General features: G+C 72.8%; 41 protein-coding genes and 1 pseudogene. 25 read left to right on the forward strand and 17 right to left on the reverse strand.

Features of this window, described 5'->3' with window-relative positions; translation table 11 throughout:
- Positions 1-363: 363 nt before the first annotated feature.
- The 4 genes from ACMA1D_RS18230 to ACMA1D_RS18245 all read right to left on the reverse strand — a co-directional run bounded on the left by ACMA1D_RS18230 (position 364) and on the right by ACMA1D_RS18245 (position 3,354).
- Complete coding sequence (locus ACMA1D_RS18230) at positions 364-804, reverse strand: thioredoxin family protein (protein WP_349995169.1); 441 nt, start codon at positions 802-804, stop codon at positions 364-366.
- Between the two features lie 138 nt (positions 805-942).
- Positions 943-1,296, reverse strand: a complete 354-nt coding sequence (locus ACMA1D_RS18235) for a rhodanese-like domain-containing protein (RefSeq protein WP_414725059.1) — start codon at positions 1,294-1,296, stop codon at positions 943-945.
- A gap of 1 nt (position 1,297) precedes the next feature.
- On the reverse strand, positions 1,298-2,647 hold the full coding sequence (locus ACMA1D_RS18240; protein WP_414725060.1) for a purine-cytosine permease family protein: 1,350 nt from the start codon (positions 2,645-2,647) through the stop codon (positions 1,298-1,300).
- Positions 2,644-3,354, reverse strand: coding sequence for a tRNA-dependent cyclodipeptide synthase (locus tag ACMA1D_RS18245; RefSeq protein ID WP_414725061.1), 711 nt, complete (start codon positions 3,352-3,354; stop codon positions 2,644-2,646). The genes ACMA1D_RS18240 and ACMA1D_RS18245 overlap by 4 nt, the downstream gene beginning before the upstream one ends.
- A gap of 352 nt (positions 3,355-3,706) precedes the next feature.
- On the opposite strand from ACMA1D_RS18245, the gene ACMA1D_RS18250 reads away from it, so the two are divergent.
- From ACMA1D_RS18250 to ACMA1D_RS18265, 4 genes are all read left to right on the forward strand, one after another.
- Positions 3,707-4,747 carry a LysR family transcriptional regulator gene (locus ACMA1D_RS18250; RefSeq protein WP_414725062.1) on the forward strand — a complete coding sequence of 347 codons (1,041 nt, stop codon included), beginning with the start codon at positions 3,707-3,709 and terminating at the stop codon, positions 4,745-4,747.
- Positions 4,737-5,681 (forward strand): LysR family transcriptional regulator, encoded by a 945-nt coding sequence (locus ACMA1D_RS18255; protein ID WP_414725063.1) that lies wholly within the window; start codon positions 4,737-4,739, stop codon positions 5,679-5,681. The genes ACMA1D_RS18250 and ACMA1D_RS18255 overlap by 11 nt, the downstream gene beginning before the upstream one ends.
- Positions 5,682-5,866: 185 nt before the next feature.
- Entirely contained in the window at positions 5,867-6,421 is a 555-nt protein-coding gene (locus tag ACMA1D_RS18260) for a glycoside hydrolase family 25 protein (RefSeq protein ID WP_414725064.1), read from the forward strand.
- A 156-nt stretch (positions 6,422-6,577) separates the two neighbouring features.
- Entirely contained in the window at positions 6,578-6,886 is a 309-nt protein-coding gene (locus tag ACMA1D_RS18265; RefSeq protein ID WP_414725065.1) for a hypothetical protein, read from the forward strand.
- A gap of 150 nt (positions 6,887-7,036) precedes the next feature.
- On the opposite strand, the gene ACMA1D_RS18270 is transcribed toward ACMA1D_RS18265, so the two are convergent.
- From ACMA1D_RS18270 to ACMA1D_RS18290, 5 genes are all read right to left on the reverse strand, one after another.
- Positions 7,037-7,249, reverse strand: a complete 213-nt coding sequence (locus ACMA1D_RS18270) for an EF-hand domain-containing protein (protein WP_414725066.1) — start codon at positions 7,247-7,249, stop codon at positions 7,037-7,039.
- Positions 7,250-7,329: 80 nt separating this feature from the next.
- The gene (locus ACMA1D_RS18275) at positions 7,330-7,956 is read right to left on the reverse strand and encodes an N-acetylmuramoyl-L-alanine amidase (protein WP_414725067.1); all 627 of its coding nucleotides are present in this window, start codon (positions 7,954-7,956) and stop codon (positions 7,330-7,332) included.
- Between the two features lie 626 nt (positions 7,957-8,582).
- The gene (locus ACMA1D_RS18280; RefSeq protein ID WP_414725068.1) at positions 8,583-9,086 is read right to left on the reverse strand and encodes an ATP-binding protein; all 504 of its coding nucleotides are present in this window, start codon (positions 9,084-9,086) and stop codon (positions 8,583-8,585) included.
- Between the two features lie 335 nt (positions 9,087-9,421).
- Entirely contained in the window at positions 9,422-10,195 is a 774-nt protein-coding gene (locus ACMA1D_RS18285; RefSeq protein ID WP_414725069.1) for an enoyl-CoA hydratase/isomerase family protein, read from the reverse strand.
- Positions 10,196-10,538: 343 nt separating this feature from the next.
- Positions 10,539-11,690, reverse strand: a complete 1,152-nt coding sequence (locus ACMA1D_RS18290) for a L,D-transpeptidase (RefSeq protein ID WP_414725130.1) — start codon at positions 11,688-11,690, stop codon at positions 10,539-10,541.
- 754 nt (positions 11,691-12,444) lie between these two features.
- Here ACMA1D_RS18290 and ACMA1D_RS18295 point away from each other — a divergent pair.
- The gene (locus ACMA1D_RS18295; RefSeq protein WP_414725070.1) at positions 12,445-14,520 is read left to right on the forward strand and encodes an ABC transporter ATP-binding protein; all 2,076 of its coding nucleotides are present in this window, start codon (positions 12,445-12,447) and stop codon (positions 14,518-14,520) included.
- Positions 14,517-16,532: an ABC transporter transmembrane domain-containing protein gene (locus ACMA1D_RS18300; protein WP_414725071.1), complete on the forward strand. Its 2,016-nt coding sequence runs from the start codon at positions 14,517-14,519 to the stop codon at positions 16,530-16,532. The genes ACMA1D_RS18295 and ACMA1D_RS18300 overlap by 4 nt, the downstream gene beginning before the upstream one ends.
- Before the next feature lie 203 nt (positions 16,533-16,735).
- On the opposite strand, the gene ACMA1D_RS18305 is transcribed toward ACMA1D_RS18300, so the two are convergent.
- The 4 genes from ACMA1D_RS18305 to ACMA1D_RS18320 form a co-directional block, all read right to left on the reverse strand.
- Complete coding sequence (locus ACMA1D_RS18305; RefSeq protein ID WP_414725072.1) at positions 16,736-17,626, reverse strand: S1 family peptidase; 891 nt, start codon at positions 17,624-17,626, stop codon at positions 16,736-16,738.
- A gap of 686 nt (positions 17,627-18,312) precedes the next feature.
- Entirely contained in the window at positions 18,313-18,807 is a 495-nt protein-coding gene (locus tag ACMA1D_RS18310; RefSeq protein ID WP_414725073.1) for a hypothetical protein, read from the reverse strand.
- Positions 18,808-18,821: 14 nt separating this feature from the next.
- A complete protein-coding gene (locus ACMA1D_RS18315) occupies positions 18,822-19,133 on the reverse strand; it encodes a hypothetical protein (RefSeq protein WP_414725074.1) in 312 nt (103 codons plus the stop codon).
- The gene (locus ACMA1D_RS18320; protein WP_414725075.1) at positions 19,133-19,330 is read right to left on the reverse strand and encodes a hypothetical protein; all 198 of its coding nucleotides are present in this window, start codon (positions 19,328-19,330) and stop codon (positions 19,133-19,135) included. Before ACMA1D_RS18320 ends, ACMA1D_RS18315 begins: the two co-directional genes overlap by 1 nt.
- Positions 19,331-19,472: 142 nt before the next feature.
- Here ACMA1D_RS18320 and ACMA1D_RS18325 point away from each other — a divergent pair, with 142 nt between their 5' ends.
- The 8 genes from ACMA1D_RS18325 (at position 19,473) to ACMA1D_RS18360 (ending at position 24,923) form a co-directional block, all read left to right on the forward strand.
- On the forward strand, positions 19,473-20,288 hold the full coding sequence (locus ACMA1D_RS18325) for a helix-turn-helix domain-containing protein (RefSeq protein ID WP_414725076.1): 816 nt from the start codon (positions 19,473-19,475) through the stop codon (positions 20,286-20,288).
- The gene (locus ACMA1D_RS18330) at positions 20,285-20,485 is read left to right on the forward strand and encodes a DUF397 domain-containing protein (protein WP_414725077.1); all 201 of its coding nucleotides are present in this window, start codon (positions 20,285-20,287) and stop codon (positions 20,483-20,485) included. Before ACMA1D_RS18325 ends, ACMA1D_RS18330 begins: the two co-directional genes overlap by 4 nt.
- Entirely contained in the window at positions 20,485-20,724 is a 240-nt protein-coding gene (locus ACMA1D_RS18335) for a DUF397 domain-containing protein (protein ID WP_414725078.1), read from the forward strand. The genes ACMA1D_RS18330 and ACMA1D_RS18335 overlap by 1 nt, the downstream gene beginning before the upstream one ends.
- 698 nt (positions 20,725-21,422) lie before the next feature.
- Positions 21,423-21,947, forward strand: coding sequence for a DUF6879 family protein (locus ACMA1D_RS18340; RefSeq protein WP_414725079.1), 525 nt, complete (start codon positions 21,423-21,425; stop codon positions 21,945-21,947).
- A gap of 28 nt (positions 21,948-21,975) precedes the next feature.
- The gene (locus ACMA1D_RS18345) at positions 21,976-22,824 is read left to right on the forward strand and encodes a helix-turn-helix domain-containing protein (RefSeq protein WP_414725080.1); all 849 of its coding nucleotides are present in this window, start codon (positions 21,976-21,978) and stop codon (positions 22,822-22,824) included.
- A gap of 53 nt (positions 22,825-22,877) precedes the next feature.
- The gene (locus ACMA1D_RS18350; protein ID WP_414725081.1) at positions 22,878-23,006 is read left to right on the forward strand and encodes a hypothetical protein; all 129 of its coding nucleotides are present in this window, start codon (positions 22,878-22,880) and stop codon (positions 23,004-23,006) included.
- Between the two features lie 245 nt (positions 23,007-23,251).
- Positions 23,252-24,373 carry an adenosylhomocysteinase gene (locus ACMA1D_RS18355; RefSeq protein WP_414725082.1) on the forward strand — a complete coding sequence of 374 codons (1,122 nt, stop codon included), beginning with the start codon at positions 23,252-23,254 and terminating at the stop codon, positions 24,371-24,373.
- Positions 24,374-24,377: 4 nt separating this feature from the next.
- Positions 24,378-24,923, forward strand: coding sequence for an NUDIX hydrolase (locus ACMA1D_RS18360; protein WP_414725083.1), 546 nt, complete (start codon positions 24,378-24,380; stop codon positions 24,921-24,923).
- 625 nt (positions 24,924-25,548) lie between these two features.
- Here the strand turns inward: ACMA1D_RS18360 and ACMA1D_RS18365 are convergent.
- Positions 25,549-26,874, reverse strand: a complete 1,326-nt coding sequence (locus ACMA1D_RS18365; RefSeq protein ID WP_414725084.1) for a serine hydrolase domain-containing protein — start codon at positions 26,872-26,874, stop codon at positions 25,549-25,551.
- 710 nt (positions 26,875-27,584) lie between these two features.
- On the opposite strand from ACMA1D_RS18365, the gene ACMA1D_RS18370 reads away from it, so the two are divergent.
- Positions 27,585-30,314 (forward strand): BTAD domain-containing putative transcriptional regulator, encoded by a 2,730-nt coding sequence (locus ACMA1D_RS18370; RefSeq protein ID WP_414725131.1) that lies wholly within the window; start codon positions 27,585-27,587, stop codon positions 30,312-30,314.
- 421 nt (positions 30,315-30,735) lie between these two features.
- Entirely contained in the window at positions 30,736-31,413 is a 678-nt protein-coding gene (locus ACMA1D_RS18375; RefSeq protein WP_414725085.1) for a DUF4232 domain-containing protein, read from the forward strand.
- A 482-nt stretch (positions 31,414-31,895) separates the two neighbouring features.
- Here ACMA1D_RS18375 and ACMA1D_RS18380 read toward each other — a convergent pair whose 3' ends face one another.
- Entirely contained in the window at positions 31,896-32,486 is a 591-nt protein-coding gene (locus ACMA1D_RS18380) for a DinB family protein (RefSeq protein WP_414725086.1), read from the reverse strand.
- A gap of 670 nt (positions 32,487-33,156) precedes the next feature.
- On the opposite strand from ACMA1D_RS18380, the gene ACMA1D_RS18385 reads away from it, so the two are divergent.
- Positions 33,157-35,451, forward strand: coding sequence for a M4 family metallopeptidase (locus ACMA1D_RS18385; protein WP_414725087.1), 2,295 nt, complete (start codon positions 33,157-33,159; stop codon positions 35,449-35,451).
- A 490-nt stretch (positions 35,452-35,941) separates the two neighbouring features.
- Entirely contained in the window at positions 35,942-37,588 is a 1,647-nt protein-coding gene (locus tag ACMA1D_RS18390; protein WP_414725088.1) for a M4 family metallopeptidase, read from the forward strand.
- A gap of 264 nt (positions 37,589-37,852) precedes the next feature.
- Here ACMA1D_RS18390 and glgP read toward each other — a convergent pair whose 3' ends face one another.
- Positions 37,853-40,888: an alpha-glucan family phosphorylase gene (glgP, locus tag ACMA1D_RS18395; RefSeq protein ID WP_414725089.1), complete on the reverse strand. Its 3,036-nt coding sequence runs from the start codon at positions 40,886-40,888 to the stop codon at positions 37,853-37,855.
- 364 nt (positions 40,889-41,252) lie between these two features.
- Between glgP and ACMA1D_RS18400 the strand changes: the two genes are divergently transcribed.
- The 5 genes from ACMA1D_RS18400 (at position 41,253) to glgB (ending at position 52,145) form a co-directional block, all read left to right on the forward strand.
- Positions 41,253-42,194 carry a helix-turn-helix domain-containing protein gene (locus tag ACMA1D_RS18400; protein ID WP_414725090.1) on the forward strand — a complete coding sequence of 314 codons (942 nt, stop codon included), beginning with the start codon at positions 41,253-41,255 and terminating at the stop codon, positions 42,192-42,194.
- A 384-nt stretch (positions 42,195-42,578) separates the two neighbouring features.
- The gene (locus ACMA1D_RS18405; protein ID WP_414725091.1) at positions 42,579-44,660 is read left to right on the forward strand and encodes an alpha-1,4-glucan--maltose-1-phosphate maltosyltransferase; all 2,082 of its coding nucleotides are present in this window, start codon (positions 42,579-42,581) and stop codon (positions 44,658-44,660) included.
- Positions 44,657-46,402: a maltose alpha-D-glucosyltransferase gene (treS, locus tag ACMA1D_RS18410; protein WP_414725092.1), complete on the forward strand. Its 1,746-nt coding sequence runs from the start codon at positions 44,657-44,659 to the stop codon at positions 46,400-46,402. Before ACMA1D_RS18405 ends, treS begins: the two co-directional genes overlap by 4 nt.
- A gap of 690 nt (positions 46,403-47,092) precedes the next feature.
- Positions 47,093-49,234 carry a maltokinase N-terminal cap-like domain-containing protein gene (locus ACMA1D_RS18415; RefSeq protein WP_414725093.1) on the forward strand — a complete coding sequence of 714 codons (2,142 nt, stop codon included), beginning with the start codon at positions 47,093-47,095 and terminating at the stop codon, positions 49,232-49,234.
- A gap of 202 nt (positions 49,235-49,436) precedes the next feature.
- Positions 49,437-52,145, forward strand: a complete 2,709-nt coding sequence (gene glgB / locus ACMA1D_RS18420; protein WP_414725094.1) for a 1,4-alpha-glucan branching enzyme — start codon at positions 49,437-49,439, stop codon at positions 52,143-52,145.
- A gap of 553 nt (positions 52,146-52,698) precedes the next feature.
- Here glgB and ACMA1D_RS18425 read toward each other — a convergent pair.
- Positions 52,699-54,051, reverse strand: a pseudogene (locus tag ACMA1D_RS18425) (cation:dicarboxylate symporter family transporter); the annotation flags it as partial.
- Positions 54,052-54,420: 369 nt separating this feature from the next.
- Here ACMA1D_RS18425 and ACMA1D_RS18430 point away from each other — a divergent pair.
- Complete coding sequence (locus ACMA1D_RS18430) at positions 54,421-56,793, forward strand: ATP-binding protein (RefSeq protein WP_414725095.1); 2,373 nt, start codon at positions 54,421-54,423, stop codon at positions 56,791-56,793.
- Complete coding sequence (locus ACMA1D_RS18435) at positions 56,790-57,521, forward strand: response regulator (protein ID WP_414725096.1); 732 nt, start codon at positions 56,790-56,792, stop codon at positions 57,519-57,521. The genes ACMA1D_RS18430 and ACMA1D_RS18435 overlap by 4 nt, the downstream gene beginning before the upstream one ends.
- The last annotated feature ends 150 nt before the right edge of the window (positions 57,522-57,671 follow it).

Consider the following 57,671-nt stretch of genomic DNA (forward strand, 5'->3'; position numbering starts at 1 on the left):
CCCCGCGCGTGCGCGCGCGGGGCACCGGGGGCCGGCTCCCGGGGCGGGGCCCGGTGCCGGGGGCCCGGGGCCGCGCGTGTGGGGCACGCGGTCCCGGGCCGTGATGGGGCCGGGTCCGCCGGAGCGGACCTGGCCTCGTCGGGCCTGGATCGGCGGTCTCAGGCCATGGATGGGGGGATGGAGTGGTGGTGCGGGGCACGGCGCGCCGGGCGGCGGTCAGGGAGGAGCCCGGTCCGGCGCGCCGGCCGTCCTACGTCGGCCCACGCCGACGCTCGCGGGCACACCGGCCGGCCCGCCCCGACGTGTGGGCGCGCCGACCGGCCCCGGGCCGGCCTGCACGTACGCCGGCCGGCCCGCGCCGCCTTACAGGTTGTTCAGCCAGGTACGGAGCGCCTGCGGCCCGTCATAGCCGACCATCCGGCTGCCGGCCTCCTGCCCGTTGCGGATGTTGATCAGCGTGGGGATGCCGCGTACGCCGTACTTCTGCATGATCGCCCGGTTGGCGTCCGCGTCGACCCGCGCCCAGACCCAGGTGCCGTTGTCCGCGGTGTTGTACTGCTGGAGGTAGGGCTTCATCTTCTGGCACCAGTGGCACCAGGACGCGGTGAAGTTGAGCACCACGGGGCGGGTCTTGGACATCTCCATGACCTGGCTGAAGTTGGCCGCCGTCACGTCGACGACGGACGGTTCGGCCGCGACCCGGGAGCTGGCGGTGGAGGGGGTGGGGGACGCGACCGCCGGCAGTGCGGCGCCGCCCAGCAGTGCGGCCACCGCAGCCGCCGTGACCATGGTCCTACGGAACATCGGTGTCACCTCTCGATTCATCGGATGGCATGAGATGCCGTGTGATTTCGGCTGTGTTTGCGGTTGTGTTTGCGGTTGTGTTTCCTTGCTGGTGGTGCGGCTCCGGTGGCCCGGGGGTACGGTCACCGGCGCCCGGGATCAGGCGGTGGCCGACTCCGTCGGCAGTTCGCCCCTGACCCAGTCCTCTATTCCTTCGCGGTACTTGCGCACGTTGGGGTAGCCGAGCTCGACGAGTCGGGCGCCCACGAGTTCGCTGTTGCGACAGGGCACGTTGGCGCAGTAGACGACGAGTGGTACGCCCTGGTCGGGCAGGAGCCGCGGGGCGAGTTCGGTGGTGAATCGGGCGGCTTCCTCGTACGGGAATCCGGGGATGTTGATCGCGCCGGGCAGGTGTTCCCGCTCGTAGTAGTCGGCCGGCATGGTGTCGATCACGATGACCGCGTTGGCCGCAATTTCCTTACGGAGCTGTTCCCTTGTGATCAGTGGCAGCACATCAGCCTCCGGATTGCGTCATGTTGACCTCGGTCAGGGGCGACCGGGGATTCCCGATGGGGGGCGTGCGCCGGGCCGCGACGAGCTTTCCGACGACCGCGTACAGGACCAGGGCGGTGACCACCGAATTGATGGCCGGGATTCCGGCGTCCACGTATTCGCCGACCAGTGCGCCACTCGCCCAGCAGACGAGTGAGAGGGGCATCCAGTCGGCACCGCCGGCGGGCAGCGTGCCGCTCGCGCGGGCCCGGTCGAGTTCCGCGCGGAAGCGCCGGACCAGGAAGTACTCGGCGATGATGACGCCGGCCACCGGCGGCGCCAGGACCCCGATGGTTTCCAGGAAGTCGGTGAAGTCGTCCACGATGCCCACGGCCGACAGGGCCGTGCCGCCGGCCCCGATGACCACCGTGACCGCCCGCCGGCTGACCCGTCGGCCGAAGAGCACGTCGAGGGAGTTCACCAGGCCGAGCGAGGAGGAGTAGAGGTTCCAGTCGTTGATCTTCAAGATCGCGGTGGCCAGCACCAGCGTGCCCAGCACCCCCGACGAGGAGGTGATGATGCCGACGATGTCGGAGCTCCTCGCGGCGTGCGCGAGCAGCACCGCGGTCAGCCCGATCAGGTACTCCCCCAGCGTGACGCTGATCAGCGTCTGTTTGACCACGTCGGACGGGCGGCGGTTGAACCGCGTCATGTCCGGCGTCATCAGCGCGCCCAGGATGAAGGCGCCGGAGACCAGCGTGGTGCCCTCGGCGAGGGAGAGCGCGGGGCCCGGTGGCGGGGAGCTCAGCAGGTCGCCGATGGCGTGGTCGGAGAGCGTGTCCACGACCGAGTAGCCGGCCAGGACGAGGAAGGCGGGCACGGTCAGATAGGCGGTCCAGGCCATGATGGTGAACCCGTAGACGGTGATGGCGGTGATGACGACCCCGCCGATCAGCGCCCACGCCCATTCCGGAGTTCCGCTGGACAGGTCGTGCATGCCCTGCGCGAAGACCCCGTTTTGCACACCGAACCAGCCGGCTAGGCTGAAGGCGATGAGCAGGCCGACGAGCGCCGATCCCTTGCGGCCGAACCCCGACCAGCGGGCGAGCATCGAAACCGAAAGCCCTTCCCGTACTCCGGCAATTCCCAGGAGAATGGTGATGACCTCCAGCATGACCGAGCCCACGGTGATGGCGATCACCGCATCGGTGAAGTCCATGCCGAATCCGAGCACCGCGCCGACCAGGAACTGCTGGAACGAGGAGACCTGCCCGAAGCGTTGCACGGCGACCGATACCCAGGAATGTCGGGCCTCGTCCGGCACGCGGGTCAGCGCATAGTCGTCGAGCCGGTCGTCTTCGGTTTTCCTCATGGTCGCGCCCCGAGCGCTCCGGCGCCGGCCGCCTGCGATTCCTCTTCCCGTACGACGAGAAATCCCTGACCCGGAGCCGGCGCCCAGGAAAGGCGCCCCGAATAGAATTCCTCCAGGAATGCGACCCGTTGGTGGTAGACGAAGAACGAGGGGCCGGCACCGCATATCCCACCGGAATCGGCGAACAGCGGGAGTTCGGCCAGGAAGTACCGGACGGCGCGTTGCAACTGTTCGGCGTCCGGGGTGGTGCCGGGCGGCAGCTTGCGGTCGAGCACCCAGTGCGTGGCGTCCAGACAGGCGTCCCGGAAGGCGGCGTCGGCGGCGAACAGCTCCTGCGCCTGTACCAACAGTTCGCCGTAGCGCGGCCGTTCCGCCAACTGCGCCATGCCCAGGACCAGCCGCTGCGGCTGGTCCACGGCCAGGGCGCGCAGCGCGGTCGCCACCTTGTTGTGGACGTACTGGCCCTGCCGCGCGGCCTTGCGGCGGGCCCGGGCCTCGGGGTAGCCGAGCGCCTCCAGGGTGTACGCGGCGACGGTGTCCGGGATGAAGAAATGGCACCGTTCGAAGCGCGTTAACGCCCATTGCGCCAGTGCGGTCAGCCGCTCCGTGCTGAAATAGCTATTGAAGGGGCTGACCCCGATGCACACGTGCGATGCGGTCGACAGCAGACTGCCGCACCGCTCCGTGAGTGGTTCAGAGTTGAACATTTCTCGACCTCGCCAACGACTCGTATGGCCAACTCCTGGCACGGCCACGGTCGGGCCGTTCTGGGATGAGACCGCCAGCAGGATCTTCACGCCCTCTCGAATGCCCGGGTAGTGTCAGCGGGCTATGCCGCGCACGCATACCCGGCGGCCCGGTAAAGGCTCCGCGCGTAGCGCAAAAAGGTACGGACCAGAATTCGCGACGGGGCCACAGGTGAGGCCGCGACCGACCGGCAAACGGTGCAAACGCCCGCCTCCCGACGCCCCGTTGAAGACGTGCCCGCACAAAGCCCGGGGCCGGCAATTCCCTTCCCGACCCTGGTGTTCAGGACCGGCGAGGCTTACCTTCTTGGCCATGGAGTTGCAGCTTCGCCATTTACGCAATCTCTGTGCCGTCGCGAACGCCGGGTCCCTCAACAAAGCAGCGGCCGAGCTCGGATTGCCGCAGCCCGCGCTGAGCCGGCAGATCCGGCGGCTTGAGACCCTGCTCGGCGGCGCGCTCTTCCAGCGCGGCACCTGCGGCGTGCGCCTCACGCCGCTGGGCGCCAGCGTGCTGCACCACGCCGAGGCGATCATCCAGCGCTTCGCCGATCTGGACGCACAACTGAGCGCCCACCAGCAGCGCCAGCGGCGCACCCTGCGCGTCGGCTGGGACGCCGGCCCGCTCTCCGAGGCGCTCCTCGGCTGCCTGTGGCAGGTGCGCCCGGACGGCAGGCTCCGCGTCATGACCGTCGAGTCCGCCTGCGAACTCGATGCGTTGCTCCGCGCGGGCGAGGTGGACATCGGCCTGTTCAGCATGGACAGCAGGTCACAACTCCCCGCCACAGACGGCCTGTTGACCGCACTGGTGGCCGAGACCCCGGTGCTGATCGCACTCTCCGCCGGCCATCCACTGGCCCACGCTCCGGCCCTGCACATGGCCGACCTCGCGGGCGAGGAGTGGATCTCCGTCCTCGGCCCCGACGGCTGCCAGGACGCGCTGCGCCGGCTGTGCGGCCCGTACGGCTTCCAGCCCAAGATCACCTACGACATGCCGGTCTCCGGGCCGCGCTGCGACGTGATCCGGCACCGCGGCTGTGTGGCCCTCACCCAGCAGATCCGCCCGGTCGCCCCGGGCACCGTGCACCGCAAGGTGGTCGATCTGCCCTCGCGCATGCGGCACTGGCTCGCCGCGCTGCCCGGCAACCCGGCCGCGGGGCTGCTGCCCGCGCTCGCCGGGCTGCTGTCCGCGGCGCACGAGGAGTTGGCGCGCGAGCGCAGCGTCGCCGACCGCATCGCCGCCGTGCCCACCACGCCGATCGGGCGGCGCCGCACCCCCGCCGCCGAAGGCCGCGCCCCCACCGCCGCGCGCCCCTCCCCCACCCCCTCGGGAACGTCTGCTTGTCATGACCCTTGAAATTCATGACCTGCGCATCCTGCGCGCCATCGCCGAGGCGGGCAGCCTGGCCGGCGCGGCCCGGGCGCTCGGCACCAACCAGGGGAACATCAGCCGACAACTCCAGCGCATCGAGCGCGGCACCGGCGTCACGCTCTTCCGGCGCGCGCCCCGCGGCACCACGCCCACCGACGCGGGGCACCTGGTGCTCAGCGGCGCCGAGACGCTGCTGCCGCTGATCGACTGGCTCCTTGACGCCGCCGCCCGGGAGGCCACCGAGCAGCGCGCCCGCCGGATCGCCGAACAACCGGCCCACCCCGCGCGCGGGGACGCGGTACGGATCGGCTCCGTCGGCCACCCCGTGCTGCCCGCGCTCGCCGGCGCCCTGTGCACGCTGCTGCCCGGCACCGCGCTCGGCATCCACACCGACGACTCCAGCGGCGCCCTGCTCGACCTGCTGGTCGGTCAGGAACTCGAAGCCGCCGTCGTACGCCACTTCCCCGGGCAGGACGAGCCGTTGCCGGCCGGCGTGGCGAGCGCGGTCATCGCCCGCGAGGGGCTGCTCGTCGGCATCGGCGACCGCCATCCGCTGGCCGGGCGGGGCTCCGCGACCCTGCGCGACCTGCCGGCGGGCACCTGCGTCCTGGTCGACTCGCGCAACCACACGCTGCGCCGGCGCTTCGGGGCGGCCATCGAACGCACCGGCGCCGACCTGCGGTTGTCGTGCGCCGCCGACGAGGCGGCGGCCTCGGCGCTGGCCTGCGCATCGCATGCGGCGTTCGCGGCCTTCCCCACACCGGCGCCGCTGCCGGGCGTCGCCTTCCTACCGCTCACGGACGCGGCGGCCCGCTATACGCTGCTGCTCGCCTGGCCGCGTACGGGCCGACTCGCCCCGTACGGGTCCGACCTGGCGGAGCGCCTGCGCCGCGCGTACCCGTCGCCGCTCAGCGACTGAGCCCCGCGCCGGGCGCACCGCCATTGGCGCCGCGTAGCCGGTTCCACACCATCCGTTATCGGGAACAAGGACAGCAAGCAGGCATTCGATCCCCCACGTTCCCCGCCCTCATCCGGCGTCCCCACGGCGCCGGTCTTCCGCCCGCTTCCCCCTGTTCCCTGTCCATCGCCCCGGGAGGCATCTTCATGTTGCGCGGAATCGACGTCAGTTCGCACCAGTCGACCGAGTTCAGCACCGAGGGGCTCTCCTTCGTCTTCGTCAAGGCGACGGAGGGCCGCTCGTACGTCAACCCCAAGCAGTCGGCGCAGGCCAGCCGGGCCCGCAAGGCCGGCTGCGTGGTCGGCTTCTACCACTTCCTGTGGCCGGGCAACCTGGCTGAGCAGGCCCAGTACTTCGTGCGCGAGTGCGCGTCCAAGGAGGGCGACCTGCTCGCCGTCGACTGGGAGAACACCGGCAACGGCACGCGCGCCAGCAACGCGGAGAAGGACAAGTTCATCCGCGAGGTCAAGCGGCTGCGCCCGACCCACCGCGTGCTGCTCTACTGCAACCGCACCTTCTGGCTCAACCACGACACCACGTCCTACGCCGGCGACGGCCTGTGGATAGCGGACTACGTGGCGGCCGGCAAACCCCGCATCAAGGCCAAGTGGCGCATCCACCAGCACACCGAGCACCCGATCGACCAGAACGTCGCGGACTTCGCCAGCAAGGAGGCGCTGCGCACCTGGGCCACGTCCTAGCGCGGTCCTTACGCGGTCCCGGCCCGGTCCTTGCGCGGTCCCGGCACGGTCCTTGCCGGGGGCGGCCCCGGCCCGCCCGGCCCGTACGAAAACGCTGGCGGACGCAAGAAACTCCAGGTCAGCCGCGTTGTCAGAGGGAGCGCTTAGGCTCATGGCATGAGTTACGCAGACGTACGCGAACTCCAGAGCGCGCTCACCACGGCATCCGACATCGCCTTCTCGCTGGGGTCCGAGCCGTCCGCCCTGGAGACCCATCAGCTCACCGACGCGCTGCGGCGGGCGCTGGCCGCGGCCGGTGCGCTCGGCGCCGAGCACGGCGGGACGGGCTGCGCGGAGCACCCGCGCGGCGCCGTCGACCCGTTGTACGGCGACAAGGACGACCCGCTGCCCCCGGGCTGGGGCCGCTGCCTGCTGTGCAACGACCGCCGCCGACGGGCCAGCGTCCAACGCCGCGGCGGCCGTTGACCCGCGCAGGTCAATGGCCGTGCGGGCCGACGGCGGCGCGGGGCCCAACGGGCCGAGCCCCCGCGGGCGGCGCGCTCGGCGCCGGCCCTGCGGGGGCCCGGATGGTTCGCGGCCGTGCCGGGGCACGGCCGTGCACGGTCGGCCGCGCCGTCAGCGGTTCTGGATCGCCCAGAACTCCTCGAAGGACAGCTTGCCGTCCTCGTTGGTGTCGGCCGACTTGATGATGGCCTCCGCGACGGACTCCGTGACGAACGGGTCCCCCAGTTGGGCCATCACGCTCTTGTACTCGGACGCGCTGATGAAGCCGTCCTTGTCCAGGTCGTACCGCTCAAAGGCCGTGCGTGCCGCCTCGATGTCCGCCACCTGAGCCCCCTTCTCTGTGCTTGCTGATGACCAGCACACATTAGCGACCGACCGGCGCGGCCCCGCAGCCAGCCGGCGGATCAGCGTCGGCCGGCCGCCTTGACCAGCTTCAGGTAGCGCGCCCAGTCCCAGAGCGGGCCCGGGTCGGTGTGCGTGGAGCCCGGCACCTCGTGGTGGCCGATGATGTGCTGCCGGTCCACGGGCAGGCCGTGGCGTGCGCACAGCGCCGCGGTGAGCGCGGCCGACGAGCGGTAGAGCGCGTCGGTGAAGTACTCGGGCTTGTCCACCCAGCCCTCGTGCTCGATGCCGACGCTGCGGGTGTTGTAGTTCCAGTTCCCCGCGTGCCAGGCGATGTCCTTCTCCCGCACGCACTGCCCGACCAGCCCGTCGGCCGAGCGCACCACGTAGTGCGCGGACACCTGCTTCTTGGGGTTCTGGAAGATCGCCAGGGTGTCCTGGAAGGTCTCCTGCGTCACGTGGATCACGACGAAGTCGATCGGGTACGCCTCGGGGCGGCTCGACGCCGTGTAGTTGGAGGTGCTCGCGGGCACCCAGCGGGCCCCCGGGTAGTCGACGCGGCCGGCCCGCGGCTCGGGTCTGGCCGTGGCCAGCGGGGCGGATGCGCCGGCCAACCCGATGGCGGTGGCACCGAGCAGCGCACCGCGCAGCAGCCGGCGGCGGGAAGCGTGGGGGGTGTGGTCTTCCATGGGGACTCCCGGTTCGATGGTTCGGCGGTTCACGGGCCGATCACGCGCTCCGCGCGGGGCGGAAGCGCACCGCACTCCCGTGGGTGGGGGCCGGGGCGTGCGGGCTACACCAACACAACGATGGGACAGGGACATGACACTCGTCCCTCATCGTGAACCGCGCGGGGGACGCTGCCAAGACGACCGGCCGCACAGGGGGCGTACGGCGGGCAAAGAAAGTTGCCGACACCATGTCCAGCCCCTTGAAAGGATCATTCGAGCATGTTTCGACCATGCGTAATCATCACGTATTTTTGACATTCACCCATTGCTTAGAAGGCACGTGGCACAGTTCACCTTAAATTGACATCTAAAATGTCGCATTTTGGGGGCGTGTGCGGCTAATGTTGCTTTGGAAGGCTCGCACCCTGTCTGCGATAGTCGAACCAGCGGCCCCCATTGACCCGGGCAAGGTCGTTCAGCACATGCCACGGCCACACCCCCTCGCGCCGTGGCAGCAGCGATATCAGCGCCCCCGCCCGTCCCACGACGCGGCGGGGGCGTTCGCGTTGCCGGTGGGGGTGTCCGCGTCGGCGGCGGGGCGCGGTGTCACCCGGCCGATGACCGGGTGGTGGCCTCCGGGACCGTCAGCGGTCGGCCACCCGCATCTCGAACCAGGTCGTCTTGCCCAGCGGCAGCAGGTCCACGCCCCAGCGGTCGGAGAGCTTGTCCACCAGGAACAGGCCGCGACCGCTCACGTCCAACTCGTGCACCGGCATCAGACACGGCAGGCCGCGGGAGGGGTCGCGCACCTCGACCCTGACCCAGCCGCGCCGGCGCAACATGCGCAGCCCGAAGGCGCGGGCGCCGGTGTGCCGTACGGCGTTGCCGACGAGTTCGGAGACGAGCAGCACCGCGTGCTCGGAGAGCTGCGGGCCGAGGCCCCAGTGGCGGAGCACCACGGACTGGGTCAAGCGGCGGGCCACGGCGGCCGACTCCGGGTGCGAGGGCAGTCGGACCTCGTCCACCGCCGGGTTGCCGTACAGGTCGAGCGCCTTCGTGGCGAGTTCATCGTCAATGGTCGATACCCAGCGCGCGGGAGCGGATTCGGCTTCCCGACGCGGCTGGTCCCTTCCCTCCAAGCCCGCCATGCCCCCATCATGGCCGCCCGGCGGGCCCCTCGGGGCCGAACCATGGGATTGGGCCCGCCGGCGCGCAAGGCCACACATCTCCGCCACGACATATGCCTAAGGCAGGTACAACCGTTCGACCGCGGCGACGACCTGCCACAACGCCACACGGGGCCCGTACGGCGCGCCGCGCGTACGGGCGGGAGACCACGGTCGGGTACGGGGCGGGCGGCGGCGCGGGGCGCTGTCGCCGGGCGGATACGGAGCGGGGCCCGTACGTTGACGGGCCCCGCGGGCGGTCGGGGCCACGGCCTGTCCCAGCCCCGCCGGCCGGCCTGGCCCCGCCCCCGCCCCCGTCAGTTGAACTTGGCCTTGCCCGGGCCATCCGCCACGAAGCTGCGCATGCCGATCTCGCGGTCCTCGGTCGCGAACAGCGCGGCGAACCAGGTGCGTTCGATGGCAAGGCCGGTGTCGAGGTCGGCTTCCAGCCCCGCGTCCACCGCTTCCTTGGCCGCGCGCAGCGCGATCGCCGGGCCCTGGGCGAGCCGCGCGGCCCAGGCGTGCGCCTGCTCGTAGACCTCCGCGGCCGGCACGACGCGGTCGACGAGCCCCAGGGCGAGCGCCTCGTCCGCCTTGACCATCCGTCCGGTGAAGATCAGGTCCTTGGCCTTGGAGGGGCCGATGAGCCGGGGCAGGCGCTGGGTGCCGCCGGCGCCGGGGATGACGCCGAGCAGGATCTCGGGCTGGCCGAGCTTGGCGTTGTCGGCGGCGATCCGGTAGTCGGCACAGAGCGCGAGTTCGCAGCCGCCGCCGAGCGCGTACCCGGTCACGGCCGCCACCACGGGCTTGGGGATGCGGGCCACGGCGGTGAACGCGTCCTGGAGGTCACGGGCCCGCGCGACCATCGCCGCATGGTCCATGACCTGCATCTCCTTGATGTCCGCGCCGGCGGCGAACACCTTCTCGCCGCCCCACAGGACGACGGCCCGCACGTCGTCGCGGCGGGCGGCCTCGTCGGCCAGCTCCCGCAGCCGGTCCTGGAGCGCGACGTCCAGCGCGTTCATCGGCGGGCGGTCCAGGCGGATGACGCCGACCCCGTCGGCGACCTCAAGGTGCACAGTCTCAGTCATGAGCGCAGGTTAGCGCCGGCTAACAGGGCGGCGGGAGGCCATCGGACGGAGATCACAGACGCAGCGGTCGCGGGCGCGGGAATCGCCTGCGCACGGGCCGCTGCCGGGGCGGCCACGGAGGTGCAGAGCACCGCCCTGGTGCGAGGCGGGGGCCGCAACCCGCAGGTACGTTCCGTACGACGCGAAGGCCGCACCCGACGGGTAGGCCCGGTACGGCGCGGAGGCCGCACCCCACAGCCACGCCCCGTACGACGCGAAGGCCGCACCCGACGGGTACGGCCTCCGGTGCGGGCCCGCGATCACGGCCCCGCGACGACCGGCCCGCGGCGGCGGGCCGGCGTGCTCACTGCTTGGCGGTCCACTCCGACCAGGACATGTTCCAGCCGTTGAGACCGTTGTCGGGCTTGATCGTCTCGTCGTCCGAGTTCTTGACCACGACCACGTCGCCGATCTGCGAGTTGCTGAAGAACCAGGAGCCCGGCGTGGACGGGTCACCGCCGCCGCGCTGGTCGAAGAGGCCCACGCAGCCGTGGCTGGCGTTGGTCGCGCCGAAGGTCGACTGGCCCGACCAGTAGTTGCCGTGGATGAAGGTGCCCGAGGTGGAGAGGCGCATCGCGTGCGGCACGTCCTTGATGTCGTACTCGCCGCCGAAGCCGACGGTGGCGCCGTTCATCCGCGTCACGGCGTGCTTCTCGCTGATGACCATGGTGCCGTTGTACGTCTCGGTGCCCGGGGCGCCGGCGGTGATCGGGATGGTCTTGATGACCCGGCCGTCGCGCTCCACCGTCATCGTCTTGGCCTTGGCGTCGACGGTGCTCACCTGGCTGCGGCCGACCGTGAACGTCACCTTCTTGGCCTGCGTGCCGTACACCCCCGGTACGCCCTCGACGCCGCTGAGCCGCAGGTCGAGGGTGACCTTGGTGCCGGCGGCCCAGTACTTCTCGGGCCGGAAGTCGAGCCGCTGGTTGCCGAACCAGTGGCCCTCCACCGGCACCTGCGGGCTGGCGGTGACCTTGACGGCGCGCTCGACGGCGTCCCGGTTGCTGATCGGGCGGCTGAAGTTGATGGACACGGGCATGCCGACGCCGACGGTGTCGCCGTTCTCCGGGGTGAAGTGGCCGACGAAGGTGTCCTTGGGGACGAGCGTGGTGAACGCGGCGTGCTTGGCGGACTCGCGGCCCTCGGTGTCCTTGGCGACGGCGTCCACCGTGTACTTGGTGGAGGCACCCAGGTGGCCGGTCGGGCGCCAACTGGCCCCGTCCTTGGCGATCTCGCCCTCGATGACGTTGCCCTTGCCGTCGGCCACCTTGACCGAGCTGAGCTTGCCCTTGTCCGCGGTGACCTTCAGCGCGCCGCTGGTGTTGACGCCCGTGGCGCCGTCCCGGGGCGCGATCGAGACCACGGCCTCGGACGCCTTGTTGTCGACGGTCTTGCCCTTGCCCTTGTCGCCGTCGCCCCCGTCGCCGTCCCCGCCGCAGGCGGAGACGACCAGCATCGTGGTGCCCAGCAGCAGGGCGACCAGCCCACGGCGACCGCGGCGGGACCGTCCCGCGGGACGTTCCCGGCGGGCCGGAGAACCCTCCGACGCCCTCGATATCTCCGGTATTTCGGGTATGTCAGCCTGCACCCGCCCGTTCCCCACGGTCGTCTCCCCTCGAACGGCCGCGCCCCCGCGGCTCCCCCGTTACGCGAACACGTGCTCGCATGGCGATAGATAACCACAACGTATGGAAAGTGGCTTGCCCGCGAATGTCACCGTTCCGTTCCAAGTCAGAAGGGTGACAGGGCAGGAGCGGACCGGTCCCGAGGCAGCGGCCGGGCCACGGTCGGGCAGCCGCCCGCCGGCGGTGGGGCAGCGGGCCGGGCGGCAGTAGGGCAGCCGCCTCGCGGTGGGTGGGTCAGCCGTGCCGGCACCCGCGACGCACGGGACGCGGGCGCGGGTCACGGTGCGTGGCTCGCGGTGCGCGGGCCTGACTCAGAGCGTAGGTCGCGGTGCGCGGGCTTGGGCTGGGGGGGGACGCCTGACGTGTCCGCCTCACCCGCCGACCCCCGTACGGTCACGCTCCGTTTCCGTACGCGTCGGGGTACGGCCCGCGGGGGCGGGCCGGGCTACGGACGGCCCAGGGGCGCGCGAGGCGCATGAGGCTGGCGTCGCTGCTGGTCAGATGGGTGGTGAGGAAACCGGACGCGGGGCCTAGGCCAAAAAACCCAGTGAGCAATGTCAGTGCCTCACCGTAGTCTCACTCCTGATGTCTGCGACGAGTGAAGCGACGACGACGGAGCGGGAGACGCCCAGTTCAGCAGCGGCTGCCGAGCGTGCGGGGCCGGTGCGGGAGCGGTCCACCGTGCGCTCGCTGCTGCGGCTGTGGCCGTATGTGCGGCCGGTCCGCGCCCGGCTGATCACCGCTGCGTTCGTGGCGATCATCGCCTCCTGCATGAGCCTGGTGATCCCGATCGCGCTGAAGTGGATCGTGGACGGCCCGGTGGCCGACCGCGATCCGTCCGGGGCGTGGATCGGCGGCGGGCTGCTGCTGGCGATCGGCGTGGCCGAGGCCGGGCTGTTCGGCGTGCGGCGCTGGCTGGTGGCCAGACCGCTGGCCTCCGTCGAAGCGGCGATGCGGGCCGATCTCTACCGGCACCTCCAGCGGCTGCCGGTCTCCTTCCACGACCGCTGGGCCTCGGGCCAACTCCTGTCGCGCGCCACGACCGATCTGCAACTGGTGCGGATGTTCCTCGCCTTCCCGCTCACCTTCCTGGTGGTCAACGGGGCGACGATCCTGGTCGGGTTCGGCATCCTGCTGGCCCAGGACTGGACGCTCGGCCTGGTGCTGCTGGCACCGGCGATACCGATGGTGATCCTCTGTTCGTACTTCGAGCAGCGGTATTCGCTGGCCGCGCGCACCGCGCAGGACCAGATCGGGGATCTGACCACGGTGGTGGAGGAGAGCGTCCTCGGCATCCGCATCGTCAAGGGGTTCGGCCAGCACCGGGGGCAGAACCAGTCCTTCCGGGCGCTGGCGATGCGGCTGCGGGCCACGGAGTTGCGCAAGGGCGGCCTGCTGGCCACCCTCTGGGCGTTGATCATGACGCTGCCGGAGTTGGCGCTGGGCGCGGCCCTGGTGCTCGGCACGGTGCAGGTCGCAGACGGTGACCTGTCGGCGGGCACGCTGGTGGCGTTCTTGTCGACGGCGCTGGCGCTGCGCTGGCCCGTGGAGTCGATCGGCTTCCTGCTCGCGATGAGCAACGAGACGGCGACCGCGACCGACCGCTACTTCGAGGTGATGGACGCCCCGGAGGCGGAGGCGGAGGCGCCCGGTAGGGGCGCGGTGACCGGTGGGGACAACAAGACTGGTGCGAAGACCGGTGTGCGTACGAAGACCGGCGAGGGCGTCGGGATCGCGGGCGACATCGATGCCGGCACCGCGCGCGGTTCGGCCGCCGGTGCCACGGCCGCGCCACCGGTCGGGCTGACGAAGGGGGCGGCGCCACCGGGCGGCACGTCCGAGCGCCGGTCTCCGGACGCCGCGCACGCCGAACCGGCCCAGGCCCAGACACCGGCTGAGGCACCAGCACCGGCCGAGGCCGACGGGCTGCGGTTCACGGGCGTCTCGTTCCGGTACGCGGACGCGCCCGCCGACTCCGCGCCGCTGTTGCACGGCGTCGACCTGCACATCCGCTCCGGCGAGACGATGGCGCTGGTGGGCGCGACCGGCAGCGGCAAGACGACGCTGACCGCGCTGGTGCCCCGGCTGCTTGAGCACACCGGCGGCCGGATCACCGTGGACGGCGTGGACATCACCACGCTGTCCCGGCACGACCTGCGGGGGCTGGTGGCGGTCGCCTTCGAGGAGCCGACCCTGTTCTCCGCGACGGCCGGCGAGAACGTGCTGATGGGCGGGGTGGACGCGGGCCCGCAGGAGTTGGCGCGGGCGCTGGAGATAGCGCAGGCCGGATTCGTCACCGCCCTCCCGCAGGGCGCTGACACGCAGGTCGGCGAGCAGGGGCTGAGTCTGTCCGGCGGGCAGCGGCAGCGGCTCGCGCTGGCCCGCGCCGTGGTCGGCAGCCCGCGCTTCCTGATCCTCGACGACCCGCTCTCCGCGCTCGACGTGCACACCGAGGCCCTGGTGGAGGCGGCGCTGCGGCAGGTGCTCGGCAACACGACCGCCCTGGTCGTGGCGCACCGCCCGTCCACGGTGCAGCTCGCCGACCGGGTGGCGCTGCTGTCCGACGGCCGGATCAGCGCCGTCGGCACCCACCACGAACTGCTGCGCACCAACACCGAGTACGCGACGCTGATGTCCGGCGAGGGGAGCGACCAACCATGACCACCAGCGTCTCCGACGGGCCCGTCGCCGACGGCCAACCCACCGAAGGTCAGCCCGCCGACGGCCCCGCGGGCGCGCCCCCGCGCGAGCACCCCACCGCGCCCGGCGCGACCGACTCCGGCGACGGCGACAGCAGCGACAACGGCAGCGGCAGCGGCGATCCGGGCAACCAAGGGAGCGCGACCGCGCCGAAGTCCGGTGACCCCTTCGACCGGGACGACCTGCCCGCACCGCCCGGCGCCTCCCGCCGGCTGCTCGGCTCGCTACTGTCGCCGCTGCGCCGGCCGGTGTGGCTGGCGACCGTGCTCATCCTGCTCCAGCAGGCCACGGTGCAGGCGGGCCCGCTCCTCGTGGCGTACGCGATCGACACGGCGGTGCCCGCCTTCCGCTCCGACGACTACGGGCCGCTGACGCTGGTGGCCGTGGCGTACCTGGGCAGTGCGCTGCTGGCCGGCGGGTTGCAGTACGCGTTCATCCGGGTTTCCGCCTTCGTGAGCCAGGGCGTGCTGCTCGATCTGCGCGGCCGAATATTCCGGCACGGGCAGGCGCTGAGCGTGGACTTCCACGAGCGGTACACCTCGGGCCGGTTGATCTCGCGCGCCACCTCCGACGTGGAGTCGCTGCGCGAACTGCTCACCGAGGGCCTTGAGGAGTTGCTCGGCGTCTGTCTGTCGGTCTTCTACATCTCCGTCCTGCTGCTGTACTTGGACGTGGGTCTCGGCGTGGCGGCCATCGCCTCCTTCGGCCCGCTGTTCCTGATGGTGCGGTCCTTCCAGCGGCGCTCGGCGCGGGTGTACGCGCAGCGTTCGACGGCGACGGCGGCGTTCATCGTCAAGTTCACCGAGACGATGAACGGCATCCGCCCGGTGCAGGCGTTCCGCCGCGAGCGGACCAACGACCGCGACTTCGGCAAGCTCAACCACCAGCACGAGCGGATCAACGGCACGGCCATGTTGGAGATGGCCCGCTACGTGGTCGGGTCGCGGCTGGTGGCGAACTTCGCGGTGGCCGCGATCGTCATGTGGGGCGCGTACCGGGTCGCCTCCGGCGATCTGGAGCTCGGCGTGCTGGCGGCTGCGGCGCTGTATCTGCGCCGGCTGTACGACCCGATCGACCGGCTCGGCATGTTCCTCAACGCCTACCAGTCGGCGGCGGCCTCGCTGGAGAAGATCGCCGGGCTGCTGGCGCAGCGCCCCTCGGTGCCGGAGGCCACGCAGCCCAAGCCGCTGCCGGAGCGCCCGGCCGGGCAGCCGGGCCGGGAGGTCGTCTTCGACGGGGTGCGCTTCGCGTACCGCACCGGCGGGGAGGTGCTGCCGCGCTTCGACCTGACGCTGCCCGCCGGGCAGACGGTGGCCGTGGTGGGTTCGACCGGCGCCGGCAAGTCGACGCTGGCCAAGCTGCTGGCCAGGTTCTACGACCCGCCGCAGGTCGCGGAGGGCGAGCCGGCCAACGGGCGGGTCCTGCTGGACGGCGTGGACCTGCGCGAACTCGCCACGCCTGAGCTGCGCCGGGGCGTGGTGATGGTGACGCAGGAGGCGTTCTTGTTCTCCGGCACGGTGGCCGACAACATCGCCATCGGCCGGCCGGACGCCACCCGCGAGGAGATCGAGCAGGCCGCGAAGGCGATCGGCGCGCACGACTTCATCACGGCGCTGCCGGACGGGTACGACACGGACGTGCGCAAGCGCGGCGGGCGAATATCCGCCGGCCAGCGCCAACTCGTCGCCTTCGCCCGGGCGTTGCTGGCCGACCCCGGGGTGCTCATCCTGGACGAGGCGACCTCGTCCCTGGACATCCCCGGCGAGCGGGCGGTGCAGCGGGCGATGGCCACGGTGCTGCACGGCCGCACGGCCGTCGTCATCGCGCACCGTCTGTCCACGGTGGAGATCGCCGACCGGGTGCTGGTGATGGCCGACGGCCGCATCATCGAGGACGGCCCGCCGGCCGAACTCATCGCCGGCCAGGGCCGCTTCGCCGACCTGCACCAGGCGTGGCGGGACAGCCTGGTATGAGCCGGGCGGCGGCCACGGGGCGCCCCGCGCCCGCCCCGGCCCGCCGCCGGGGAACGCGATGACGCGAGGGTACGCGTACGTGCGGGGCCCGTGGCGCCGCGGGCGGGCGCTGCCGCTCCCCCTGTCGCTCCCGCTGCCGCTGCCGCTCGCTGCGTACGGCGTCGGCGAACGGCCCCGACCCGGTCGTCAGCAGCGTCCGCGGATCAGCCGCCGTGGCGGATCGCCTTGCGGATCCACTCCGCGTAGGCGGGCGCGCTGGAGTAGAGCCCCGGGCCTTCGCTACAGAGCTTGCCCGGGGCGCCGGGGCCCGAGGTGACGCCGATGAGTTCCCAGCGTCCCCGGTGGTCGCGCTGGACCTGGGGTCCGCCGGAGTCGCCGTTGCACGCCATGGCGCGCGGCACCTGGCTGATCGTGCAGAGCCGGGTGCGGTCGGCCCAGCCCGGCGCGCACTCGGAGGCGGCGCCCCGGCGGGTGTCGAGTTCCTGGAGCCGGTCGGGGAAGACCCACCGGTCCTGCACGGGGGTGTCCACGACGGTGCCGAAGCCCATGATGCGGGTCGGGGTGCCGGGCCGCCCCGGGGCGTGGGCGATGCGGACGGGCTGCTCGGCGACGGGCCGGGCCAGCCGGATCAGGGCGACGTCGTTGCGGTTGGCGGCGGTGCCGTCGCCGTTGACGTAGCCCGGGTGGGTCACCGTCTTCGCGACGGAGCGGACGGTCCCCCCGCTCTCCTTCCACTCGCTGCCGACCCGGACGGTGCCGTCCACGGTGACGAGTTTCGGGTCCACGCAGTGGGCCGCGGTCAGCACCCACTGCGGGTCGATCAGCGACCCGCCGCAGTAGCCCTTGAAGGTGGGGTCGTCCACCCCCGTCACCGGGATCGACACCATGAACGAGTAGGGCTGCGTGGAGTCCTTCCCGTTGACGATGGCTTCGGCGCTGCCGGCCATCAGGGCGGCGCAGGCGGCTCCGGCGAGGGTCACGGCGGCGGTGCGGGCCGCCGTGCGGCGTGCGGACTTCGAGCTGAACACGGCTTCTCCGTTCGGTCGATCGAGTGCGACCCGCTCAGCCTCCGCGATCATGAGGAACTGATCCATCCGGTCAGTCGGCCCATCCACGATCGGGCCAGCGGCCCGTACGGGGTGGGGTAATCCCCCCGAAGGGTGCGTTCCGCCCTCGCCTTGAGGAGCGACCCCGCCCGCGCAGCGGAAGGCCGTGCGGTCCACTCCGCGTACGAGGCGCCCGCCCCGTACGCGCCAACGCCCCAACGCGCCCCCGTGCCGCGCTTGCCCGGGCCTTCGGTGCGCCGGACCATGCGGCCATGCCCACCGAAGACGAACCGCACATCAATGGCTACGACCTGCTCAATGAGGAGATCATCACCGCGGCCGACCAGGACGAGCAGCCGGACCAGGACGATGCGGCGGAGTGACGACGGCCGCCGCTGGTTCGCCGCGTATCTGAAGACGCCGCTCCCCGTCCGGCACCCGGCGGCCGATCGACCGCTCTGCCCCGACCACGGGGAGCGCATGGTCCGCGTCCTGGGCCGAGCCTGGATCTGCCGCACCTGCACGCGCCGTCCGCCGAGCACCGACGCCCCGGCCACGGAGTAGCGACCGACCGTGCCGAGCCCTCGCCGGGCGGGCAGCGGTGGGGGCTGGCTCCGGGGGGTCGTACGTGCCGGAGCGGACCGTTCCGGCGGTCGTGCCGAAGACCCGTGCCGGTCGCGCCCCTGGGAGGAACGGACGCGGCACGAATCGCTGTGGGCCGGACGTCGGTTTGGCTACCCGTTCCGGCCGCGGTTGGATTTCGGCATTCCTTCGACCAGTACGGGCGGTTCGACGGCCAGCAGCCGCGTACGAAGGGCGTGGACGAGGGCAACCCGCTCCAGGTTCTCCACGGCCGACCACTCGACTTCGACCTGATCGCGGGGCAGATCGGCGAAGGCGTCCTCGGCCGCGCTGCCGCCGTCGAAGACGAAGGCGAGTTCTTCGTCCTGCTGGCCCGCGATGGCGGGTTGCTGATCGACGGCGAGCAGGGCGGCGGCCTTGGGCAACTTGATGCCGAGCGCGTCGGCGACGCGGTGGGCGGCGTCGGTGATGGCCTCGCCGGGTTGCACGATGACCCCGGGCGGGCAGGCCCACCCGTCCCGTACGACCTGAAGTACGCGCGGCCACATGCCGAGCGGCGCGAAGTACTTCGGATTCTCGACCGGGCAGCGGATCAGCAGGAACACCCAGACCTCGCGGGGCGGGTTGAGCGATTCCGTACCGCTCACGGGATGCACGATCCTCACGCGGCTACACCTCCGTGGGTGAGGGCGCGCAGCCCGGTGCAGGCCTGCGGCGCGCGGTCATCGAGGGTCATCAGCCCGTACGCGGCCCGCCCGTCCGACCAGCACCAGCCTTCGACGGTCTCGAACTCGGCGCGGTGCCGATTGGGGCACAGGACGTTGCTGCGCAGCGCATCGGGGTCGAACATCGACTCCTGGTACGCCTGGTGGAACTCGACGTCCGTGACGGGAGCCCAGGTGCCGTCCTCACCGAAGCTGAGGAAGAAGCGGAGGGGGGTGCCCATGACGATGACGCGGTGGGTGCCGTCCATCAGGCGCCCCCGGCAGACGCGTTGGAGTGGTCGCGGTGTTGCGGGCAGCGGCAGGGCGGCCAAGCGCCGGTAAGGGCCTCGCGGAAGGCGTCGCCGCACGCCTGCTCACTGTCGACGGAGGTCACGCTGACGACCTCGGAAGCGGGGTCGGGCGGGCCGCTTTCGCCGGGGCGACGGCGGTATACGCGCAACGTCATCAGGTGCTCTCCCATGGCTGAAACTCCCACGATGCTGACGATCACCCGTTGTGATCGACCTCTCACAGAGTTGCCTGACTGTGGCTAGAATTCCAGGTAGGGCGACATGCCAACGCGCCGAGAATCACAGAGAGTTGGACTGATGATCGAAAGGCCCCCCGAGACTCAGCCACTGAGTGCAGCCGCATACTTCGGCCAAGAAGTACGAGCTCTGCGTGAATCCCTAGGTCTCTCGCAAGACAGGTTTGCCGAAGAGATGCACTACCAGCAGAGCCAGATTTCGAAGGTCGAGAGCGGCGCTGTCTTCGCCTCCGAGGCGTTCGCACGGGCGCTGGACGTAGTGGCAAAAACTCCGGGGGTCTATCGGCGGCTGAGAGAGCGCCTGAGCAAGCTCGGCCATCCGGACTGGTTCGCGCCGTACGTGGACCTGGAAGCCAAGGCCACCGTGGTGCGCATGTTCAACCCACTGCTGCTGCCCGGGCTCGTCCAGACCCGGGCCTATGCGGAGGAGGTTCTGCGAGCAGGTCGCCCACTGGATCTGGAAGCGCTGGTTACGGCTCGACTGGGCCGGCAGGCCATTCTCACCCGCCAGGAATCGCCGGCACGGCTGTGGCTGGTGATCAACGAAGCGGTGCTTCGGGCACAGGTGGGCAGCGCCGAGACCATGCAGGAACAGTTGCTCCGCGTCAGGGAGTTGGCAGAGACCCCGCTTCATCGCGTCCAGGTGGTGCCGGCTGGGCGATTGAACACGGTGGTGGCAAGCCCGTTCGGAATATTGTCCTTCAAAGAGGGCCCGGACGTTGCTCATGTGGACGGGTTCCCGAGGGGGTATGTCCTCGCAGAACGGAGCGATGTGGACCGGGCGTCAGACGCGTACGATCTCGTCAGGGCGCTGGCATTGCCCCCCGGCGACACAGCCGAGTTGATTGACCAAATCTTGAAGGGCTACAACACATGACCGACGAGTGGATCAAGTCCAGCTACAGCCAGTCCAACGGCGGTGAGTGCATCGAGTGGGCCCCCGCGCACGCGACCACCACCGGTACTGTGCCCGTCCGCGACAGCAAGGACCCCCACGGCCCGGCCCTCGCCTTCGACACCGCCGCCTGGTCCGCGTTCGTCGCGGGTGTGAAGGCCGGCGAGTTCCCCGTCTGATGAGTGACGCACACGAGAAGGCCGAGTTGTACGCCGCCGACATCTCCAACGTCACGTGGGTCGGCGCACCCAGCGCCCCCGGCGCGGACCGCGTCGAGGTCGCGTTCCTGTCCGAGCCCGCAGGCGCCGTCATCATGCGCAACGCGGCCGACCCGGACGGACCCGTACTGCGCTACACCGAAGCCGAATGGCGTGCCTTCGTCCTCGGCGTACGCGATGGCGAGTTCGACCTGTCGTAACCAAACACGACCCACCACACGAGGCACCGGTTCCCCCCTGGCGGGAGCCGGTGCCTCGCAGCATCTGACGAGCCCCCGCCCGCTGGCCTTGGCGCCCCCGCGTACGACCGCGCGCGAATCGGTCGGGGGCCCTCACACAGGCGATGCGAGTTGCGAAGCTAGAAGCTGCGCAAAACCCTCGCCGACCCGGTAGGCCAAGCCGTTCCGGTGTGCGCTACACGGCTAACGACCACATCCGTGCCGCACGGCTGGCGGACGGACAGCCCCGTGTGACCCTGCCGCTGCTACGGCGTCCGAGCGCTCGTGAAGCCCCCGTTCTATCCCTCGCCGGACAACACGGGGGCCTTCGTCATGGCGCACCGATCCAACCTGACACATAGTCAACTTGCATGGGGACTTGACGGTATCGCCGCTTTGAGTGATGGTCGTGCACATCCATGCAACCAGCGAGGCGCGGAGGGTCACGATGGCACTACAGTTCATCGGAATCGACCCGGACACTCAGCAGCAGGGATCGCCGACTGTCTGGGTGGACGCAGAGAACAAAGAACTTGTGCTCCTGGGCTGGAAGGCGTCTCCGGCCTTGAAGGAGCAGTGTGAACAGAACACGGCACCCGGGCACGCAACCGAAATCCCTGAGAACGAAGACGTGATCAGGCTCCCCACGCGAATGATTCCTATCGTGAGGGAGGCATGCGATGCCGCAGAGCGAGCCGGACTTCTTTGAGCTTCTCAAAGGCGCCAGGAACTCGGCAGTTCACCTGGAAATGCGTGATGCCTACGGCGTCGGGGACGAGTCCGAAGACTTCGACCACTGGATTACGTCCGGGGAGCGGGACTCTGATCCCGCTTCGCCGTACTGGGCTCCCTGGGTCTCCGTCATCTCTGAGACGGTGGCCCGAGGTGTCAAGGTTCGCCGCGCTCGGATCGTTTCGGAGCCGGTTACCGATTACATTCGCTGGGAACACGCCGGCACGGTCGTGAACATCGCAGCGGGCGAGGAAGTGCGATGGCTTCCCCGTCGGCTGGCATCCAGGATCACGCTCCCCGGAAACGACTTCTGGCTCTTCGATGAAGAGGTCGTCCTGTTCAACCACTTCACCGGAAATGGTGACTGGGCCGGTCAGGATCTCAGCACAGACCCGGACATTGCCCGGTTGTGTGCGTCCGCTTTCTCAGCGGTATGGAACTCCGGAATCCCGCACAAAGAGTACAAAGTCTGACCTGTCGAACATATCGGATAGCTAGCTCATGCCTTCATCTCCCTCGTCTAGCGCCCAAGAAGCCCGCGAAGCAGTGGCAGCCCGCCTGCGGGAGCTACTCCTAGATGCGGGACTGACAGGGCGTGAGCTAGCTTCCCGCTGTGGCTGGCACCCCTCAAAGTCCTCTCGGATCATGAACGGGAAGACCCCGCCCTCTGATGCCGATATACGTTCTTGGTGTGAGGCATGCGGAGCCATCGAGCAAGCGGATGACCTCATTGCAGCAAATCGCACTGCCGACTCAATGTACGTTCAGTGGAAAAAGCTGCAACGCAACGGAATGCGTCGAGCACAAGAAGACGTTGTTCCGCGGTGGGAACGAACGCGGCAATTCCGCGTTTACGCCTCCAATGTAGTTCCGGGGATGCTTCAGACTCCTGGGTACGCCACCGCCCTCATGGCCTCCATTACCGAGTTTCAGGGTACGCCGGATGACGTGGCGGAGGCCGTAGACGCCCGAATGTCCAGGGCTCACGTGATCCGCGAGGGAAATCACCGATTCGCGCTGCTGATAGAAGAATCTGTCCTGCGCTATCGAATCGGCGATTCCGAAGCCATGGCGGGACAACTGGGATACCTTCTGGCGGTGATGGCGCTTCCTCGGGTCAGTCTCGGAGTTATCCCGTTCACCGCTCCACGCCGAATCTGGCCGCTGGAAGCGTTCTACATGTTTGATGATCAGCAAGTGGCTGTGGAACTACTCGCCGCCGGCGTCAACGTCAAGGCCCCCAGCGAGATCGCAGAGTACGGGCGGGCGTTCCAGAAGCTGGCTGAGATGGCAGTCCACGGGGCTCAGGCACGGGCGCTGATCATATCGGCGATCGACTCGCTCGGGTGAATCGGTGCAATGTCATGCAACTTCGTAGAGTCCAACTGGCCTAGCTCCCTAGCGTGTTGCTCGTCGGTTTTGACCAGTCCGAGGGAGTGACCCGCATGGCGGTGAACGGCAACGCCCGCAAGGCCAGGACGCGCGAGGAGCACCGGGCCGCACAGCGCAAGCGCACCCTCCTGGTCGAGTGACAGAAGGCCCGTCAGCGGCCCCGTGAGCGCCCTGTCGGGCCCCGGCCCGTCCTGACACCCCCGAGGAGCACACCGAAGTGCCCTTGACGCACGAGGAGCGGCAGCGCCGGGCTGTGCTGCTGGCCCGGGGGCGCGAAGCCAACCGCCAGAGGCGCTGACGCGCCCTACAGACCGCCACCCCGGCCGCCTGGGGAAGGTTTCGGCCGGGGCGGGTCCCAGTGCAAGCCCAAGGGAGGGAAGTCTCCGTGGAGACCTCAGAGCGCGCACGACTGGACACCTACTTCGGGAAGATCGCGCGGCGGTTCACGCCCTCGGTTCTCCCGTCCTCGCTGCTGGTGACGCACCTGCTTCCGGAGCGCCCCTCGTTCGTGCGGGCGGTCGGCACGGTGTCCAGCCTCCGGGCGGTCTTGCCCAAGCCGAAGTCGATCGACTCCGCAGCCCACCGAGAGGTCGAACAGGGCTTTCCGTGCGACGAGTTGTCGCGTGAGCTGTTCGCCGACCCGGACACGGCAGTGACCTACCTGGAGACCCGGGCGGCCGGCGAACACGTGGTGCTGCTGGACGTCGGCGGCTACTTCGCCCCTGTGCTCGAAACGCTCTGCGACCGGTTCTCCGGAACCATCCTCGGGGTGGTCGAGGACACGGAGAACGGTCACAAGCGGTACGCCGAGCGGGACAAGCTTCCGTGCCCCGTCGTCTCGGTGGCACGGTCGCCGCTGAAGGACCCGGAGGACTTCCTTGTGGGGCAGTCCGTCGTGTTCTCCACCGAGGCGCTGCTGCGGGGGCGGGGCGACATCCTGCACGGCCGTCCAGCGCTGGTGATCGGCTTCGGCAAGCTGGGGTCGAGCATCGCCCGCCTGTTGCACGCCAAGGGCGTCCACGTCACGGTGTACGACATTGACCCCGTGCGGCGTGCCCAGGCGCTCTCCCAGGGGTTCGGAGTGGCCCGGGATCGGGAGCAGGCAATCGCCACCGCTGGACTCGTCCTGTGTGCCACCGGTGCACTCGCGCTGACCGGGGAGGACTTCCCGAACCTGCGGAACGGGGCCTACGTCGCCACGGTCACCAGCAGCGAGGACGAGCTGGAGTTGGATGGGCTGCCGGACGGCTACACCCGCAGCAGCTCCGGCGAGAACGTCACCCGGTACAGCGCGACGGGCCACTACTTCTACCTGCTCAACAACGGAAACGCCGTCAACTTCCTTCATGGCGCGTCGGTTGGGCCGTTCGTCTACCTCGTACAGGCTGAGATCCTGGCAGGCGTGCGACTGCTCGCCCGGCGGGACCTCGACGCCACCATGCACGAAGTACCCGGCGACGACCGGGCAGCCATCGCCGCTACCTGGCTCGACTACTACAACAGGTGATCCGATGCCCATCACGGCACAGCGCATCAGCGAGACCGTCATGACCTACCTGGACGCCCACCCCGAGGAGAAGCCGGAGCTGTCGGCCGTCCTCACGCTGGTGGACGACGGGGCGGACGTGACCAGCCGCAAGGAGTTCCGGGGGCACGCCACCGCCGGGGCTGTCTTGGTGGACCGGGATGGCAAGGCCCTGTTCATCCACCACGTGGCGCTGGACAAGTGGCTCACCCCCGGCGGGCACCTGGAGCCGGAGGACCACACCCTGGCCGGGGCCGCTCTCCGGGAGCTGACCGAGGAAACCGGCATCAGTTCCGAGGGCATCACCCTGGCGGACAGCTCGCCCGTTCACATCGACGTGCACCCCATTCCGGCGAACGACGCCAAGGGCGAGCCCGCCCACCAGCACATCGACTTCCGGTTCCTCTTCCGCACCGCCGAGGACAGCGCCGTAACCCTGCAAGAGGAAGAGGTCAGCGGATACGCCTGGCGCGATGCGGACACGATCGCTGACGAGACACTGAGGGGCCGCGTGCTGGCCGCTCTGCGCTGACCCCCTCCGCCCCGCCCTGCCCCGTTCGACGGCAACCCCCACGGCCGCCGGGCGGGGCTTCCACCTTCGATCTCGTCCCTGACCGGCCCCATCCTCACCGCCCGGCCGGGACGACACGGGCAGCGACACCGAGCGGGGCCGGCGCGCCCAGCCTGCGGGCGGCAGCCTGGAGAGCATCGGCATGGTGCCGTACGCGTGTGCGGGGGCTGGGGGCACGGCCCGCCGGGGGAGGCATGGCCCGCCGGGGGCATGGCACGTCGGATGGCATGGGCCCCGCCCGCGGGGACGGTCCGCCCCGGCGACATGGCCCACCGCAAGGGCGCGGGCTGGGAGGGCGCGAGGCGGCGGGTGGCGTTGCCGCCGGCGGGTCCTCCCGTGAGCGGGGGCAACGGGCCGGCGCGCCAAACGCCTCCGGCCGTACGCCCCGAGGGGGAGGCACGGCCGGAGGCGTGGCGGTTCCGCGCGGGCATCCGATTCCCCACGACGGCCAGTCCGACGGCGGTGGGTACACCGCACGAGCGGCCCGGGCCGGCTACCGGTCAGCCGCGCGGCCGGCGCACGGCCCGCACCCCGCTCGCCCCGTCAGCGGGCCACCCCCGCCCGCGGGCCGCCCCCGCCAGGCCGGCTACCCCACCGTCGCGCGGCCGGCGCGCGTCCCGCAGAACTCCGCCTCGATCGCCGCGTCTTCCTGCTCGTCGTCGCCCCAGTCGCTGTTGCGGTTCAGGGTCAGGACGTGGTCGCCGTCGGGGGTGGCGAGGGTGTGGCTGAGGGAGCCGAAGATGTCGCCCGAGTGGCCCCACAGGGTGACGTCGCAGGTCTTGAGCTTGCGGGACCTGATGCCCAGGCCGTACGACTCGCCGTCGCCGAGGTCGCGGCCGGTGAACATCTCCCGCTGCTGGGCCGGGCGCAGGAGTTCGCCGCGGACCAGGGCGCGCAGGAAGACGTTGAGGTCGCGGGCGGTGGAGATGATCTCGCCGCCGGAGCTGGCGATCGACGGGTTGAGCTCGGTGACGTCGTAGCGGGGGGCCGCCGGGTCCTTGATGAACAGCTTCGAGTAGTGCCGTCCGTGCGGGCCCGGCAGGCCGGGCGCGGTGCCGGGGAGTGAGGTGCCGGTGAGGCCCAGCGGCTTGATGATGCGGCGTTGGATCTCGGTGGCGTAGCTGTTGCCGGTGGCCTTCTCGATGACCATGCCGAGCAGCGCGTAATTGGTGTTGGAGTACGACCAGCCGGCGCCGGGGGCGAAGTTCGGGCGGTGCGAGAGGCCGACGGCCACCAGTTCCTCGGCGGTGGCGCCGTCGAAGCGGTGGTCGAAGAACGCCGCCCCGGTGTACTTGGACCGGAACGCGTCGTCCCGCAGGTAGTCGTACAGCCCGCTGGTGTGCTGGAGCAGGTGGCGCAGGGTGACCCGGTTGCCGTCGTTGTCGTTGCCCTGGACCACGCCGGGCAGCCACTTCTCGATCGGGTCGTCGAGCGACAGCCCGTACCGCGGGTCGCCGGCCAGTTGCAGGACGACGGTGGCGGTGAACGGCTTGGTGAGGCTGCCGGTGCGGAACCGGTCGGCGGGCAGCCGTGGGCGCGAGGTGCGCACGTCGGCGACGCCCGCGGTGCCGTACCAGACGGAGCCCTTGACGTCGGCGCGGGCCAGGGCGCCCGGGGTGCCGGTGCGGACGATCTCGTCCAGGGCCGCCTGGGTCGCGGCGTGCCCGCGCAGCGGGCCCGGCACGGTGGCCGCCGGGCGGCCGTCCGCGGCGGGGGCCTGCGCGGTGGAGCTCGGTGCGCTGGAGGCCGGCACGGTCGGGGACGTCGTCGTGCGGGGGGCGGCGGTGGCGGTCCCCGTCGTGGCCACGGTGGTGGCCACCGTTCCCGCCAGTGCCAGGCCGAGCAGCGTACGGGAGACCAGGCGGCCGGTGCGCGCCGGGCGCACGGGGCGGGTGGGGAGGGAGCGTGCCATGGAGGTGCCTCGACTCTGTGCAGAGTTCCGTCGGGAACTGGGTGGGTTGTGCGGGTGTGCTGCGTGCTTCGTGCGGAGGCCCGTGGTGGGGCGGGGGCTGCGGCGGGCGGGGTGCGGGCTGGCTGCGCGGCGGGAGTGGTCCCGTCCGGCCGGTGCGTGCCGTCCTGCCATCGCCCGCGCCCCCTTCCGTTTCTGCTTCTGCTTGTTTGCTTCTGCTTCCGTTTTGCTCGCGCTGCTGGTGCTCGTTCCGGCCGGCCGGCGCCGCCCGGTTCCGGCTGCGGCGCCCCGTACCGCGTGCTCCGTGGGCCGCGCTCGGCGGTCCGCAGGGGGTGCGGCGCTTGGCAGGACTCCAGGCTGGCCGCCGCAGTTGCGCAGGTCGAGGCCCTGCCGGCCCGGAGCTGACCCGGACGCTGCCCCGAGCGGGCCCTCAGGGAAGGTGCCCCAGGAGGGGGCCGGGCGGCGCCGCGGACGCCCGGTCCCGGGGGTGGCGTCGCCCCACGCGGCAGCGCGTTCCGCAGCCATACGGCAACCCGGCCGTTTCGGTGTTTGCGCAGGTGACGGGGGGTGGTGCGGGAGCCGGCCGAGCGTGCTCGCGGGGAGGGCGGCGGGTGGTCGGCGAGCCCTGAGGGGCGGGCCCTGTGCCCCGTAGGGCGCGGGGGAGCCGGCGTGCCCCTCCGGTAATCTGGCCCTCCCCCCAGGAGGTTGTGCCAGTGGAGTTCCGGCTGCTCGGAGCGGTGTCCCTCGCTACCGGAGCCGGTGAGTTGCCGGTCGGTCCGGCCAAGCGGCGCAGCCTGCTCACCGCCCTGTTGCTGCGGCCCAACCGGCCCGTTCCGGTGGAACAGCTCATGGCCGCCCTGTGGGACGACGAGCCGCCGCTGCGTGCCCGTACGGTCATCCAGGGCCACGTGTCGCGGCTGCGGGCGCTGCTGGCGGAGGCGGACGCCGGGGCGATGGGTGTGGAATTGGCCACCCAGGGCACGGCGTACGTGTTGCGGATGCCGGAGCGGCTGCTCGACGCGCACCGGTTCGAGGAGTTGGTGAAGCTGGCCCGCAGCCAGCAGGCGCCGGCGGACGCGGTCGCGCTGTACGAGGAGGCGCTGTCGCTGTGGCAGGGGCCGGCGCTGACCGGCGCCTACCCGAGCGCCCCGGTGCTGGCCGCCGCCGCGGCCCTTGAGGAGCGGCGGCTGGCCTCCGTGGAGCTGCTGGCCGCGGCCTACGGGCAGCTCGGCGAGTACCCGCGGGCCGCCGCCATGCTGCGGACCGAGGCCGACGCGCACCCGCTGCGCGAGTCGCTGTCGGCGGCGCTGATGACCGCGCTCCAGCGGGCCGGGCGGCGCTCGGAGGCGCTCGACCGGTTCCACCGCACGCGGCGGCTGCTCGCCGAGGAACTCGGCGTCGACCCGGGCCCCGAGCTCGCCGACGCCTACGCGGTGGCGCTGCGCGGCGAGGGCGACGAGGCGCCCGGACCTCCGCCGCCCCGGCCGGCCGCAGCCGTCCCCGGCAGCCCCGTACCCGCCCCGTTGCCGGGCACGGTCGACCTGCTGCCGCGGATGCCGCGCGGCTTCCACGGGCGCGGGCCCGAGTTGGCCGCGCTGTCCAGGGCGGCGGCCGGCCCGTCGCCGGTCTGCCTGGTCACCGGCCCCGCCGGGGTCGGCAAGACGGCGCTGGTGGTGCAGTGGGCGCACCGCAACCGCACGGCCTTCCCCGACGGCCTGCTCTATACGGACCTGCGCGGCTTCAGCGACACCGGCGAGCCGACCCACCTGGAGGTGTTGCGGGAGTTCCTGTTGGCGCTCGGGGTGGCACCGCGGCAGGTGCCGGAGTCGGCGTGCGGGGCCTCCGCGCTCTTCCGGTCGCTCGCCGCCGACCGGCAACTCCTGGTCGTACTCGACAACGCCCGGGACTCCGCGCAGGCCAGGGAGTTGCTGCCGGGCGGGGCGCGCTGCGTCACGGTGGTCACCAGCCGCAGCCGGCTGCACGCGCTGATCGCCTCGGACGCGGCCCGCCCGGTGCCGGTGGACGTCCTGGAGCCGCAGGACAGTACGGCGCTGCTGGCCGCGGTCCTCGGCACCGACCGGGTCGCCGGCGAGATAGAGGGCGCGCGCCGGCTCGCCGCGCTGTGCGGCGGGCTGCCGCTGGCGCTGCGGGTGGCGGCGGCGCGCCTGGCCGACCAGCCGGAATGGTCGCTGGAGGCGATGAGCGCCGAACTGTCGGACGAGTCGCGCCGGCTGCACCTGCTGGACGTGGAGGACACCGGGGTACGGGCCGCGCTGCGGCTGACCGTGCGCCGGCTGCCGACCGACGTCGCCCACCACTTCGCGCACCTGGGCCGGCACCCGGGCACCCATGTGGACCGGTACGAGGCGGCGGCGCTGGCCGGCACCGACCCGGTGGCGGCCGAGGCCGCCATGGACCAACTCGCCGCCGCCCACCTGGTCATCCGGACCGCGCCCAACCGCTGGACGCTGCACGACCTGGTGCGGCTGTACGCGCGCGGGCTGACCGCCGGGCCCGACGCGCTGGTGCGGCTGCTCGACCAGGTGGTGGCGACGGTGCTCGCCGCGACGTCCGCGGCCGAGCCCGGCGCCGAACCGTGCTTCGCGCTGCCGGCGGACTTCCGGCCGCCGCCGGCGGTGCGCGCCTTCGACGGGCCGGAAGCGGCCCTGGCCTGGTACGCGCTGGAGCGCGAGGACCTGGCCCGGGCGGCCGGCGCGGCACAGGCCGCCGGGCTGCCGGGGCGGGCCTGGCGGATCGTGCTCGGGATGTGGCCGCGGATCGTGTGGCGGGTGCGGGACGGCTGGGTGCCGCTGCTGCACCTGGCGCTTGAGGCGGCTCGGGCCGATGCCGACCTGCGGGCCGAGTCGCGGGTGCTGGCGCTGCTCGGCTGGGTGCTGACCGAGGAGGGCCGGCCGCAGGAGGCGCTGCCGCACCTGGAGGCGGCGCCCGCGCTGGCGCACCGGGCGGGCGACCTGCGGGGCGAGGCCACCGCGCTGGTCAACCTCTCGCTGGTGCAGGCCGCGCTGGGCGGCCTGACGGAGGCGGAGGACGGGTGCGTACGGGCCGCCGAGATCTCCCGCGAGGCGGCCGACCGGCACACCGAGCGGCTGGCCCGCTACCACCTGGCGATGCACCAACTCCAGGGCGGTCGCTGGCAGTCGGCGCTGGCGACGGCGGAGGCCGCGTTGGCCGCCGACGGCAGTGCGGAGTACTCGCCGGCCTCCCGGGTGCTGCTGCTGGTCGCCACCGGCGAGGCGCTGCTCGGCGCGGGCGAGCACGCCGGCGGCGTGCGGCGGCTGACGGAAGCGGCCCGCGCGGCGGAGGAGTGCGGCTTCGACGACGGGGCGGTACGGGCCCTCGGTGCACTCCTGCGGGCGGCCCCCGACGCGGAGGTACGGGCCAGGTACGAGGCGGCTGTGGGGCGGCTGGGGACGGCGGAGTAGCGAGGGGGCGGCGCTCCGCGAGTGGTGCCGGCCGGGTGGGTGGGGCGGTGGGGCGGGGCGGAAGAGGCCGGCGTGGTGGCCGGGCGGGTGTTAACGGTCGCCCGTACGCCCCCGTTGCGGCCGGTGCACGGCGCGGCGGGGGAACGGGAACATGACCGTCCGGTTCGCTGTCGCACGGGGCGTCACCACCCGTCGTACGCCCGGCCGTTGACCTTCGTCGACCTCCGTTGACGCCCGCCGGGGGAAGATCGATAGGGGCTGGCGGTCGAGCGTCAGTGAGACGACAGTGAGGCGTAAGCGAAGCGGCAGCGGGGACCGGCAGAGTTCTTCTCACCGGCGGAGTTGACCACCGCCGGACATGACACCGGCGGAGTTGACCACCGCCGGGCATGACCACCACGACCCAAACAGGGGACCCCCAATGCGTACCTCCCGTACCCGCATCGCCGCCGTCGCCGGAGTCACCACCGCCATGACGCTGGGCCTCGCCGCCTACGCCTTCGCCGACAGCGGCAACGGCGCCCAGACCAGCCGCGGTCCGGCCCCCCGCGCCACCGTCGCCGCCCAGCTCCCGGGCGCCGACCAGGCGCAGGGCAGCGTCCACCAGGTCTCGGTGGCCAGCGCCAAGCAGAAGTCCAAGGCCGTCAGCGCGAAGTCGACCACCAAGAGCGTCCGCCAGTGCGCCGGTGACGAGATCTCCTACGACGTGCTGCACCGCTTCCCCAAGCAGCTCGGCGAGCACCTGCTCGTGACGGCCATGAACGCGGACTCCACCCCCTGCTGGGTGACGGGCTCCCCCTCCGTGATGCTCGGCGACACCATCAAGGTGCTGCCGCACTCCAAGAAGGACGCCCCCGGCGGCAAGGCCAAGATCGTCCTGAAGCCGGGCGCCAAGGTCTACTCCGCGATCAACCTCTTCACCGACAGCAAGAAGACCCGCACCTCCACCGAGCTCTCGCTCGCGCTGCGCGACCAGACCGGTGACACCGGCCCGGCCGTCGAGCTGAACGCCTTCACCAGCAAGGGCGCCGTCTCCAAGTTCACCTGGTCCGACGCGGACGTGACCAACTGGAACACCGCCAAGCCGTACGACTTCTGATCGGCCCGGCACGGCAGCCGGTGGTGACGGTACGCACATCCCCACCACCGGCAGCCGCCGCGCCCCACCGTCCCGCCCCGTCGGCGCCCCCGTGCCGGCCGGCCGGGAACCGGGCCGGCGGTGCCGTGCAGGGCGGCGGTGGGCCGGGGTCGGCCAGCGGCGGTGCTGGGTGACCACCGGCGCCGGCCCACCGTCGAAGGTGGGGTGGGAACCGGGGGGTCGGTTCCCACCCCACCTGTCTTCCGGCCCGCCCGTGGCCTCCTCCGCGCTTCGGTCTTCTCCCTGCCGCCGGCCTCCCCGGCGACAGGCCGGTCCACCCGGCGACAGGGAGGCGCGACGGAGGCTGCGGGCGGGCCGGCAGGTGCTTGCCGCTGCCGCGGCGGCGGAACAGTGACGCGTCACCGGACGGGGCGCGGCCGATCTCCTCGGCCGCGCCCCGTCCGGCGTTGTGTTACGGGCGCTCCGCCCGCGGAAGGCCGCCCCTACTCCCCCACCTGCCCGTCGGCCAGTTCGCGCACCACGTCGAGTTGGCCGACGTGGCGCGCGTACTCCTGGAGGACGTGGAAGAGGGTCCAGCCGAGGGTGGGGGCCTCCTCCTCGGTGGTGAAGCGGCCACCGAGGCTCGCGCGGCGTTCGGCCGGGATGCCGGCGGCGATCTCGCGGGAGCGGGCGCACTGCCTGCGGTGTTCGGCGAGCACCTGCGCCACCGACTCGTCGTCCGCGACGTGCCAGCGGTCCGCGGGGCCGCGGTCGCCCCAGGCGCGCTCGGGCGTCATCGTCGTACCGCAGAACCCCCAGACGAACCAGCGCAGTTCGACGTGGGTGAGGTGCTTGACCAGTTCCAGCGGCGTCCAGCCCGACGGCAGTCTGCTGGAGCGCAGCTCCTGCTCGCCCAGCCCGTCGATCTTGCGGCGCAAGGCGTCCCGGTAGTAGTCGAGGTAGCCGTCGAGCAACGCGCGTTGGTCGGTCAGGGACCTGGGCGGTTCCTCGCGCGGTGTGCCGGTGCGGGGCGCCGGGTCCTGGTCGGCGGCAGTGTCGGCAGCGGTGTCGCGGGAGGCTGCTGGGTTCGTCATTCCATGATCGTACGGAGCGGGGGCCGCTGGCCGGGCGGGCTCGGGCGAAGACGCCGCGGCAGGGTCCGGTCCGGCCATCGGATGCGCACAGGTGGCCGGGAAGCGCCGTCGGGACGCCGGACGGGGCCGGGCGGTCCAGCGGGGCGCGTGGGGCGCGTGTGACGGGTGGGGAGCGGGCCGCGGGAGGCCGTCGGCGGCCCGTCCAGGCAGCGGCGGGAGGGGCCGCGGGGCGCGGGCCCGGGGTCGCACGGAGCGCCACGAAACAGGGAGTTGACGCCTCATCCGCTATACGGACGCCACCGTTTCGTCAACGGACGGTTTTTGGACAACTTCCTGACGCGCCCCTGACATGTACATCGAGACGGTGGCACTCTTCCCCTCGTCCGCCACGCGGCTCCCCCACAGCACCGCACCGCGCGACGGTCGCTCGCCACACCACCAGCACGTCGGGTCCCGCGCTGTCCCCGCAGGCACACGTCGCACTCGGTGCCCCCGACCGGTCGGTCCCCTGCCGCCCGGCGGCGTCGCCCGCGGCGTACCAGCGCTACCGCCCCCGTGCCCCTCCCCCCCACGCGCTGTTCCTGCTCCGCTTCGCTCTGCCCGGACGACCACCCAGCCGCCCGGCCACCTTGGCCGCCGCCACCCGCGGCGGCAGTAGAAGGAGTCCCGCGTGAGACGCACCCCCCATCGGCGGACGGCCGCGACCGGCGCGTTCGTCGCCATCGCCGCCATGCTCGCCGTCGGCATGCAGGCCACGAACGCCACCGCCGACCCCGACGAGCGCGCCACCGACCGGTCAGCCCCGATGTCCAGCGCCGCCAAGCCCGACCCGGGTGCGGTGCCCGTCAAGCTCTCGCCGGCCAAGCGGGCCGAGCTGCTGCGCGAGGCCGACGCGACCAAGGCCAAGACCGCCAGCACGCTCCGGCTCGGGGCGAAGGAGAAGCTGGTCGTCAAGGACGTGTCGCTGGACGCGGACGGCACCACGCACACCCGCTACGAGCGCACCTACGACGGGCTTCCGGTGCTCGGCGGCGACCTGGTGGTCCAGGAGACGAAGACCGGCCGGTTCGAGACGGCGGCCAAGGCCACCAAGGCCCGGTTGCAGGTGGCGTCGACCACCGCCACCGTGCGGCCGGCGGCGGTTAAGGAGTCGGCCGAGCGGCTGGCGCGGGCCGACGACAGCAAGAAGGTCACCACCGACAAGGCCCCGCGCAAGGTGATCTGGGCGGCGTCCGGCAAGCCGGTGCTCGCGTACGAGACGGTCGTGGGCGGGCTCCAGAAGGACGGCACGCCGAACCAACTGCACGTCATCACCGACGCCACCACCGGCAAGAAGATCTTCGAGTACCAGGGCATCCAGAACGGCACCGGCAACAGCCAGTACAGCGGCCAGGTCCCGCTCGGCACCTCGGGCAGCTCCGGCTCGTACAGCCTGACCGACACCGGGCGCGGCAACCACCGCACGTACAACCTCAACCGGGCCACCTCGGGCCAGGGGACGCTGTTCACCGACCCGGACGACACCTGGGGCGACGGGACCGGCAGCCACACCCAGACCGCGGCCGTCGACGCGCACTACGGGGCCGCGCTGACCTGGGACTACTACAAGAACGTGCACGGCAGGTCGGGCATCAGGGGCGACGGCGTGGGGGCGTACTCGCGCGTCCACTACGGCAACAACTACGTGAACGCGTTCTGGGACGACTCCTGCTTCTGCATGACCTACGGCGACGGCTCGGGCAACACCAAGCCGCTGACCTCGATCGACGTGGCCGCGCACGAGATGACGCACGGCGTCACCTCCAACACCGCGGGGCTGGTCTACAGCGGTGAGTCCGGCGGCCTCAACGAGGCCACCTCCGACATCTTCGCCGCGGCCGTCGAGTTCTACGCGAACAACCCGAACGACCTCGGCGACTACTACGTCGGCGAAGAGCTCAACATCAACGGCAACGGCTCGCCGCTGCGGTACATGGACAAGCCGTCCAAGGACAGCCGGTCCAAGGACAACTGGTACTCCGGCATCGGCAGCATCGACGTCCACTACTCCTCCGGCGTCGCCAACCACTGGTTCTACCTGGCCTCCGAGGGCAGCGGCGTCAAGGAGCTCAACGGCGTCCGGTACGACAGCCCGACCTACGACAACAAGCCGGTGACCGGCATCGGCCGGGCCAACGCCGAGAAGGTCTGGTTCAAGGCGCTCTCGCAGCGGATGCGCTCCAACACCGACTACAAGGGCGCCCGCGACGCGACCCTGTGGGCGGCCGGCGAGCTGTTCGGCACCACCAGCGTCGAGTACGCCGAGGTGGCCAACGCCTGGGCCGCGGTCAACGTCGGCCAGCGGGTGCCGGTGCCCGGCGGCGTCACCATCACCGCCCCTGGCGACCAGACCAGCGTGGTCAACAAGGCCGTCAGCCTCCAGATCAAGGCCACCAGCTCCAACCCCGGCGCCCTCAGCTACGCCGCCAGCGGCCTGCCGGCCGGCCTGACGATCAACGCGAGCACCGGTCTGATCTCCGGCACGCCCACCACGGTGGGCACCAGCCAGGTGACGGTCACCGTGACGGACGCCAGCAACAAGTCGGCCAACGCGCCGTTCAAGTGGACGGTCAACGAGGCCGGTGGCGAGTACGAGAACACCGACGACGTGCAGATCCCGGACGGCGATGACGCGATCACCTCGTCGATCACCGTCAACCGCAGCGGCAACGCCAGCGCGGCCCTGAAGGTCGGCGTCGACATCGTGCACCCCTACCGCGGCGACCTGGTCATCGACCTGGTGGCGCCGGACGGTACGACCTTCCGGCTGAAGAACTCCAGCGCGTACGACTCGGCGGACAACGTCACCGAGACGTACACCGTCAACGCCGGCTCGGTGGCGGCCAGCGGCACCTGGAAGCTCAAGGTGCAGGACCTCTACTCGTCCGACACCGGCTACATCAATAGCTGGAAGCTGACCTTCTGACCGGAAGTCGGCCCGCTAGGCGGTCGGCGACCCGAGCGCGTCCCGTGCCCCGCGCGCCGCGGTGAGCGCGTGAGCGGTGGCAGGACGCGGTGACGCGCGCCCCACAGCAAGGCGCCGTCCAGGGAGAGTACGTTCCCCTGGGCGGCGCCTTTCCCATGCGCGGGGCGCCTGGCCGGGCGGCGGTCGGCGGCGCCTTCCCCCTGTGCGGAGTCCCCGCCGGGGGCGGTTTCGGTCGGCCCTGGCTGTCTCGAAAGACCGTCGTCGATCCGGGCCACACCCGCGCCGACCTGCGCGTTTCGGGCCGCTCGGGCCGTTCGCTGCGGCCGGGCCGCGTACCAACAACCGACAAAGAATCGACGCACACGCTTCACACCAGTGACATGTACGCGTCTGGTGTGGCAGTCTGCCCAGGCGTTTCACACCCACCTCTTGTGCGACCGATCGGCCCCCACGCCGCCCGGTCCGCCCCCCACGGCAAGAAGGAGTTCGCGTGCGCACGACCTTCGGCATACCCACCTCCCGTCGCACCCGCCGCACCGCGGTCGCCACCGGCGCGGTCGCCGCCGTCGCGGCCCTGGTCGCCACCGGCCTGTCCGCCGGCACCGCCGGCGCTTCCGACGCCTCGTCGTCGGCGACGGCCCGTACCCTGACCGCCTCGCAGCGCGCCGAGTTGCTGCGCGAGGCCACCGCGACCACCGCGCAGACCGCCGACGCGCTGGGCCTGGGCAACCAGGAGAAGCTGGTCGTCAAGGACGTCATCGAGGACCGCGACGGCACCACCCACACCCGCTACGAGCGCACCTACGCCGGCCTTCCGGTGCTCGGCGGCGACCTGGTGGTGCACGAGGCCAGAAGCGGCAAGGTCAAGGGCGTCACCAAGGCGACGAAGTCGACCATCAAGGTGGCCACGACGACCGCGAAGCTCGCCCCGTCCGCCGCCGAGCGGGCCGCGGTCAAGGCCGCGCAGGCCGACGACGCCAAGCTGGCCAAGGCGTCGGCGGCGCCCCGCAAGGTGGTCTGGGCCGCCGACGGCGCGCCGGTCCTGGCGTACGAGACGGTCGTCGGCGGCGTGCAGCAGGACGGCACGCCCAACGAGCTGCACGTCATCACCGACGCCAACACCGGAAGGAAGATCTTCGAGTACCAGGGCATCAAGAACGGCACCGGCAAGAGCCAGTACAGCGGCCAGGTGGAGCTCGGCACCAGCAAGCAGGGCAGCGGCTACACGCTGACCGACGCCGGGCGCGGCGGCCACCGCACGCTCAACCTCAACCACGGCCAGGGCGGCCAGGGCCAGGCGTTCACCGACACCGACGACACCTGGGGCACCGGCTCGGCCAGCGACCCGCAGACCGCCGCCGTCGACGCGCACTACGGCGCCGCGCTGACCTGGGACTACTACAAGGACGTGCACGGCCGCAACGGCATCAAGGGCGACGGCCAGGGCGCCACCTCGCGGGTGCACTACGGGAACAACTACCAGAACGCGTTCTGGGACGACTCCTGCTTCTGCATGACCTACGGCGACGGCGCGTCCAACACCCACCCGCTGACCTCGATCGACGTGGCTGCGCACGAGATGAGCCACGGCGTCACCTCGCACACCGCGGGGCTGATCTACCGCGGCGAGTCCGGCGGCCTCAACGAGGCCACCTCCGACATCTTCGCCACGGCCGTCGAGTTCCACGCGGACAACCCCGAGGACGTCGGCGACTACCTCATCGGCGAGGAGATCGACCTGCGCGGCAACGGCACGCCGCTGCGCTACATGGACAAGCCGTCCCAGGACCGCGTCTCGCTCGACTACTGGAGCAGCAACGCCGGCAACGTGGACGTCCACTACTCGTCCGGCATCGCCAACCACTGGTTCTTCCTGGTCTCCGAGGGCAGCGGCGCCAAGGAGATCAACGGCGTGAAGTACAACAGCCCGACCGTCGACGGCTCCACGGTGCAGGGCATCGGCCGGGAGAAGGCCGAGAAGATCTGGTTCAAGGCGCTCACCACGTACATGACCTCCACCACCGACTACGCCGACGCCCGCGAGGCCACCCTGAAGGCGGCCACCGACCTGTACGGCGCGGACAGCGCCGAGGCCAAGGGCGTGGCCGCGGCCTGGACCGGGGTCAACGTCAAGTAACGCACCGGCGGGCGCCGCACGCGCCCGGCACGGGCCGGCGCGGCGTCACGGCTGCCGCCGCAGCCGAAGGGGCGGGCCCGGGGACCACTCCCCGGGCCCGCCCCGGGCGTTTGCGCGGGCGGCGTCCGTACGGGTCTGCGTGCGGGGCCGCGTGCAGGTCTGCGTACGAGTCACGGTTGCGCGGGTCGCGTCTGCGTACGGGGCACTTTTGCGTGGGCCGCGTCTGCGCAGGTCCGGCGGGTTGTGCCGGCCCGACAGGTCGCGTCAGCGCATGACGAGCCCGGCCTCTTCGGCCGTGTGCTCGGTGGGGGCGGCGACCAGGCCGAGTTCGGCGGGGCTGGCGAGGAGCGGGTGCGCGGGCAGCACCCGGACCGTGTAGCCGTAGGGGCCGGTGCGGTCCAGGGTGAGCGGGCCCGCATACGTCACGTGGCCCTCCAGGTCGGGCCCGCCGACCGGCTTGAGCGGCACCGTACGGGCCGCGCTGATCCGGTCCGCCTCGTCCACCCGGCCGGCCACCGCCTGCACCTCGACCTCGTCCGGGGCCAGGCCGCCGAGCGAGACCCTGACCCGCAGTGTGAGCGTCGCCCCGAGTTCGACGGTGGCGTGCTGCGCGGGGGCGTGCTCGGTGGTGGGTGCGCCCGGCGGCGCGGGGGGTGCGTCAGGGGTGGCGGGTGCGTGCGGCGCGGCGGGCACGCCGAGTGCGGTGGGCACGCCGGATGTGGCAGGCGCGTTAGGTGTCACAGGAGCGCTGGACGCATCAACTTCCTTGATCTGTCTATGAGTTGACTGCTCCGCGGTCGGTTCGCGGTCGGCCTTGACGTGGTCGACGGCCACGTCGGGCCAGGCGGCGCGGACCCGGGCCTTCCAGCGCGCGACGTCCGCCGCGGCGGGGCCCTGGGTCACCCGGTGCGCCCGGGCGGCCGGCACGTACAACCGGTCCACGTACTCCTGCACCATCCGGCCCGCCAACACCTTCGGCCCCAGTTCGGTGAGGGTGCGGCGGACCATGGCCAGCCAGCGGTCGGGCAGTCCCGCGGCGCCGCGCTGGTAGAAGCGCGGGGCGACCTGGTCGGCCAGCAGGTCGTAGAGGGCGGCGGCCTCCAGCGCGTCGCGCCTGGCCTGGCCCGGTCCGGTGGGGTCGGCGCCGTCGGGCCCGGCGTCGGCGGTGGGGATGGACCAGCCGAAGTCCGGGTCGTACCACTCGTCCCACCAGCCGTCGCGCACCGAGAGGTTGAGCGCGCCGTTGAGCGCGGCCTTCATGCCGGAGGTACCGCACGCCTCCAGCGGGCGCAGCGGGTTGTTCAGCCAGACGTCGCAGCCGGGGTAGAGCCGCTGGGCCATGGCCATGCCGTAGTCGGGCAGGAAGACCAGCCGGTGTCGCACCCGCGGGTCGTCCGCGAACTGCACCAACTCCTGCACCAGCCGCTTGCCACCGTCGTCGGCCGGGTGCGCCTTGCCCGCCACCACGATCTGCACCGGCCGCTCGGGGTGCAGCAGCAGTTCGAGCAGCCGCTCCCGGTCGTGCAGCATCAGCGTGAGCCGCTTGTACGCGGGGACGCGGCGGGCGAAGCCGATGGTGAGCACGTCGGGGTCGAGCACCCCGTCGATCCAGCCGAGTTCGGCCCGGTCGGCGCCGCGCTCCAGCCAGGAGGCGGCCAGCCGCCGGCGCACCTCGGCGACCAGTTGCCCGCGCAGCGCGCGGCGCACCCGCCACAGCGCGGCATCGCTCCAGGCCGTGCCCGCGGCGTAGGGGGCGGTGGCGTACGGGGCGGCGGGGCGGCGGGGGTCGGTGCGGGGGGCGTCGGTACGCGCCGCATCCGTGCGCGGGGTGTCCGTACGCGTCGTGTCCGTACGCACCGCGTCCGCCCGGGTGGCGTCCGTGCGCGCGGTGTCCGTACGAGCCGTGTCGGCGGTCAGGCGGGCCAGTTCGGGGGCGACCCAGGTCGGGGCGTGCACGCCGTTGGTGATGGCGGTGATGGGCACGTCGGCGGCGTCGAACCCGGGCCACAGGCCGGCGAACATCTGTCGGCTGACCTGCCCGTGCAGCGTGGAGACGCCGTTGGCGCGCTGGGCCAGGCGCAGCCCCATGACGGCCATGTTGAACAGTCCGTCCTCGCCCCCGGGGTAGGTCTCATCCCCCAGCGCGAGGACCCGGTCCAGCGGTAGTTCGGCCAGTTCGGCGCCGCCGCTGCCGCCATCGCCGCCGCCGTCGCCGATGTGCCGGGCGATGAGGTCGCGCTCGAAGCGGTCGATGCCGGCGGGCACGGGGGTGTGCGTGGTGAAGACGGTGCCGGCGCGCACCGACTCCAGGGCCGCGTCGAAGTCGGCCCCGGCGGCCATCAGCTCCCGGATGCGCTCCAGGCCGAGGAAGCCGGCGTGCCCCTCGTTGGTGTGGAACACCTCGGGCTCCGGGTGTCCGCTGTGCGCACAGTACGCGCGCACCGCGCGCACGCCGCCGATGCCCAGCAGCATCTCCTGGAGCAGCCGGTGCTCGCTGCCGCCGCCGTACAGCCGGTCGGTGACGTCCCGCTCGTGCGGGGCGTTGTCGGCCACGTCCGAGTCGAGCAGCAGCAGCGGCACCCGGCCCACGTCCGCCCGCCACACGTGGGCGTGGAGCGAGCGACCGCCCGGCAGGGCGAGCACGATGCGCACCGGCTGGCCCGCCCCGTCGCGCAGCAGCGTCAGCGGCAGCTCGTCCGGGTCGAGCACCGGGTAGTGCTCCTGCTGCCAGCCGTCGCGGGAGAGCGACTGCCGGAAGTAGCCGTGCCGGTAGAGCAGCCCGACGCCGATCAGCGGCACGCCGAGGTCGCTGGCGGACTTGAGGTGGTCGCCGGCGAGGATGCCGAGCCCGCCGGAGTACTGCGGCAGCGCGGCCGTGATGCCGAACTCGGGCGAGAAGTACGCGATGGCCTGCGGCGGGGCGCCGCCCACCGGGTCCTCCGCCGGGGCGCCCACCGGGTCGTCCGCCGGGGCGTTCGCCGGGGCGGGCGCGGGCTGCGCGGCCCGCTGCTGGTACCAGCGCGGTCCGGTGAGGTAGCCGCGCAGGTCGGCGGCGACGGTGTCGAGCCGGTGGCGGAACTCGCGGTCCGCGGCGAGTTCCGCCAGCCGGTCGGCGGAGACGGAGCCGAGCAGCCGCACCGGGTCACCGCCGGCGGCCCGCCAGCCCTCCGGGTCGACGGACTGGAACAGCTCACGGGTCTCGGGATGCCAGGACCAGCGCACATTGCGGGCGAGGTCGCTGAGGGGACGGAGGTCTGCCGGGAGGACGGGGCGCACGCTGAAACGACGAATGGCCTTCACGCTGCGCAAAGGTAGCGGCGGCCACCCGACCGATTCGCCGTTAACCGCCATGTTTCTTCATTTCCCTACCGATACGTCCATTTCCCCGCCTCCTGGACGCCCTGAACGAGTGACACGGGGCGGGCCGGGACGACGGGGCGGAGCCGGATGGCTGGCCGAGGGCCGGAGTGACGGGGCGGGGCTGCTGGGAGACGGAGCCGGGGGGGCGGGGCCGGTCGGCGGGGCTGGCGGAAAGTGAGGGAGCCGGGGCGACGGGCAGAGGGCGGGGCCGAGGCGGTGGAGAGCGGGCGGGGCCAGCCGTGGCGCGTTGCCTGTCACTGACAGGGGCAGGCAACGCACCCCGCCCTGGCGGAGACTGGTGGACATGGACACACCCGCCGAACTGGCCAACTTCCTCCGCACCCGCCGCGCCCGGCTCCAGCCGGAGGACGTCGGCCTGGTCTCGTACGGGGGGCGGCGGCGGGTGCCGGGGCTGCGGCGCGAGGAGTTGGCGCAGTTGGCCGGCGTGAGCGTGGCGTACTACACGCGCCTTGAGCAGGGGCAGAGCAGCAATGCTTCGGACGGGGTGCTGGACGCGATCGCCCGTGCGCTGCGGCTGACCCCCGACGAACACGCCCACCTGCGCAACCTGGCCCGCCCGGCGCGGCCGGCGCGCCGACCGGCGCCGCGCACCGTCTCCGCGCACCCCGGCACCCGGCAGCTCGTCGCGGCGATGGCGGCGGTGCCGGCGCTCGTGCTCGACCCGCAGTACGACGTGCTGGCCTGGAACCCGCTCGGGCACGCGCTGATCGCCGGCCATCTGGACGTCCGGGCCCCGGAGCGCCCCGCCGAGCGCCCGAACACCCAACGGCTGCTCTTCCTCGACCCGCACGCCCGCGAGCTCTACCCGGAGTGGGAGACGGAGGCCAGGCGGGCGGTCTCGGCGCTGCGCCTGACCGCGGGCGCACACCCCGACGACCGTCAACTTGCCGAACTGGTCGGCGAGTTGACGATGAAGAGCAGCGAGTTCGGGGCGCTGTGGTCGCGGCACCCGGTGCGCGGCTGCACGAGCGGCGTGAAGTCCTTCCACCACCCGCTGGTGGGGCCGCTGGAGCTGTCGTTCCAGATGATGCTGCTGCCCGACGCCGGCGGACAGAAGCTGATGGCGTTCAGCGCGGAGCCCGGGTCGCCGTCGGACGCGGCGTTGCAGTTGCTCGCCAGCACCGTGTCCACGTCGCTGCCCGGCACCGGGCCCACGGCCCCGTCCGCGACCGAGGCTTCCGCGCCGTCCACGCCGTCCGCGGACCGGCCGGGCCAGGACCGGTAGCCCCCGGGCCCGGTGGACCCCAGCCCCGCCCCGCCGCCACGGGGGCGGGGCCGGCCGCGCCGTACCCGTACGCGCCGCACGCACCATCCCGCCCGCAGTACTCCCGTACGCGACGCCCCCACCGCAGCACCCCGGACGCGACATCCCGTACGCGGCGCCCGCGCACCTCCGCACTCCCGTACGCGGCGCCCCGTGCCCCGTACGCCCCGCGCGCTCCGTCCACCGCCGGAGCCACCGCCGGCACCTGCACCGGTGCCCCGGGCGCATCCCTCCACCTGGGTGAACGCGCCCCACCGTGGCCCCGTCCGTCCCGGTGTGTGGGTGGGGCCAGCCGGTAGAAAGAAGGCTCATGCCCGCACGCCAGCGACGCCGTTAGGTGATCCCATGATCGGCCGTATCCCCGTGTTGGACGTCCGCCCGCTCGTCGACTGCGGCAGGCGCCAGGCGAAGGCGGTGGTGGGTGAGACCTTCGAGGTCAGCGCCACCGTCTTCCGTGAGGGCCATGACGCGGTCGGGGCCAATGTGGTGCTGCGCGACCCCGCCGGGCGCAGCGGCCCCTGGACCCCGATGCGCGAGCTCGCGCCCGGCACCGACCGGTGGGGGGCGGACGTCACGCCCGAGCGCGAGGGCCGGTGGACGTACACGGTCGAGGCGTGGAGCGACCCGATCGGCACCTGGCGGGCGCACGCCAAGGTCAAGGTGCCGGCCGGCATCGACACCGAGCTGGTGCTCGCGGAGGGGGCCGCGCTGCACGAGCGCGCCGCCGCCGACGTGCCGAAGAACGCCGGCCGCGAGGCCGTGCTCGGCGCCGTCGACGGGCTGCTGGACGAGGGCCGGCCGGTGGCCGACCGGCTGGCCGCCGCGCTCGCCCCCGAGGTCCTGGCCGCGCTCGCCCGGCACCCGCTGCGCGAACTGGTCACCACCTCGCGCCCGCTCCCGCTCCAGGTGGAGCGGGAGCGGGCGCTGTTCGGCTCCTGGTACGAGCTGTTCCCGCGCTCCGAGGGCGCCGTGTGCGCGCCGGGCGCCCCGCCGGTCAGCGGCACCCTGCGGACCGCGGCCGAACGGCTGCCCGCGGTCGCCGCGATGGGCTTCGACGTGGTCTACCTGCCGCCGATCCACCCCATCGGCACCGCCTTCCGCAAGGGCCCCGACAACGCGCTCTCCGCCGGCCCGCACGACGTGGGCTCGCCGTGGGCGATCGGCTCCGCGGCCGGCGGGCACGACGCCGTCCACCCGGACCTGGGCACCCTGGCGGACTTCGACCACTTCGTGGCCAAGGCGCGCGAGCTGCGGCTGGAGGTGGCACTGGACTTCGCATTGCAGTGCTCGCCCGACCACCCGTGGGTGACCAGCCACCCGCAGTGGTTCCACCGCCGCGCCGACGGCTCGATCGCGTACGCCGAGAACCCGCCGAAGAAGTACCAGGACATCTACCCCATCGACTTCGACGCCGACTTCCCCGGCATCGTCCGCGAGACGCTGCGCGTGCTGCGCTTCTGGATGGCGCGCGGGGTGCGGATCTTCCGGGTGGACAACCCGCACACCAAGCCGGTGGTGTTCTGGGAGAAGGTCATCGCCGACATCAACCGCAGCGACCCCGGGGTGATCTTCCTCGCCGAGGCGTTCACCCGGCCCGCGATGATGCACACCCTGGCCGCGGTCGGCTTCCAGCAGTCGTACACGTACTTCACCTGGCGCACCACCAAGCAGGAGCTCACCGACTACCTGACGGAGCTGGCCGGCGACGCCGCCGCCTGCATGAGGCCCAACTTCTTCGTCAACACCCCCGACATCCTGCACGCCTACCTCCAGCGCGGCGGCCGGGCCGCGTTCGAGATCCGGGCCGTGCTCGCCGCGACGCTCTCCCCCACCTGGGGCCTGTACGCCGGCTACGAGCTGTGCGAGAACACGCCGCTGCGCGCGGGCAGCGAGGAGTACCTGCACTCCGAGAAGTACGAGCTGCGCCCGCGCGACTGGGCCGGCGCGGAGCGGGCAGGCGCCACCATCACCCCGCTGATCACCACGCTCAACCGGCTCCGCAGGCACCACCCGGCCCTGCGCCAACTGCGCAACCTGCGCTTCCACCGCACCGACAACGACGCGGTGATCGCCTACTCCAAGCGGGTGCCCGAACGCAGGTCCGAGCCGGAGGCCGCGCCGCGGACCGGGGCGCAGGGGCGGCGGCCGGCGGATGCCGCGCCCCCGCGCATCACCCCCGGGGACTGCGTGCTGACCGTGGTCAACCTCGACCCCCACCACACCCACGAGGCCACGGTCTCGTTGGACATGCCAGAACTCGGCCTCGACTGGCACGAGTCCCTGTCGGTGCGCGACGAGCTCACCGGCACCACCTACCACTGGGGCAGCGACAACTACGTGCGCCTAGAGCCGGGCAGCGGCATCGCGCCCGCGCACGTGTTCTCGCTGCGACCGTCCTCACCGATCGGAGGGTCACCCACACCATGATCGTCAACGAGCCCGTTCAGGACACCTTCGAGGACACGCCGGCCGGGGATCGCCACCCCGACTGGTTCAAGAGCGCCGTGTTCTACGAGGTGCTGGTCCGTTCCTTCCAAGACAGCAACGGGGACGGCATCGGCGACCTGAAGGGCCTCACGTCCAAGCTCGACTACTTGCAATGGTTGGGCGTCGACTGCCTGTGGCTGCCGCCGTTCTTCGCCTCGCCCCTGCGCGACGGCGGCTACGACGTGTCCGACTACACGGCCGTCCTCCCCGACTTCGGGGACCTCGCCGACTTCGTCGAGTTCGTGGACGCCGCGCACCACCGCGGCATGCGCGTGATCATCGACTTCGTCATGAACCACACCAGTGACCAGCACGAGTGGTTCAAGCAGTCGCGCACCGACCCGACCGGGCCCTACGGCGACTACTACGTCTGGGCCGACGACGACAAGCAGTACTCGGACGCGCGCATCATCTTCGTCGACACCGAGGCGTCCAACTGGACCTTCGACCCGGTGCGCAAGCAGTACTACTGGCACCGCTTCTTCTCCCACCAGCCGGACCTGAACTTCGAGAACCCGGCCGTGCAGGACGAGGTCATCGCGGCCCTGCGGTTCTGGCTCGACCTCGGCATCGACGGCTTCCGGCTGGACGCGGTGCCCTACCTGTACGCGGAGGAGGGCACCAACTGCGAGAACCTGCCGCGCACCCACGCCCTCCTCAAGCGGGTCCGGGCCGAGATCGACGCGCACTACCCGGACACGGTGCTGCTGGCCGAGGCCAACCAGTGGCCGGAGGACGTCGTCGACTACTTCGGCGACTTCCGGCGCGGCGGCGACGAGTGCCACATGGCGTTCCACTTCCCGGTGATGCCGCGCATCTTCATGGCGGTGCGCCGCGAGTCCCGCTACCCGGTCTCGGAAATCCTCGCCAAGACGCCGGCCATCCCGTCCGGCTGTCAGTGGGGCATCTTCCTGCGCAACCACGACGAACTGACGCTGGAGATGGTCACGGACGAGGAACGTGACTACATGTACGCGGAGTACGCCAAGGACCCGCGGATGCGGGCCAACATCGGCATCCGCCGCCGGCTCGCCCCGCTCCTGGACAACGACCGCAACCAGATCGAACTGTTCACGGCGCTGCTGCTGGCGCTGCCGGGATCGCCGATCCTCTACTACGGCGACGAGATCGGCATGGGCGACAACATCTGGCTGGGCGACCGGGACGCGGTGCGCACCCCGATGCAGTGGACGCCGGACCGCAACGCCGGGTTCTCCTCCTGCGACCCGGGGCGGCTGTTCCTGCCCACGATCATGGACCCGGTCTACGGCTACCAGGTGACCAACGTCGAGGCGGCCATGAGCAGTCCCTCGTCGCTGCTGCACTGGACCCGGCGGATGATCGAGATCCGCAAGCAGAACCCGGCGTTCGGGCTCGGCTCCTTCACCGAACTGCCCTCAAGCAACCCCGCCGTACTGGCGTTCCTCCGCGAGTACGGCGACGACCTGGTGCTGTGCGTCAACAACTTCTCCCGGTTCGCCCAGCCCACCGAACTCGACCTGCGCGCGTTCGACGGCCGCCACCCGGTGGAGCTCATCGGCGGCGTGCGCTTCCCCGCCATCGGCGAACTGCCGTACCTGCTCACCCTCGCCGGGCACGGCTTCTACTGGTTCCGGCTGCGCCCCGCCGACGCGGAGGCGGCTGGCGCCGCGGCCACGGCCGACCGGCAGCCGGTGCACTGAGCACGGCCGCCGCGGGCAGGGCCGCGGCGCGGCGTCTCCGGGGCGCGGCCCGGTGCGGCGGTACGGCCCCCGCTGCGGCGGCGCGGCGACCTCAGGCGGCGCGCACCCTCGCGGACGAGCACGGCACCTCCGCGGACGAGTCAGCGCGGCGCCTCGGCGTTCGAGCCCGACAGCTCCGTGCCGGAGCAGTACCCCCGCGGCACGGCGCGGCGCCCGGTACTCCGGTGACGTCCTGAAGTAGTGCGGCATCCTGATGCGGCGGGTCGATCCCACGCCGCACCCCGGCCGCGGGCACATCCCGCCCCACCGCACCCTGCGCACCGCAGCGGGCGCACCCCCACCACACGGGTGCCGCCCGCCGGCCCGGGGCCCGTTCCGCGCGGCCCGGCCCCGTGTGCGCGCCGCCCGGCCTCAGTCTGCGCGCCCCGTCTCGTACGCGGGCCATCTCGTACGCGGGCACGGCCCCGGTTGGCGCGCCGCCCCGCGCCGCGTCTGGCACGCCGCCCGGCCCCCTGTGCGCACCGCCCCGGGCCCGCCCGTTCCGTACGCGGCTGCCGCCCGTGGGGTGGGCCCATGGCTCCGTCGGGCGTCCCCCGGGGTACTTCCACAGCGCGCCGCCGCCGAGAAAATGACGCGATATTGGACACTTCGTCCTATCTGTCGTGTGCCCCGGGGAAAGGACGCGACGTCATGTCGGACGCCTCGATGTCCCGGGGGACACCCCCCACACCCCCGCTCGTCCCGTCGGCGGGGGCGGCTCGATCAGGCCAGTGGGGCCGGTCGGGCCCGTCGGCCCGTACGGCCGCACGGGTCGACAGCGGGCTGTTGGCCTCGCTCGCGCCGCTGTTGCTGGCCTGGTTGCCCGAACAGCGGTGGTTCGCCGGCAAGGGGCGGCCGATCAGCGGGTTCAGCCTCGTCTCCGCGACGGAGCTGCTGCCCTGCGCGGCCCGCGACGGCTCGCCCGGCCTGCTCCATCTGCTGGTACGCGCCCATCAGGAGGAGCCCGACGACGCCCCGGAGGCGGGCGCGGGCGCTGACCAGGCCGTGGGCGCGGGTGCGGACCCAGCGGCGGACCCGGGTACGGGCCCGGGCTTCGGTGAGGAGCTCGGCGGGGCGGCGGGGGGCGGCGGCGCAGCGGGCACGGGGCGGGACGGGGCCGGCACGGGGCATGGTCGGCCCGGCACGGGGCGGGACGGGGCTGAGGTGACGAAACCATCCTGCTGGGCCGGGGCCCGGCCGCGGACCGCCCCGGCCGACTGCTACCAACTGCTGCTCGGCGTCGTCCCGGCACCGCCGGGCGCCGCGCCGCCGCCGGGCGCCGGTGCGGCGGGTCCTGGCCCGACCACCGGTCCCGGCCCGGAGCGCACCGCGCCCGCCCCGGCCACCACGGACACGGCCACGGCCGCCGCCCCTGCCCCTGCCACGACCGGCACTGCCACCGCGGCTGCCGCGGCCACCGCCGTGCTCGCCACCGGCCCCGGCCCGTCGCCGCACGGCGTCCCCTCCCCCATCGGCCGGCCGGCCAGCGGGCCGCTGCGCGGGGCGCTGCTCTACGAGGCGCTGGCCGATCCGCGGCTGGCCACGGTGCTGCTCGAACGGCTGCGGCTGCCCGGCACGTGCGGGCCGCTGCGCTTCCACCGGGCCCCCGGCGCCGGCATCGAGCGCGGCCTCGCGCCCCGGCCGCTCGCCGCCGAGCAGTCCAACTCGTCGGTGGTGTACGGCGACGCGTACATCCTGAAGGTGTTCCGGCGGATCGCCCCCGGCATCAACCCCGATCTGGAAGTGGCGTTGGCCCTCGCCCGCTCCGCCTGCGGGCGGGTGCCGGCCCCCACCGCCTGGTTCGAGGCGAGCGCCGGCCCGTACCCGGCCGGTGGCGGCGGCACGGTGGGGGCGGCGGGCGCGGGACCCGGGGGCGAGGCGGGGCACGGGGACGGTGCGGGGCACGGGGACGGTGCGGGGCCCGAGGACGGTGGGGGCGGTCGCGGCGCGGGGCCCCGGGGCGGGCCGGCCGTCGGGGGGGCGGGCACCTTCACGCTCGGGCTGCTCCAGCCGTACCTCGCCGGCTCCGTCGACGGCTGGCAGTTCGCGCTGGACGACCTGGCCGGCGGCGGCGACTTCGGGGCCGCGGCGCACGCGCTCGGGCGGGCCACCGCCGAGGTGCACCTCGCGCTCGCCCGGTCGCTGCCCACCACCTGGCTGCGCCGCTCGCAGCTCGAAGAGCTCACGGCCGCCATGTCGGACCGGCTCGACGCGGCGTCCTGCGCCGTCCCCGAGCTCCGCCCGTACCGCGGTGCGCTCCGCAACGCGTACGCCGATCTCGCCGTGCTCGGCGCCGACGGGCGCGGCCTGCCGGTGCAGCGCATCCACGGCGACCTCCACCTGGGGCAGGCGCTGCGCCACGCCGACGACGGCCGGTGGAGCCTGATCGACTTCGAGGGCGAGCCGGCCAGCCCGCTGGCGGAGCGGCGGCGCCCGCAGCCGGTGGTGCGCGACGTCGCGGGGATGCTCAGGTCCTTCGAGTACGCGGCGGCGGTGGGCGCGCGCGCCGCAGCGGAGCGGCCGGGGCCGCCCGGCGCCGCGACCACCGATCCCGCGGCGTGGGCCCGGCGCGCCCGGGACGCGTACTGCGCCGGCTACGCCGCGGCCAGCGGCCACGACCCGCGCGCGGAGCCGGCGTTGCTGCGCGCGTACGAGACCGACAAGGCGGTGTACGAGGTGCTGTACGAGGCCAGGCACCGGCCCGACTGGCTGCCCGTGCCGCTGGCCGCGATCCGCCGCCTGGCCGCGACGGCAGCGGCGACGGCGACGGAGGCGGCGCGCGGTCCGAACTGAGCCCGCGCGCCCCGCCGCCCACCCCGCCCCGGCCCCGTTCCCTGTTCGCCGCTTCCCCCTCCGTCCCCCTCCGTCCCCTCCGTTGCTCCCCTCCGCCGCTCCCCTCCTCCGTCCTCCTCCGTCCCCCCGCGCCGTTCCCTCCCGCTTCCCGACTTCGCTCCTCGACCCCCGCCCCGCCCCCCTTCCCCGCAGGAGACACCCCGTGACCGTCCGCCCGTCCCCCGGCTCCCGGCCCGGGGAGTCAGCCGCCGACCCGCGCGCCCAGCACCCGGCCGCCCCACGACCTGCCCACCGCGCGGCGCAGCCGTCGGGCCCCGCCGCGCCACGGCGCCCGCACGCCGCGGACTCCGGACTCGACCGGCCCTCGTACGACGGCCGGCCCACGCCCCGTGCGCCGCGGCTGCCCGAACCACCGGCGGCCGTCCCCGCCCCGGCGCCGACCGTCCCCGCCGCCCTCGCGCGCGCGGGCGCGCCCGCGAAGCCGGTGACCACCGGAGCCGCGCCGGACGGGGCGGAGCGGGCCGCGCGCGCCGATGCGCTCGAATCGCACGAGCTGGACCGGCTGTTGGCGGGTGCGCACCACGACCCGCACGCGGTGCTCGGGGCGCACCCGGTGCCGGGCGGGGTGCGGTTCCGGGTGCTGCGCCCGTACGCCCGTACCGTCGCGGTCGTCGTCGACGGGCGGTCGACGGAGCTGTGGTCGGAGGGTGGTGGCCTGTTCGGCGGGGTGCTCCCGCTGGCGGCGGTGCCCGCGTACCGGCTGCGGGTGGTGTACGGGGAGGGCGACGCCGGCGCGGTCGCGGAGGCCACGGAGCCCACGACCGCGCCGAAGCCCGCCGTGCGGACGGGGCGGACGGAGCGGGCAGGCCGCACGGAGCGGACAGGGCAGACAGGCCTCACGGGGCAGGCGGGACGGGCAGGCCGCACGGAGCCCACGGAGCCTCCAGGCCAGACAGGCCGCACGGAGCAGACGAGCCGGAGGGAACCGCTGGTCGACGATCCGTACCGCTTTCTGCCCGCACTCGGCGAGTTCGACCTGCATCTGATCCGCGAGGGGCGGCACGAGGAGCTGTGGCGGGCGCTCGGGGCGCAGCCCATGGTGCACCAGGGGGTGGCCGGGACGCGGTTCACGCTGTGGGCGCCGAACGCCCGCGGGGTGCGGGTCAGCGGGGACTTCTCGTACTGGGACGGGACCGCCTACCCGATGCGGTCGCTGGGCGCCAGCGGCGTCTGGGAGCTGTTCCTGCCCGGCGTCGGCCCGGGGGCGCTGTACAAGTTCGACATCACCCGGCCCGACGGGTCGCACACGCTGCGCGCCGACCCGATGGCGCGGCGCACCGAGTGCCCGCCGGCGACCGCCTCCGTCGTGTACGCCTCGCACCACGAGTGGCAGGACGGGGCGTGGCTGGAGCGGCGGGGCGCGCGGCCGGTGCACGCCGCGCCGTTCTCCGTCTACGAGGTGCACCTGCCGTCCTGGCGCCCCGGCCTCGGCTACCGCGAACTGGCCGAACAACTCCCCGGCTACGTCAAGGACCTGGGCTTCACGCACGTGGAGTTCATGCCGCTCGCCGAGCACCCGTTCGGCGGCTCCTGGGGCTACCAGGTCACCGGCTTCTACGCGCCGACGGCCAGGCTCGGCACCCCGGACGACCTCAAGTACCTCATCGACGCGCTGCACCAGGCCGGCATCGGGGTGCTCCTCGACTGGGTGCCGGCGCACTTCCCGCGGGACGAGTGGGCGCTCGCCGAGTTCGACGGCCGGCCGCTGTACGAACACGCGGACCCGGCGCGGGCCGCGCACCCCGACTGGGGGACGCTGGAGTTCGACTACGGGCGGCGCGAGGTGCGCAACTTCCTGGTGGCCAACGCGGTGTACTGGTGCGAGGAGTTCCACGTCGACGGGGTGCGGGTGGACGCCGTGGCCTCCATGCTCTACCTGGACTACTCGCGCGAGCCCGGCGGCTGGACCCCGAACGTGCACGGCGGCCGGGAGGACCTGGACGCGGTCGCCTTCCTCCAGGAGATGAACGCCACGGTCTACCGGCGCTGCCCGGGCGTGGTGACCATCGCCGAGGAGTCCACCGCCTGGGACGGCGTCACCCGCGCCACCCACCACGTGGGCCCCGGCGGCTTCGGCGGGCTCGGGTTCGGCCTGAAGTGGAACATGGGCTGGATGCACGACTCGCTGAGCTACATCGGGCACGAGCCGGTGCACCGCGCGTACCACCACCACGAGATGACGTTCTCGATGGTGTACGCGTACTCGGAGAACTACGTACTGCCCATCTCGCACGACGAGGTGGTGCACGGCAAGCGGGCGCTGGTGTCCAAGATGCCCGGCGACTGGTGGCAGCAGCGCGCCAACCACCGCGCGTACCTCGGCTTCATGTGGGCCCATCCGGGCAAGCAACTCCTGTTCATGGGGCAGGAGTTCGCACAGGGGGCGGAGTGGTCGGAGCCGCACGGGCCGGACTGGTGGCTGCTGGACCCCTCGTACGCGGCCGAGCCCGACCACCGCGGCGTACGGGACCTGGTGCGCGAGCTCAACGCGCGCTACCTGGCGACGCCCGCGCTGTGGGAGCGCGACACGGCGCCCGACGGGTTCGCCTGGATCGACGGGGACGCGGCGCAGGACAACGTGTTCGCCTTCGCCCGGCACGCGGCCGACGGCAGCCCGCTGGTGTGCGTGAGCAACATGTCGCCGGTCGTCCGGCACGGGTACCGGATCGGCGTGCCGGACGAGGCGCCCGCGTGGGTGGAGGTGCTGAACACGGACGAGGAGCGGTACGGCGGCAGCGGCGTCGGCAACCCCGACCCGCTCAAGGCCGAACCGACCGCCTGGCACGGCCGCCCCGCCTCCCTCTCCCTGGTCCTGCCACCGCTGGCCACGGTGTGGCTGCGGCCCTTCTGAGCGGGGTGGGGCGGGGGTTGCGGGGGTGGAGGCTGCGGGGTGCGGGGGGCGGCGGGTACGGGGCGCGGTGCGGGGCTCAGCACGGAGCGCGTTACGGGGCGGCGGCGTCCGGCCGGCCCCGCCACGGCCGGCCGGACGCACCGGGCCCGGCGACCGGCGCGGCGCAGCACACCGGCGCCGGCCGGAACCCGGGCGAGTGGCCGCCCCGCCCCGGAGGAGCGGGGCGGGGCGGCGGATCGGGGGCATTCGTGGGGTGCCCGTGGGGGGAGGGCTCGCCTGCGGGGTGCGGGGTGCCCGTGCGATACGAGGTACGGGGCGCGCGCCCGCGGGATTGGAGGGCGGGTGCGCCCGCGGGGATGGGGGGCGGGCGCTTCCGCGGGGTGCAGCGAGGAGCCGTGGCGCCTGGCGGGGCCGGCGCCGGCGGCCCCGCTCAGACGGTGGCCGCCTCCTTGCCGTCCGTACTGCCCGCGCCGCCCGCACCGGCCGAACCGTCAGCTTCGGCAGCGCCATCAGCCCCACCTGCGCCAACCGCACCCGCGGCGCCCACGGCGCCCTTCGCCAGCGGCACCCGGCCGTCGGGGGCGTCGGCCCCGCCACCGGGCTCCGCCCCGTCAGTTCCGCCAGAGCCCTCCGCCCCGTCGGATCCTCCCGCCCCGTGGTGCCCGTCGTTGAGCAACGTCCGTTCATCGAAGGGGAGTTGACCGGCGAGTACGGCCCGCATTCGATCCCGGTCGATCTCCTTGGTCCAGGTGCCGACCAGGACCGTGGCGACCGCGTTGCCGGCGAAGTTGGTCAGGGCCCGCGCCTCGCTCATGAAGCGGTCGATGCCGACGATCAGGCCGACGCCGTCGACCAACTCCGGGCGGTGCGACTGGAGGCCGCCGGCGAGCGTGGCCAGGCCGGCGCCGGTGACCCCGGCGGCGCCCTTGGAGGCCACGATCATGAAGGCGAGCAGCGAGATCTGCTGGCCGATGGAGAGCGGATCGCCCATCGCCTCGGCGATGAACAGCGAGGCCATCGTCAGGTAGATGGCGGTGCCGTCCAGGTTGAAGGAGTAGCCGGTGGGGACCGTGATGCCGACGACCGGCTTGCTGACGCCCGCGTGTTCCATCTTGGCGATCAGCCGCGGCAGCGCCGACTCGGACGAGGAGGTGGAGAGGATCAGCAGGAACTCCCGCGCCAGGTACTTCAGCAGCAGGAACAGGTTCACACCGGCGACCAGCCGCAGGATCGTGCCGAGCACGACGACCACGAAGAGCAGACAGGTGGTGTAGAAGCCGATCATGATGACCGCGAGCGAGCGCAGCGCGTCCGTACCGGTTTCGCCGATGACCGCCGCGATCGCGCCGAACGCGCCCACCGGGGCCGCCCACATGATCATCGCCAGCACCCGGAAGACCAGCCGCTGGATGTGGCCGATGCCGCGCAGCACCGGTTCGCCGGCCTTGCCCATGGCTTGCAGCGCGAAGCCGACGAGCAGCGCGATCAGCAGGGTCTGGAGCACCTCGCCCTCGGTGAAGGCCGACAGCATGCTGGTCGGGATGATGCCGAGCAGGAAGTCCTCGGTGGACTCGCTCGCCCCGTCCGCCTGGCCCTGGCCGGCTTTGGCCGCCTCGGTGGTCAGGTGCAGGCCGCTGCCGGGCTCCAGGACGTTGCCGACCAGCAGGCCGATGGCGAGCGCGACGGTGGACATCAGCAGGAAGTAGCCGAGCGCGAGCCCGCCGACCGCGCCGACCTTGGCCGCCTTGCGCACCGACCCGACGCCGAGCACGATCGTGCAGAAGATGATCGGCGAGATCATCATCTTGATCAGGTTGACGAAGCCGGTGCCGATCGGCTTGAGCTCCACGGCGAAGTCCGGTGCCGCGAACCCCAGCGTGATGCCGATGAGCACGGCCGCGATCACGGAGAGGTAGAGGTAGTGGGTCTTGTCGCGCCGGGCGGGCGGCGGGGCCTTCGCCGGCGGCGCCGTTCCCGGTGCCGCTCCGGACGTCCGGCCGGTCGACTCGGACCCGGGCGGCGTCCGGCCCGGTTCCGATGGCGAGGTCTGCGCAGCCACGGCTGCCTCCTTCGTTCCTGAGGTGCTGCTCGGCGGGGCGGAGCGCTGCTTGGGTACGGCTCGGCCGCCCGCCGGCCGATCACATCCGGCCAGGCCGCTCAGTGGGGTACGCGCGGTTCCGGCGCTGGATGTCCCGGTGACTATGCATCACACTGTGACGGCGGTCACGCTTCCGTACATTACGTTCACGCCGGGAACAGCGGGCAGACTGAGCCGATGCGCATCCCCCGTCCTCGCAGCCTCGCTGGTCAGCTCTTCGCCATGCAGGTCGTGCTGGTCGCAGCCGTGGTCGCCGGGTGCGCCGTCTTCACCTACGTCACGGCCCGCGGCGAGGCGCAGGACGCGGCCCGCCGGCAGGCGGTGACCGCGGCCACCACCATCGCCAACGCCCCGGGCGTGGCCGACGCGGTGCGCTCGCCCCACCCCACGAACGTGCTCCAGCCGTACGCGGAGCGGGTCAGGCTCGACTCCGGCGTCGACTTCGTGACGATCATGACCCCGCGCGGGGTGCGCTGGACGCACCCCGAACCGAGCCGGATCGGCGAGACGTTCCTCGGCCACACCGGCCCCGCGCTGCGCGGCCGGGTGTTCTCGGAGACCTACACCGGCACCCTCGGCCCCTCCGTACGCGCCGTCGCCCCGGTCCGCGAGGGCGGCGGGACCGACGGCCCCGGCCCGGTGGTCGCGCTGGTCAGCGCGGGGATCACGGTCAAGGCGATCAGCGAGCAGGAGCGTCGGCAGGTGCTCGCGCTGGCCGGCGTCGCGCTGGCCGCCCTGGTCATCGGCGGCCTGGGCACGTACGTCATCAACGCCCGGCTGCGCCGCCACACGCACGGCATGAACGCCAACGAGCTCAGCCAGTTGCACGACTACCACCAGGCGACGCTGCACGCGGTGCGGGAGGGGCTGGTGATGCTCGACGGGCGACGCAGGATCGCGCTCATCAACGACGGCGGACGCGAACTCCTCGGCCTGGGCGGCCCGGCAGCCGGGGGTGGCGGATCGGCTGGCGCCTCGGCCAGCGGGGTAGCGGGGGCTTCGGTTGGCGGTTCGGCTGGTGGTTCGGTTGGCGGTTCGAGTTCGACTGACGGGCCGGCCGGTGCTTCGGCAGGCGGTTCTGTTGGCGGTTCTGTTGGTGGTTCGGCGGGCGCCTCGGTGGGGCGGTCGACGTCGGGCGCGGGGCCGTACGGGGCCGCGGGGCCGGCCGCGCACCCGCACGGGGCCGGGGCCATGAGCCCGGGTGGCGCCCCGTCTCCGGTCCCGGCCTCGGCCGGCGAACCGTCCACGGACCCGGCCGGCGCCCGGACCGTACCGCCGTCCCGTACCGCGCCCGGTTCGTCGCGCGCCGCCACCCCGGCACACCCCGACGCGGCCCGCGGTCCGGGCGGCCCGGGCAGCGCCGACAGCCGAGACCAGCGGGAGCGGAGCGGTCGGAAGGATCGGCAGGGGCAGGGCCAGAAGGGCCGGAAGGGCCGCATAGGGCATCTCGTACGGCTGCGGCGGGCCGGCCGCGCGGGCGGTGCCGGTAGCGGTACGCGCGCGGGCGCACGCGGGGCGGGGCGGGGCGTGCCGCCCGTCGGGCGGCACGTGACCGACCTGGGGCTGCCCCCGCCGCTGACCGCCGCACTGCTCGACCCCGAACCGCGCCGGGACGAACTGCACCTGACCGCCGACCGGGTGCTGGTCGTCAACAGCGCCCCGGTGAGCAGCGGCGGCCAGCGCGGCTCCGTGGTGACCCTGCGCGACCACACCGAACTCCAGGCGCTCTCGGGCGAGTTGGACTCCGTACGCGGCTTCGCCGAGGCGCTGCGCTCGCAGGCGCACGAGGCGGCCAACCGGCTGCACGCGGTCGTCTCGCTGATCGAACTCGGGCGCGCGGACGAGGCCATCGAGTTCGCCACCGCGGAACTCCAACTCGCGCAGGCGCTCACCGACCAGGTGGTGGGCGCGGTCGCCGAGCCGGTGCTCGCCGCGCTGCTGCTCGGCAAGGCCGCGCAGGCCAGCGAGTACGCGGTGGACTTCGAACTCACCACGGACAGCCACATCGACGACGGCCTGCTGCCGCCGAGCCTGCCGGCGCGGGACCTGGTGACGATCCTGGGCAACCTGGTGGACAACGCGATCGAGGCGGCCGGCGGCCAGGGGGCGGCGCGCCCGGAGCACGGCACGGGGCGGCGCGTGGGCGGCGCACCGGAGGCCCGACGCGGCCGGGTCACGGTGACCGTACGGGCCGGCGGCGGGGAGTTGACGCTGCGCGTCGGCGACAACGGCCCGGGCGTGGGCCCCGGCGCCGCCGAGGAGATCTTCCAACGTGGCTGGAGCACCAAGGCGGTGCCGGGGCACGGGCTCGGCCTCGCCATCGTGCGACAGGCGGTGCACCGCAACCACGGCACCATCGACCTCGACCGCTCCCCCGAGGGCGGCGCCGAGTTCACCGTCCGCCTTCCGATCCGCAGCGAGGCCGCCCCGTACGAAGACGGAGCGGACGGGGCGGCGTCGTACGGAGCGGACCGGGCGGCCTCGTACCGGGCGGACGGGGCGGACGGGGCGGACGGGGCGGGCGGGGCCGGGGCGGGTGGGGCCCCGTGAGCGCGTTGGGCTCCGACGCCGCCGCGGGGCGCGGACCGATCCGGGTACTGGTGGTGGAGGACGACACGCTGGCCGCCGACGCGCACGCGCTCTACGTCGGCCGCATCCCCGGCTTCACCGTGGTCGGCACCGTGCACTCGGCCGGCGCGGCCCGCCGCCGACTGGAGCGCAGCGCCGTCGACCTGCTGCTGCTCGACCTCTACCTGCCGGACGGGCACGGGCTGCGACTGCTGCGCACCCTGCGGGCCGGCGGCCACGGCGTGGACGTGATCGCCGTGACCTCGGCGCGCGACCTCGCCGTCGTGCGGGAAGGGGTCTCGCTCGGCGTCGTGCAGTACGTGCTCAAGCCCTTCACCTTCGCCACCCTGCGCGAACGGCTGGTGCGGTACGCGGAGTTCCGGGCCACCGTCACCGTCGGCGAGGCCAGCGGGCAGGACGAGGTGGACCGGGCGCTGGCCGCGCTGCGCGCCCCGCACCCAGCGGCCGAACTGCCCAAGGGGCTCACCCCGGACACCCTCGGGTCGGTCACCGAGGTACTGCGGGCGGCCGACGACGGGATCTCGGCGCACGCGGCGGCGCAGGCGCTCGGCATTTCGCGCATCACCGCCCGGCGCTATCTGGAGCACCTGGTGGAGACCGGCCGTGCGGTACGGGCCCCGCGGTACGGCGGCCTCGGCCGGCCCGCACTGACCTACCGCTGGGTCAGCGCACCGGACGCCACAGGCTGAGCGGGCCGGGCCCCGGCCCGTACCCCTGGCTCGCGCGGGCCCACAGCCGCCCGTGCCCCCGGCTGCGCGGGCCCGAGCCCGCTCCGTACGCGCGCCTGCGCGGGCCCACCCCGTGCCCCGTCTGTGCGGGCCCGCAGCCGCCCCGTACCT

This window comes from Streptomyces sp. 796.1 (genome assembly GCF_047525675.1).
Taxonomy (GTDB): domain Bacteria; phylum Actinomycetota; class Actinomycetes; order Streptomycetales; family Streptomycetaceae; genus Streptomyces.

Excerpts from the sequence above, each read along its gene's own strand:
- ACMA1D_RS18230 (WP_349995169.1), bottom strand. The coding sequence starts at position 804 with ATGTTCCGTAGGACCATGGTCACGGCGGCTGCGGTGGCCGCACTGCTG.
- ACMA1D_RS18240 (WP_414725060.1), bottom strand. The coding sequence starts at position 2,647 with ATGAGGAAAACCGAAGACGACCGGCTCGACGACTATGCGCTGACCCGC.
- ACMA1D_RS18245 (WP_414725061.1), bottom strand. The coding sequence starts at position 3,354 with ATGTTCAACTCTGAACCACTCACGGAGCGGTGCGGCAGTCTGCTGTCG.
- ACMA1D_RS18250 (WP_414725062.1), top strand. The coding sequence starts at position 3,707 with ATGGAGTTGCAGCTTCGCCATTTACGCAATCTCTGTGCCGTCGCGAAC.
- ACMA1D_RS18255 (WP_414725063.1), top strand. The coding sequence starts at position 4,737 with ATGACCCTTGAAATTCATGACCTGCGCATCCTGCGCGCCATCGCCGAG.
- ACMA1D_RS18260 (WP_414725064.1), top strand. The coding sequence starts at position 5,867 with ATGTTGCGCGGAATCGACGTCAGTTCGCACCAGTCGACCGAGTTCAGC.
- ACMA1D_RS18265 (WP_414725065.1), top strand. The coding sequence starts at position 6,578 with ATGAGTTACGCAGACGTACGCGAACTCCAGAGCGCGCTCACCACGGCA.
- ACMA1D_RS18275 (WP_414725067.1), bottom strand. The coding sequence starts at position 7,956 with ATGGAAGACCACACCCCCCACGCTTCCCGCCGCCGGCTGCTGCGCGGT.
- ACMA1D_RS18280 (WP_414725068.1), bottom strand. The coding sequence starts at position 9,086 with ATGGCGGGCTTGGAGGGAAGGGACCAGCCGCGTCGGGAAGCCGAATCC.
- ACMA1D_RS18285 (WP_414725069.1), bottom strand. The coding sequence starts at position 10,195 with ATGACTGAGACTGTGCACCTTGAGGTCGCCGACGGGGTCGGCGTCATC.
- ACMA1D_RS18290 (WP_414725130.1), bottom strand. The coding sequence starts at position 11,690 with ATGCTGGTCGTCTCCGCCTGCGGCGGGGACGGCGACGGGGGCGACGGC.
- ACMA1D_RS18295 (WP_414725070.1), top strand. The coding sequence starts at position 12,445 with ATGTCTGCGACGAGTGAAGCGACGACGACGGAGCGGGAGACGCCCAGT.
- ACMA1D_RS18300 (WP_414725071.1), top strand. The coding sequence starts at position 14,517 with ATGACCACCAGCGTCTCCGACGGGCCCGTCGCCGACGGCCAACCCACC.
- ACMA1D_RS18305 (WP_414725072.1), bottom strand. The coding sequence starts at position 17,626 with ATGGATCAGTTCCTCATGATCGCGGAGGCTGAGCGGGTCGCACTCGAT.
- ACMA1D_RS18315 (WP_414725074.1), bottom strand. The coding sequence starts at position 19,133 with ATGGACGGCACCCACCGCGTCATCGTCATGGGCACCCCCCTCCGCTTC.
- ACMA1D_RS18320 (WP_414725075.1), bottom strand. The coding sequence starts at position 19,330 with ATGACGTTGCGCGTATACCGCCGTCGCCCCGGCGAAAGCGGCCCGCCC.
- ACMA1D_RS18325 (WP_414725076.1), top strand. The coding sequence starts at position 19,473 with ATGATCGAAAGGCCCCCCGAGACTCAGCCACTGAGTGCAGCCGCATAC.
- ACMA1D_RS18330 (WP_414725077.1), top strand. The coding sequence starts at position 20,285 with ATGACCGACGAGTGGATCAAGTCCAGCTACAGCCAGTCCAACGGCGGT.
- ACMA1D_RS18335 (WP_414725078.1), top strand. The coding sequence starts at position 20,485 with ATGAGTGACGCACACGAGAAGGCCGAGTTGTACGCCGCCGACATCTCC.
- ACMA1D_RS18340 (WP_414725079.1), top strand. The coding sequence starts at position 21,423 with ATGCCGCAGAGCGAGCCGGACTTCTTTGAGCTTCTCAAAGGCGCCAGG.
- ACMA1D_RS18345 (WP_414725080.1), top strand. The coding sequence starts at position 21,976 with ATGCCTTCATCTCCCTCGTCTAGCGCCCAAGAAGCCCGCGAAGCAGTG.
- ACMA1D_RS18360 (WP_414725083.1), top strand. The coding sequence starts at position 24,378 with ATGCCCATCACGGCACAGCGCATCAGCGAGACCGTCATGACCTACCTG.
- ACMA1D_RS18365 (WP_414725084.1), bottom strand. The coding sequence starts at position 26,874 with ATGGCACGCTCCCTCCCCACCCGCCCCGTGCGCCCGGCGCGCACCGGC.
- ACMA1D_RS18375 (WP_414725085.1), top strand. The coding sequence starts at position 30,736 with ATGCGTACCTCCCGTACCCGCATCGCCGCCGTCGCCGGAGTCACCACC.
- ACMA1D_RS18380 (WP_414725086.1), bottom strand. The coding sequence starts at position 32,486 with ATGACGAACCCAGCAGCCTCCCGCGACACCGCTGCCGACACTGCCGCC.
- ACMA1D_RS18400 (WP_414725090.1), top strand. The coding sequence starts at position 41,253 with ATGGACACACCCGCCGAACTGGCCAACTTCCTCCGCACCCGCCGCGCC.
- ACMA1D_RS18405 (WP_414725091.1), top strand. The coding sequence starts at position 42,579 with ATGATCGGCCGTATCCCCGTGTTGGACGTCCGCCCGCTCGTCGACTGC.
- treS (WP_414725092.1), top strand. The coding sequence starts at position 44,657 with ATGATCGTCAACGAGCCCGTTCAGGACACCTTCGAGGACACGCCGGCC.
- ACMA1D_RS18415 (WP_414725093.1), top strand. The coding sequence starts at position 47,093 with ATGTCGGACGCCTCGATGTCCCGGGGGACACCCCCCACACCCCCGCTC.
- ACMA1D_RS18430 (WP_414725095.1), top strand. The coding sequence starts at position 54,421 with ATGCGCATCCCCCGTCCTCGCAGCCTCGCTGGTCAGCTCTTCGCCATG.